The organism is Bradyrhizobium sp. LeoA1Lang (assembly GCF_055413685.1).
Window position 1 is genome coordinate 1 of sequence record NZ_JBVAPG010000034.1, and the last position, 57,671, is coordinate 57,671.

Sequence of the window (57,671 nt, forward strand, 5' to 3'; positions counted from 1 at the left end):
CCGACCCCGCGCCCCCTGGCCCCCCCCCGTGGTGCGGCGCCCCGGCCCCCGCCGCGCCCCGCCCCCTTCGCGCCCGCCGCGGCCGCGCGATGAGGCCGCCTCGCGTGCCGGGGTGACGGCGGGCCCCCCGCGCCCCGCGGGGGGGGTGCGGGCTACAACCCACCGCCGGTTGATTGTGGGGTGGGGCCCGCCCCCGCGAATCCGTCTGTCACCGTGTTCGCGGAGAGAGCCCCTCACCCCACCCCTCTCCCCGTAAGAACGGGGAGAGGGAGGAGAAGTGCCGTCGATCGCTCCGACCCGAAGTCGTCACGCTCTACCGCCACAGATATGACGGATCGGCAGAAAAGGGTAGTTGTGCCAGCGCAATAGATTTCCGCGATTTACGCCGGGCCCGAAGGGTTCCTACCTGCCGCCGATGTCATCGGCGCGCTCGGCCGGCGCTGCGGCGTCCTGTTCCTTGGCGACCTCGTAGTTCAGCTCGATCATCACGCCGTTGGGATCGTGCACAAATATCTGCCAGAGGTCGCCGCCCGGAACCTGCCGGGAATCGAATTTCATGCCCTTGGACTGAAGGCGCTGCTTCATCGCCGTGAAACCGCTGCTGACAAAGGCGACATGATGGACCACGCCGGAGTCGGGCTTTTGCGGCTCGTCGGTCGGGGAAATGTCCACGAGGTGAACCACCGGCTTGCCCTCGCTGTACATCCAGGCGCCGGGAAAGGCGAAATTCGGCCGAGCGCCCTTCTCCAGGCCCAAAACCTCCTCATAGAACTTGACGGTTTCGGCCAGTTTCCGGGTGCGGATGTTGAAATGATCGAGCACGCCTACGCTTGCGCCCGCCTCTCTTCCATTCATGTCTCACTCCCATTTTTGTGAGGTTCGTTGGTGAGTTATCATAACACAAAACCGCTGATGTCGGCCAAACGAGCCGTTGCCCTCTGCGGCGCAGCGTTTATGGTGCGGCCCTCCCGCCTGAAAAACACCGTCCGGCCCGTCCAATGTCGCCGGCAAATCCCAAGGTTATTAGGCAAGAAACAAGGTAGCAGACATGGCTAAAGTCGCTTTTCTCGGTCTCGGCGTAATGGGTTTCCCCATGGCAGGACATCTCGTGAAAAAGGGGGGCCACGAGGTGACGGTGTACAATCGGACGCCGGCGAAGGCGCAGGCCTGGGTCGAGAAGTTCGGCGGCCGCGCGGCGCCGACCCCAAAGGCGGCGGCCGAAGGCCAGGATTTGGTGATGTGCTGCGTCGGCAATGACAACGACCTGCGCGCGGTCACGATCGGCCCGGACGGCGCATTCGCCGGCATGAAGAAGGGCGCGACCTTCGTCGACCACACCACCGCTTCCGCCGAAGTCGCGCGCGAGCTCAATGCCGCCGCCGAGAAAGCGGGGTTCAAGTTCGTCGATGCGCCGGTCTCCGGCGGACAAGCCGGCGCCGAGAACGGCGTGCTGACGGTGATGTGCGGCGGCAAGGAAGACGCCTATGCAGGCGCCGAGCCTGTCATCGCGGCCTATGCGCGGATGTGCAAGCTGCTGGGACCGGCAGGCTCCGGCCAGCTTACCAAGATGGTCAACCAGATCTGCATCGCAGGCCTGGTTCAAGGCCTCTCCGAAGGCATCCATTTCGCCAAGAAGTCGGGCCTCGACGTCGCCGCCGTGATCGATGTGATCTCGAAGGGCGCGGCGCAATCCTGGCAGATGGAGAACCGCTACAAGACCATGAACGATGGCAAGTACGATTTCGGCTTCGCGGTGGAATGGATGCGCAAGGATCTCTCGATCTGCATCGCGGAAGCGCGACGCAACGGCGCCAACCTGCCGGTGAGCGCGCTGGTCGATCAGTTCTATGCCGAAGTCGAGAAAATGGGCGGTAAGCGCTGGGACACGTCGAGCCTGCTCGCGCGGCTGGAACGTTAACGGCGCGTGGCTGCATTCCTTCCCCCTGAAAGGGGGAAGGTCGGGATGGGGGCCGGCCACAAGCACCGGCGTTCGTGGAGAGAGATGATCCCCACCCGGTTCGCGCGTTCCGCGCAAACCGACCTCCCCTTTTCAAGGGGAGGTTTGAGGCGCTCTCGCCCAAAGGCCAATCGTTAATTTAACCTCTCGTTAACGAGATTCTTTAGCTTTCTAAGTCATCGCTTAATGATTTGGCGCGAGAGATAGACAATGCAAAAGCCCGTGCGGTTTGCGGGCAGGATTTTGTGTTGTTAATGAGTGATCCCGCGGAAAAGCCTGAAGTTGCCCAGTTGCCGGCCGAGCCCCAGGCTGCCGCGCCGGTCAACAGCCGCCGCGCCGCAGCGCAGCGGGTCCGGGAGGCGCGGGATCGGTTAACGTCAACCAGCGGGACCCGCCCCGCATTCGACACCGAACTGCTCCGCCAATACGCCCAGACGCGGATCTCGGCATCCTACGTCGTGATGCTGCTGGTGATCGCCACCGGCGTGCTATTCGGCGTGTGGCGAGAGCCGCTCGTGGCGGCCGCCTGGACCATCGGCATACTCGGAGCCCATGCCGCGACCGTGAAGAGTTGTGCCAAGTTCCTGAAGGAATCCCCCTCGCCTGCCGCGACGCGCAAATGGCAGACGCGGTTCGTGCTGCTCGACCTGCTCTACGGCCTGTTCTGGACGGTGATCCTGACTCACCCCGCGGGCACGGACGCCGCCTCCAATGCGCTGATGATGTTCCTGATGCTGCTCGTGATCGCGGTCTCCAGCATGCTCGCAGCGAGCCTTCCGATCGCGGCACTGGCGGCCACCGCGCCGGTGACGATCGCGATCGCCGTCAGTTTCGTGCTGAGCGGTTCCTTTGACAATTACGTGTTCGCGCTGCTCGCGCTCGGCGCCGAGGGCTATTTCGCCCTGCTTGCCCACCGGCTGCACTCGACGACGCTCGCCACGCTGCAGGCGCGCGCCGAGAAGGACGTGCTGATCGCCGAACTCGAACAGTCCAAGGCGATCTCCGACGAGGCGCGGCATCGCGCCGAAGCCGCGAACGTCGCCAAGTCGCGGTTCCTGGCGCAGATGAGCCACGAACTGCGCACGCCGCTCAACGCCATCCTCGGCTTCTCCGAGGTGATGAAGAGCGAGATCTTCGGCGCGCATGCGGTGCCGGTCTACAAGGAATATTCTGCCGATATCCACAATTCCGGCGTTCACCTGCTCAACCTCATTAACGAGATCCTCGACCTGTCGCGGATCGAGGCCGGCCGCTACGAGCTCAACGAGGAAGCGGTCTCGCTGCTGCATGTCGTCGCCGACTGCCACCATCTCTTGAAACTGCGCGCGACCAGCCGCGGCATCACCATCCACGAAGTGTTCGAGCAGGGCATGCCGCGGATCTGGGTCGACGAGCGCGCCACGCGGCAGATCGTGCTCAATCTGTTGTCCAACTCGATCAAGTTCACCCCGCAAGGCGGCGAGATCTGGCTGAAGGTCGGCTGGACCGCCTCCGGCGGCCAATATCTCAGCGTGAAGGACACCGGCTCCGGCATTGCGGAGGACGAGATTCCGATCGTGCTGGCATCGTTCGGCCAGGGCTCCAACTCGATCAAGTCGGCGGAACAGGGCGCGGGACTTGGCTTGCCGATCGCCAAGAGCCTGATCGATCTGCATGGCGGCACCTTCACGCTGAAGTCGAAGCTGCGCATCGGCACCGAGGTGATCGTGACCTTCCCGCCGGAGCGCGTGATGTCGGCGCTCGCGCCGATGGCCGAGGAAGCGCCGCCCTTGCAGCCGCAACCCTCGATTCCTTCGACCGACGACAAGCAAAGGGGACGCCACAAACCGATCATGAGTGCAGGCACCGGACTCTAGACGCGCTTGCACCCGCGATCGAAATCGTTTCACTATCGATGGATGAGCACAGAAACGCCGTGTATCGCAGTCTGTATGATCGACCCCAGGACCAGGCTCTGCTTCGGCTGCGGGCGGACGCTGCCGGAGATCGCGCGCTGGCACAAGATGGACAGCGCCGAGCGCCTCGCCGTGATGGCACTGTTGCCCACGCGCATGGCGGAAGCGGGCCTCGAGCGGATGGACGCGCGCCCGAAGCGCGCCTAGAGCGTGATGACTTTTCTTCGAATCGTCATCCCGCTCTAGCTCTTTGTTTGAGCATGATCTCCGCGTAAACGCTTCGCGTTTGTCGCGAGGGAAAACCGGTGTCCACTTTTCCGGATCATGCTCTAGTGCGTTGGACGCGGGAGGCAGTGTCATGAGCCGCGTCCTCCTCGTGCTCCTGTTGCTGTTCGCCACCGCGGGCGCGGTCGTCGCCTATGGCGATCACGAACAGATCGCGCGCGCCAGTAGCCAAGTCTCGCACATGCTGCGCGGGAACGTTGTGACCCCCGGCCCTGCCGTGCAGATCCCGCGCGGACAGGGCGGCGAGTTCGCGTTGCGCGCCAAGATCAACGGGGTCAGCGCGCCGATGGTGATCGACACCGGCGCGACCTCGGTGGTGTTGACCTGGGAGACCGCGAAGGCGATCGGGCTGCCAATCGAAATGCTCGAATACAATGTCGATCTCGAAACCGCCGGCGGCCACACCAAGGCGGCACGGCTGACCCTCGATCGCCTCGCCGTCGGTCACCTGGTCGAAAAGTCGATTCCGGCGCTGGTGGTGCCGCGCGGGCAGATGAAGACCAATTTGCTCGGCATGAGCTTCCTGGATCGGCTGGAAAGCTGGGGCGTGCGCGCCGACAAGCTGATGCTGACCGGTTATCCGGACGTGCTAGGCCGCCATCGGCGCGGCCGCACGGCTTCCAACTAGCGCTATCGCCTCGCGCAGCACGTTGACGCCCGCACCCGGCTTCGTGCCATGCTCGGCGAGATGGCGGCGGAACGCGCGCGCCCCCGGCACGCCGAAGAACGCGCCGACGAAATGCCGCGTGATCGCATGCAGTCGCGCGCCGCGCGCGAGTTCGCCCTCGATATAGGGGATCATCGCCTCGAGTGCGTCCTGCATCGTGGCGTGCGGCGGCGCCTCGCCGAACAGGTCGGGATCGACCGACAATAACCGCCACGGCTCCTGATAGGCGGCGCGGCCCAGCATCACGCCATCGACATGCGCCAGGTGCCGCTTCGCCTCCTCGAGGCTTGCGATGCCGCCATTGATGATGATGGGAACATGGGGCATGGCGGCCTTCAGCCGATAGACGCGATCATAATCGAGCGGCGGGATGTCGCGGTTCTCCTTCGGCGACAGGCCGTTGAGCCAGGCTTTCCGCGCGTGCACGATCAGTGCATCCGCGCCCGCTTCGATCACGCCGCGCGCGAGCGTATCGAGCGCCAGTTCCGGATCCTGGTCGTCGATCCCGATGCGGCACTTCACCGTCACGGGAACCCTCACCGCGCGCTTCATCGCCGCAACACCCTCGGCAACGAGCGCCGGCTCCGCCATCAGGCAGGCGCCGAACCGGCCATCCTTGACCCGATCGGACGGGCAGCCGACATTGAGGTTGATCTCGTCATAGCCGAAATCCTCGCCGATCCTGGCCGCGGCCGCGAGCTCACGCGGATCGGAGCCGCCAAGCTGCAACGCCACCGGATGCTCCCTCGCATCAAACCCAAGCAGCCGCGCGCGGTCGCCATGAATGACGGCGCCGGTGGTCAGCATCTCCGTATAAAGCCGCACCCGCCGCGAAAGCTGACGATGGAAGACGCGACACCTGGTATCGGTCCAATCCATCATGGGCGCGATGGAGAAACGATAGTCTTGAGATTTCAACGAATTAATCTCTTTCCGTCCAACTGGATGAGGGTTTCCCTCGCGGCTGACCATTCCAGGCGGTCTACGCATATCCTTGGCCTGAACGCGCGCACCGTTCAACTACAATAAAGTTCGTATCGCGCGACGCTCGACTGCGCGACCTGAAACCCGAGCTTGAGCAGTTCGCCGTGGATGCGAGGCGCGCCCCAAAGCGGATTTTCGACGCTTATCCGCCGGATCAAGACGCGCAGCTCCGTTCCGATCTGCGGTCGCCCTCCCCGTGGGCGCGACTTCCAACGCCAGTAGCAGCAGAATCCGGCTCTGTGCCAACGCACGAGCGTCTCGGGCCGGCCGATTGTGAGAACCTGCAGGATTGCTGGAAACCACCGATACAGCTGGGCACAGAACCAGCGATCAAGGTTCGTGAGCCGAACGCGACCGCGCGATCTGCGCCGCAAAACAATTAACTGTTGTCGGAGCACCGCGTTCTCGGCTTCAAGCCGCAACTTCGACTTGAATGGCGAGGCCAGGACGGCCGAGCGAAGCAGAACAGCCCGATCATCACGCCAGCTTAGGCGATTCCAACGCGGCATCACACGCGGATCAGGTTTTCGGTGCACACAGGACCTCGGAATCGGCTTCGGCGATCTGCCGGATTGTGGACCGCTATTTCCGGAATGAAGGCTTGCGGCCGCGAATTGACGCGGAGGCGAACTCGAACCTGACGCTGTTTGAACTCATCCGCCAGACCGACCTCGCGACTATCCTTCCGGAGAACGTCGGCGGCTCAGGTCTGTCCACCGTGAAAATGAAACCTGCGTTCGAGCCCAAGCGCGCCGCGCGGCTTCGCCGTCGCAACGCTTACTGTTCGGCAGCCGCCAGGGCTTTCATCGTCATGACACAACAGATCGTGGCGACGTTCGCCAGCGGGTAGCTCTTCGCTGGACTCGCCGTCATTGAGGGTGGCGGACTGCGCTCACCGTCAGCTCATCTGGTCATGGCAGCGGTTGGCCCGTCGCCGGCCTAGCCACGGGAGCGGCCAATGTCCGCTTCCAGATGTAAACCAGCTTGAGTTCGGCCGTAACGTCGGCATCTGACCCACCCGGGGGCGCGCAACTCAGCTTCGTGTGCTCTCACCAACCAGTTTGAGGTCGATCCTGCCGATCAGATCAGAACGGAGCAACTCTGCGGCGCTTATGTCGGCTACCGTCTGTTGCAACGTACTGACATTCGATCCGCGCGATACGATTCCGCCCAGCACCAGGGCGACTGATCCAATAAGAGCGACTTGATCAGGTCCGAAGAGGCCGAACATCATAACGATCAGCAATGCGATGCCGCCCGCGATTGCCGCCTTCGAAACCAAAATGATCTTTCTGCACCGCTCGGCGACTTCGGCAAGCTGCTCGAGCCGAGCTTCGATCATTGAAATCTCATCGAGAGGCTCGTCTTCAGTCATCGAACTCAAGATCTAAATCCGGAAATCGCGGATCTGCCAGCTTTTCGACTCTCTCGGGCACACAGAGGCTTGTCTCGAATCCGGAACATCGCGCGATAGTCAGACATCACGCGACCGACCAGCGGCAACCGCGGCTGAGCCTTGATCGTCGCTCTTTGCCGTCGGCCAGGCACGCATGGCCAGCCGGCCTATTTCAGACAATTTCTCACGCGCGGCCCCATCGCGCGCTTGCACCGCAAGCCCGCGCGCCACCGCACTGTAATAGGCGGCCAGCATTTCGCAATCGACATCTTGGGCTACGTCGCCCTCCATCACGCCTTTCCGGATGCGTGCGGCCATCGCGCCTTCCGAAAAAGCGCGATGCTCGGCCATCATGTCACGAATATTCTTCATTCCCGGTGAGCAATGTGTGCCAGCAAGCGAGATCATGCAGCCGAGCGGGTGATCGCCGCGGGTGAACTCTTCTGCGGTCGCCTCGAACAGGTGCGCGAAGGCTGTCCTGGTATCGATCGAGGGATCATTGAGGATGGCGAAGAACCATTGGCCCGACCATTCGAGAAAGGAATGCGTGGCTTCGCAATAGAGTTCTTCCTTGCTGCCGAACGAGTTGTAGAAGCTCGACGCGCTGATCCCCATCGCGGCGATCAGGTCGTTGAACGACGTGCCTTCATAGCCGCGTTCCCAGAACAGCTTCATCGCCTCTTGCAGCGCGGCGGCACGATCGAAGACGGCCGGCCGGCCACGGCCACGGCCACGCCTCTCGTCTTGAGCGCTCTTTGCTTGAATTTTCTTCTGCTGATTTATTTTTGGTGTCATCGCTCCAAAAATCCTTGAACGGCGCCTCCCTGAGTTTATATCCGCCAAACTATATTGGAGTTCGCTCTCCAAATATCAACCCCGAACACAACTTATCCGCTTCCGAAACAACTGCCGCGAAACCTCCCCCGAAATCTGGACTGGCCGGTGTGGTTCGGTAGGCCAGCAAGGCTTCGGCCCGATTCAAGGCGGCATGGCAAATACCGATGGTAGCCTCATGGATCAGATCAGTGATCATTCGAACATTGAACGAGAACCGCTGAAGCAGCCGGCGCCGCGACGGCGGACATGGAGAACGGCCGCAATCGCTGCGATAGCGGTGCTTGCCGCACTCTTTGTCTACCTCGGCTTCGCGCCTCGCAAAGGTGACCAGGCGGCGGCGTTGCCATCTCCCCTGCCGGTGACGGTGAGCCAGCCCTTGCAGCGCGAGGTCGATACCAGGGTCGGTTTCCTCGGACAGTTCTCGGCCATCGACCGGGTTGAATTGCGGGCCCAGGTAGGCGGTATCTTGACCGAGCTTCATTTCAAGGACGGCCAGATCGTCCACAAGGGCGACCTCCTCTTCGTGATCGACCCGCGGCCCTACGAGATCAGGCTGGCCCAGGCGCAAGCTGCGCTTGTGACCGCAACGGCGCGCGTGGCACTCGCCAGCAACCAGCTTACGCGGGCGCAATCGCTCAAGCGCAACGAGTTCGCAACGCAGGAGACGGTCGACCAGCGCACCAACGACCAGGATGCGTCCCGGGCCGCAGTCGAAGACGCCAAGGCGCGGGTGCGGGACGCGGAACTCGACCTTGAATACTGCCGCGTACGGGCACCGTTCACGGGACGCATCGGCGCGCGCCAGGTTTCGATTGGAAGCCTGGTCGCGGGCAGCCGTGCTGCAACCAGTCCGACCACGCTGCTCACGACGCTGGTCTCGCTCGATCCTCTTTATCTCGATTTCGACATGAGCGAATCCGATTTCCTGACATTCTCGCGCGAGCGCGCCCGCGTTGGCGGTCCGCTCGCCAACAAGGTCGCGATCAGCCTCAGCGACGAGAACAGGTTCGCCCGCGAAGGCACGCTGGACTTCATCGACAATGCACTCGACCGCTCCAGCGGCACCATTCATGCGCGCGCCACCGTGCCTAACCCGGATCTGTTCCTGGCGCCCGGCCAGTTCGCGCGGCTGCGGGTTGCGATCGCCCCGCCGACGCAGGTTTATCTCTTGCCGGACGCAGCCGTCATGCTCGACCAGTCGCAGCGGCTGGTCATGACCGTCGGCGCTGATGCGACCGTGAAACCAAAGATCGTGACCACCGGTGATCTGCGCGGCGGATTGCGCGTGATCCAGTCGGGCCTCGAGGCGAGCGACCGCGTCGTCATCGACGGCCTGGTGCGCGCCATTCCCGGCACCAAGGTCGCGCCGCAAGACGGCGCCATCCATTACGACGCTGCCGCTGACGGCCAAGGCTAACGAGCAGGACCGAGAAGACAGGAGCGTTCTCCGTGACCCACAGCTTCATCGACCGGCCGATTTTTGCGACTGTCCTCTCCGTCTTCCTGACGCTGATCGGCCTCGGCGCGCTCGCCATCCTGCCGATCTCGCAATATCCGGAGATCGTGCCGCCGACGGTCCAGATCACCACCACCTATCCCGGCGCATCCGCCGAGACGGTATCGCGCACGGTGGCGACACCGCTCGAGCAGGAGATCAACGGCGTCGAGAACATGATCTACATGAGCAGCCAGTCCACCGGCGACGGCAAGCTCACCGTCACCGTGACGTTTCGGATCGGGACCGACCTCAACGTCGCGCAGATGCTCACGCAGAACCGGGTGCAGGATGCGCTTCCCCGGCTGCCGGAGGACGTCCAGCGGCTCGGCGTGCAGGTGCGCAAGTCGACACCGAACATCCTGCTCGCGGTACATCTTTATTCGCCCGACTCGTCGCGCGACCTGCTCTACACCTCGAATTACGCGACGTTGCACGTGAAGGACGTGCTGGCGCGGCTACCGGGCGTCGGCGATGTGCAGATGCAGGGCGGGCGCGAATACGCCATGCGCATCTGGCTCGATCCCGACAAGGTTGCGGCGCATAACATGAACGCAAGCGAGGTGCTTGCCGCGCTGCGCGCCCAGAACGTCCAGGTTTCGGCGGGCGTGTTGAACCAGCCGCCGGTCGCCTCCAAGCAGGCCTATCAGATCAACGTGCAGACGCTTGGGCGCCTGTCGACACCAGAACAATTCGCCGCCATCGTCCTGAAGTCGGACACCGAGGGCCGCGTGACGCGGCTGCGCGATGTGGGCCGCGTCGAGATCGGCGCTTCCGACTACGGATCGTCCGCCTACATGGATCGCGAGCCGGGCCTGCCGCTCCTGATCTTCGCCCAGCCGGGCGCCAATTCCCTTGCCGTCGAGCACGAAGTGCTCGACGCGATGGAGAAGCTGGGCAAGGATTTTCCGCCCGGCCTCCAGTACAAGATCATTTATGACCCCACCATCTTCGTCGGCAAATCGGTCGACGAGGTGATCAAGACTATCTTCATCGCGATCTTCCTTGTGGTCGGCGTCGTGTTCCTGTTCCTGCAAAGTTGGCGCGCTGCGATCATCCCGGTGATCGCAATCCCGGTATCGCTGGTCGGCACCTTCGTCTTCCTTTACGTGCTCGGAATATCGTTGAACAACCTGTCGTTATTCGGCCTCGTGCTCGCGGTCGGCATTGTCGTCGATGACGCCATCGTCGTGGTGGAGAATGTCGAGCGCAATCTCGAACGCGGCATGACCCCGGCACAGGCTGCCCATGTCACCATGGACGAGGTCGGCGGTGCGCTGATCGCGATTGCGCTGACGCTATGCGCTGTGTTCGTGCCCTCGGCCTTCCTGTCGGGCATTACCGGGCAATTCTTTCGCCAGTTCGCGGTCACGATCGCCGTGTCGACCCTGATCTCGTGCTTCGTCTCGCTGACCCTGAGCCCGGCCCTGTGCGCGGTGCTGTTCAAGGCCCACGAGCACGGCCAGAAGCCGCGCGGCCCATTGATCTTTCGCCTGGTGCAGGCTGGATTTGCGCGTTTCAATCTGGGCTTCGAGTGGCTGTCGACAGGCTATGGACGGCTGACGCGGCGGCTGGTGCAGATCACCGGCGTCGTGCTCGTGGTCTATGCCGCGCTGATCGGCGTCGCCGGCTTCCAGTTCGCCCGCGCGCCCACCGGCTTCATCCCTGAGCAGGACCAGGGCTATCTCATCACTGTCGTGCAATTGCCGCCCGGCGCTTCGCTCGATCGCACGGAGGCGGTCGTCAAGAAGGCGATCGACATCATCATGTCCACACCCGGTGTCGAGCACGTCGCGCCGTTTGCAGGACTGGATGCGACCACCTTCACCATCGCCTCCAATGCCGGTACGATCTTTTCCGGCTTGCCATCGCTCTATAACCATGACGTGCCCGGCCTGACCGCACCGAGCGTGCTCGCCGACCTGCGCAAGCGCCTCTCGGTGATCCAGGAAGCCTATGTGCTGACGATTCCACCCCCGCCGGTGCAGGGCATCGGCAATGCCGGCGGTTTCAAGATGATGCTGCAGGATCGCGCGGGCCTCGGCTCGGAGGCACTGTCGAAAGCAGCGCAGGCGCTGGTCGCAGCCGCCAACAAGGATCCGAGTTTCGCCGGCGTCTTCACGCTGTTCGGGACACGCTCGCCGGCGGTCAACGCCGATATCGATCGAGAGAAGGCCGAGAAGGTCGGGCTGACGCCTACCGACGTCTTCAACACCCTGCAAGTCTATCTCGGCTCGCAATATGTCAACGACTTCAACTATCTCGGCCGCACCTACCAGGTCATCGCGCAGGCCGATGGCTCGTTCCGCCAGGATCCGCACGACATCGCGCGGCTGAAGGCGCGCAACACCTCCGGCGAGATGGTGCCAGTGGGCACGGTGGCGCGGCTGAACTCCGAGAACGCACCCTATCGCGTGCCTCGTTACGATCTCTTCCCTGCTGCTGAAGTGATGGGCGTCGCGGCGCCCGGCGTCGCGACCGGCACTGCGCTGCACCGCATGGAGGAGCTGGCGCACGAGGTCTTGCCGCCAGGCATCGGCTTCGAATGGACCGAGCTTGCGTTTCAGCAGCAACAGCCGGGGACCTCGTCCCTGCTGGTGTTCGGCGCAGCAGCCTTGTTCGTGTTCCTGGTGCTTGCCGCGCAATATGAAAGCTGGAATCTGCCGCTCGCGGTGGTGATGATCGTTCCGATGTGCCTGCTTGCCTCCGTGACGGGTCTTTTGATGCGCGGCATGGCGATCGACGTTCTCGCGCAGATCGGATTCGTCGTGCTGGTTGGACTCGCCGCCAAGAACGCGATCCTGATCGTGGAATTCGCACGCCAGACCGAGGAAGCCGGCGCCACGCCCGGTGAGGCCGCCGTCACCGCCGCGCGCACGCGGCCGCGACCGATCCTGATGACGTCGCTGGCGTTCATCTTCGGTGTCGCACCTCTCGTGGTCGCCACCGGGGCAGGCTCGGAAATGCGTCAATCGCTCGGCACTGCGGTGTTCGCAGGAATGCTGGGAGTGACCGCCTTCGGACTCCTGTTTACGCCAGCGTTTTATACGGTCGTCCGCAAGATCGGGCGCAAGAAGCCGCGCGCCACGATAGAAGCGACTCAGCAAGTCCTTGCTGATCGTAACGACCCGGCAAGCGCCGCGTGGGCACCTCGGAATTAGCTGCTGCGATGGATCTGGCAGCCTCGGGACGTCTCAAACTCAACGACGAACCCGACCCAATAAGCACAGCGACGTGACTTGCCGTCATGCCGTTTGTTCATGATCAATCACGCCGTCAGTTCGGATGAGACCCTCGTCTCGCCTTGAGAACGACGTTACAGTTTGGTTACAGCAATCTCTTCCCCGCATTACAGATGCAACCATATCGCCCCTGAACTCTCCGAAAAGAAAGCTTACCAATACGTGAGGGCGTCGGTTGAGGGCAGCGCAGGACTCTCGTCAACCTGCAACCCGCTGAGGCCCACATTTGACAGGGAGAACGCGTCATGTCTGATCTTACGGGAACGAACGGCGACGATATCCTGACCGGCACCGATAGGCCGGATCATATCTTCGGCCTTGCCGGCAACGATACGATTGACGGCAACGGCGGCAACGATACGCTGTCAGGCGATGATGGTGATGATACGCTCAACGGCGGTGATGGCGACGACCATATCCTTGGTGGTGCGGGCAATGACGTCATCACCGGCGGCAACGGCAACGATCTTCTCGAAGGTGGATCGGGAAACGACCACATCAGCACCGGCGCGGGCAATGATGTCGTATTCGCCGGTGACGGCATCGATACGATCGATCAGATGGCCGGTCATGACGTCGTCCACGCAGGCGCGGGCGACGATCTGATCTCGTGGAACGACAAGGTCGGTGATGTCGTCTTCGGCGATGAGGGCAACGACCGGATCATCGGTTCCGATACGGCGGCCGACGAGAGCCACGGCGGCGACGGCAACGACTTCATTCAGGCTTTTACGACCGACGCCGCGCACGCCACCGCAGGCGACAAGATCTTCGGAGACGCCGGCAATGACACCCTGATCGGCGGCGACGGCAACGACCACATCGAGGGCGGCACCGGTAACGACACCATCATGGGAAATGGCGGCAACGACTTCCTCGATGGCGGCGACGGCGACGATCACATCAGCACAGGAGCCGGCAACGATACGGTGTTCGGCGGGGACGGCGCCGACACCATCGACCAGATGGCCGGTCATGATGTTGTCCATGGCGGCGACGGCAACGACACGATTTCCTGGAATGACGCGGTCGGTGACATCGTCTATGGCGATGGCGGCAACGACAGGATCATCGCCTCCGACACGGCGTCCGATGAAAGTCACGGCGGCGACGGCGATGACTTCATCCAGGCCTTCACGACCGATGCCGCGCACGCTACGGCGGGCGACCGGATGTTCGGCGACGGCGGCAATGACACGCTGATCGGCGGCGATGCCGCGGATCACATCGAAGGCGGCACCGGAAACGATACCATCAACGGTGGAGGCGGCAACGACTACCTCGATGGCGGGTCGGGAAATGACCACATCAGCACCGGAGCCGGCAACGACCTGGTTTACGGCGGCGACGGTAATGACACCGTCGACCAGATGATGGGACACGATGTCGTTCACGCCGGTGCCGGCGATGATGTCATCTCCTGGAATGATGCAGTCGGAGACGTCGTCTTCGGCGACGAAGGCAACGACCGGATCACCGGTTCCGATACCGCGTCCGACGAAAGCCATGGCGGCGACGGCAACGACATCATCTCCGCGTTTACGACGGATGCAGCGCACGCCACGGCAGGCGACAAGATCTTCGGTGATGCCGGCGACGATACCCTGACCGGCGGCGACGGTAACGACCGTATCGAAGGCGGTACCGGAAATGACACCATCATTGGAAATGGCGGCACCGACCGCCTTGATGGCGGTGACGGCGACGATCACATCAGTGGCGGCGGCAGCCACGATCAGATCTTCGGCGGCCTTGGCAACGACGTGATCGACCATATGGGTGAGCACGGCTTTGCCGATGCGGGTGACGGCGACGATATCGTACAGTGGACTGAGACGTTCGGTGACGTGGTTCATGGGGGAGCCGGTAACGATAGGATCACCGGTGTGGCCGCATTCAATCCGCCGCTCGGCGGGCAGGCCGCTGCCGAGATCCACGGCGATGCCGGCAACGACTTCATCCAGGCATCCAGTTTAGGCAGCGGTGCGGTGTCCGACAAGCTGTTCGGCGACGAAGGCAACGACACCATTATCGGCGGCAGTGGCGCGGATCGCATCGATGGCGGTGTGGGCAACGACATCCTGACCGGCAATGGCGGTGCGGATACCTTCACCTTCCAGATGTCGCAAGGCGGGCACGACGCTATCACGGACTTCGACGTGAACAACGACGTGATCAATTTGTCGGGCTTCGGCCCCAATTTTGATCCGCTTGCGCACGTGCACGACACCGCCAACGGCGCCGTGCTGGACCTCGGCGCCGCTGGGGATGTGACGTTACAGGGCGTTCACGCCGCGGACCTTTCTCACCACGACTTCGTCCTGAGCTAAGTCCACTCGGGATTGCCTGTCCTTGGAGCGAGATAACAGCGCTTCTGCCGGATACAGTCGTCCTTCTCTTTGAGGTGGACGACTGTACTGGACGGATTTTGAAGTCGCCGTGCCTGTCACGTACGGCAGGAGAGCCCCGAGGCTCGAATATCACGACGAAGACGTCGGGGTTGGAAAATGGGGGGCGTCGCATATGAAGCCGATGTCGAAGCTTGCGGCGATTGATCCGCACGGGAAAAGCGAGACAATCCTCAGCCGCGCTATCGGCTATTGCAAGCTGCAATTCCTGGTGGTGGGCCTGTTCAGCGGCATGGTCAACCTGCTGCAGCTCACCATTCCGATCTACATGATGCAGATTTTCGACCGCGTACTGACGACGCACAACGTCGATACGCTGCTCTATCTGTCGCTGATTGCGGGCGCGTCCATCCTGTTGCTGGCCATTCTGGAAATCTCGCGCAATCAGACCCTGCAGCGTGTTGCGACCTGGGTCGAGCGGAAGGCCGCGCCGGAGGGCTTTGCGAGAGCGATCGAGAGCGTGCTCTCTGGTCATTCCTATCGCATGGAGGCGCTGCGCGATCTCGCCATTTGCCGCGGCTACCTCGGCTCCCCTGCTCTGCTCGCCCTCTACGATCTTCCCTGGGTGCTGGTTTTTCTCGCCGTGATCTTCGCCCTGCATCCGGTGCTGGGTTGCATCGCGACCGCAGGAGCGATCGTCCTTTTCATTCTCACCTTGCTGAACGAGCTGACCACCTCGCGCCTGATGAAGGAGGCAAATGTTGCGGCGGCCAATTCGCAACGTCGCGCTGACAGCATCGCGCGCAATGCGGAGGTGATTGACAGCATGGGCATGTTGCCGGCAGTGATGCGCCGCTGGCAGGAGGGGGTGGCCGAAATGCTGCCGCCGCAGCGGCGCGCGGCGCAGCGAGCCTCCTTGCTGCTGGCCACGGCCAAGTTCGTGCGCCTTGGGGTGCAGATCGCCGTCCTGGGCGCCGGCTGCTATCTGGTGCTGCAGCACGATCTGACATCGGGCGCAACTGTTGCCGGCTCCATCATCATGGGCCGGGCGCTTGCGCCGGTAGAAATGCTGATCGGCGGTTGGAAGCAGCTTGTCCAGGCCCGGCAGGCTTTCTTTCGCTTGCAGCACTTCCTCAGCTTGCCTCGTCTTCGTCCGCCCGGCCGGCCGTTACCGATCCCGGTCGGCCGCCTCTCGGTGGAGCGTGTCACGTACGGCTTGCCGGGTTCGACGTCGCCGATCGTCAAAGGTGTGCAGTTCGCGCTGTCTCCGGGTGACAGTCTTGCCGTCATCGGCCCGTCGGCAGCCGGCAAGACTACCCTGATCAAGATGCTGATCGGCACGCTTGCGCCAAGCGCCGGCACCGTTCGCCTCGATGGCGCCGACGTCCATCGCTGGATGCGCGAGGATTTCGGCCGCTACGTCGGCTACCTGCCGCAGTCTGTCGAGCTGTTCGAGGGTTCGGTGTTCCGCAACATCGCACGGATGGGAGACGCCTCGCCCGAGCAGGTTTACCGAGCCGCGCAGCTTGCGGGCTGCCACGACATGATCCTGCGGCTGCCATGCGGCTACGACACCGAGATCGGCGAGAACGGTCAGTATCTCTCCGGCGGACAGCGGCAATTGATCGGCTTGGCACGTGCCCTGTTCCGCGATCCGAGGTTCGTGGTGTTGGACGAACCCGACAGCAATCTCGACGGCGATTCCGAGGCCAATCTGGCCGATACGCTGGGGAAGCTCAAGGCATGCGGCACCACGGTGGTCCTGGTCTCGCATCGTCCGCGTCTGGTGCGGCATGTCGATCTGGTCTTGCTGATGCGGGATGGCGCGGTCGAAATGTTTGGGCCGCGGGTCGAGGTCCTGAACCGCGTCATCGCCCAGCCGGCGCCCGACAACCGCCCGACAATCACCGAACCTCGCATCGCCAGGGTCGCGGCACCCGCCCGAGGCGAACCGAACCGTGTTGCATCATGACCCAAGCTCTCCCCTCCCCCTCCGAACGAGCCATCGTTGCTGACAGCCCCGCCCGGTCGATTGCGTCGCCCGCGCTACCGTTGATGGAGGCGCCTCATCCGTCGACACGCGGCGTGATCCTGCTCGGATTGATGGCCATGGCGGTTTTCATCGGCGGCTTCAGCGCCTGGTCCGTCTCCGCTCCGCTGGCGGAAGCAGCGATCGCGCAGGGCGCGATCGAGGTCGAGGGCCAGCGTCGCATCATCGCCAATCAGGAGGGAGGATCGGTTGCGGAACTGACCGTGCGCGACGGCGATCATGTGCGGACCGGTCAGGTGCTGATGCGGCTGAACGACGTGCAGGCGAGCGCGACGGCCGAGACGGCGCGAGCCCAGCGCTGGGCATTGCTGGCACAATTGGCCAGACTTGACGCAGAGGCGGCCGGCAGAAGCGATATAAGCTTTCCTGACGATCTGCTGGCTGCAGCGAGCGGGCAAGGTTTCGACGCCCTGCGCGCCGCCGATGCGGTCAGCGGGCAGCGCGCGCTGTTCGAGGCGCGCACGGTCAGCCTGAAAAGCCAGATTGCCGTACTCCGAGACCGGGTCGATCAGCAGCTAGGCGTCATTGAATCGGCAGAACAGCAGCAGCGGGCTACCCGGCAACAGCTCGAATTGATACGGCACGAGACCGAGGTCAAGCAGGGGCTGCTGACAAAGGGCCTGGCGACGCTGTCCACTGTGCTGGCCTTGCAGCGCAGCCAAGCCGGGTTGGAGGGGACGCTGGGCGACCTGAGCGGACAGATCCAACGCGCGCGCGCCACCATCGCGGAATCCCGTTCATCCATGAAGCAGATTCAAGATCAGCGGCTACAGGATGTCTCGAACGACATGCGGGAGGCCAGCACCAAGCTGAACGAGGTGGAGGACAAATTGCGCGCCGCGCAGGACGTCGCCGTGCGCCGCGACGTGGTGGCGCCCGAGGACGGCACTGTCCTTGGCATGCGGGTGTTCAACGTCGGCGCCGTGGTCAGGCCCGGCGATACGGTGATGGAACTGGTGCCATCGCACGACCGGCTGGTGGCGAACGTGAAACTTTCGCCGAACGATATCGATGTGGTGTATCCCGGCCTTGAAGCACAGGTGCGTCTGCCGGCGTTCAAGCAGCGCCTGGTGCCGTTCGTTGCCGGCCGCGTCACCTTCGTCGCCTCCGACGCCACCGCCGATGAGCAGACAAAGAACAACTACTACAAAGTGCAGATCCTGCTCGATCGGGACCAGCTTGATCGTCTTCCCAACGTCCATCTCACGCCCGGAATGCCGGTTGAGGCGATGGTGCAGCTTGGGGAGCGAAGCTTCTTCCGCTATATCACGCAGCCGATTAGGGACAGCTTTCACCGTGCCTTTCACGAGCAATAGCAGGGTATTCCACGTAAGTTGCGGGGGCCCGTCATTGCCTCGCACCGTCTAAAAACGCATCCGCGACAAACCCGGTCCTTCAAGGCCGGGTCAAGGCGCGCCTTTGGTTCTCGATATATTGCCGAACAATGGCGATCGGCGTCCCTCCGCAGGAGGCGGCGAAATAGCCCGGACTCCAGAGATGGTCGCCTCAAAGCTTGGGAATCACCGCGCCGAGGCGATGTGCACGCAGGCTCGTCCTCATCATTGATTGGACGCCGGCGAGAGTGCACTTGGTTCAAGCCGATTCTTCCGCCAACCATAGCGGTCGCGATCGTACAAAATCGCAGCCTAGCGCGGACTTGGTGCCCAGGGAGGGAATCGAACCACCGATAGTATTTTTTCTCCTCACCGCGATCTGCAGAACTCGGCACGATCGGCGAAACACGAAGCTTTACTCGTAACGATCACGATCAGCTCTTAAGCCGCACGCGAGTATCCTGCCCTTTCGACCCAACTCTGTACGCCGCCCAGACTTCTATGGACATCACATCACTTCCAAAGAACGATCACCCACACTGGCTCTCAATAGATTTTTCTTGATCTTCCAGTGCACACGTCGTGCACACGCCGCCTTCTAGAGCGGGATGAAGTTAGCTTGAATCGATTTGGGATTCCCAAATCAGGCGGTTTCTGATTCACCATGCTGGCTGGGCTGGAGGCCGGCATGGATGGGCAAGCCTTACTCTTTGGATTTGAGGAAGCGGGTCGTTGCGGCGGTTGTGAGTGGAGGGCTGTCGTGCCATGAGGCGGCCGAGCAGTTCGGGATCGCCGTCAGCACGGCCATTGGATGGGTGCGCCGGCAGCGCGAGACCGGCAGCATCGCGCCCGGCCAGATGGGTGGGCACCGGCCGAAAGCGATTTCTGGCGAACACCGTGTCTGGGTGTTGGAGCGGATCAAGGCGGGCGATTTCACCTTGCGCGGGCTGGTTGCCGAGCTCGCCGAACGCGGGCTGAAGGTCGACTACCGCTCGGTGTGGGAGTTCGTCCATGCCGAGAAACTCAGCTTCAAAAAAAAGCGTGGTGGCTGGCGAACGCGATCGTCCCGACGTGGCAAGGCGGCGGGCCCAGTGGATCAAATATCAAGATCGCGTCGAGCCTGAGCGCCTGGTCTTCATCGACGAGACCTGGACCAGAACCGATATGGCGGCTTTGCGGGGATGGGCGCCGCGTGGCCAGAGGCTTCCCACCAAGGTTCCACACGGCCGCTGGAAGACCATGACCTTCCTGGCCGCCTTGCGCCATGACCGGATCGAGGCGCCATGGTTTATCGAGGGCCCGATCGACGGCGACAGCTTTCGCCTCTACGTGGAAAAGGTCCTCCTCCCGACACTTCGTCCCGGCGACGTCGTCGTGATGGACAATCTCGGCAGCCACCGAGGCAAAATCGTGCGTCAGCTCATCCGCTCCGCGGGAGCCAAGCTCTTCTTCCTGCCGAAATACTCACCCGACCTGAATCCCATCGAACAGGTCTTTGCCAAGCTCAAGCACTTTCTCCGAAAAGCGGCCGCCCGAACCGTCGACGCTGTCTGCCTCGCCATCGGCCAGGTTCTGCAGCTCTTCACGCCCAAAGAATGCGCAAGCTACTTGGCAAACTCAGGATATGCACGAACCTAACTTCATCACGCTCTAACCAATTGAAAAATCTAAGCTCTCGCTCCAGTCCATCATGGGCCAATTTGAGCCAGCTCCAGCCAAGAAGATCGAGGCTGGTCAATAGCGGTCAGCTTCGCGCCGACAGCGGCCGGCCGGCACGATCACCTCTTGTCTAAGGCTACATCTTATCGAAGCGCGATAAACGCGAGCGAATTCAGGCAAAGCCGCCGGGGCGAAAGCGATCACCTATCGCTCACGACCGCGATCACCATTTCAATGCCGCCGTGCGCACGGGATGATCCCAGAGTGCGGTCGTCTCAGTGTCGAGCAAGCTTACGGTGAGCGAGCACCCGGCCATGTCCAGCGAGGTGACGAAGCTGCCGACCAGCGAGCGAGCGATGCGCAGGCCGCGCTTCTCGAGCATCCGGCGCGCCGCGTTATACATCAGATACAGCTCGATCGTCGGCGTTCCGCCAAATCCGTTAACGAGCAGGAGGGCCTCGGCCCCGTCACGCGCGTCGAGATCCTGCGCGATGGCAGTCGTCATCTCGTCCGCGATCGCATCGGCCCGCTCCAGCTTGACGCGCCGACGTCCCGGCTCGCCGTGAATGCCGACCCCCATCTCCATTTCGTCCTCGCCGAGTGAGAAGGTCGGCGTGCCCGCGGCCGGGACCGTGCAGCTTGTCAGCGCCACGCCCATCGAACGTGTGCGCGCGTTGACGCGCTCGCCGAGCGCAACGCAGCCCTCGAGGTCGGCGCCCTTTTCGGCGGCCGCGCCGACGATCTTCTCGACGATCAGCGTACCGGCTACGCCGCGGCGCCCGATGCTGTGTGTCGAGTTCTCGACCGCGACGTCATCATCCGTCACGATGGTAGCCGTGCGGCCCTCGGCGATCTCGGCCGCCATCTCGAAGTTCATGCGGTCCCCCGCATAGTTCTTGACGATGAACACCGCACCGGCCTCACCGGAAACAGCCTGCGCGGCCTCAACGATCTGGTCCGGCGTCGGCGACGTGAAGACCTGTCCCGGGCAGGCGGCGTCGAGCATGCCATAGCCGACGAAGCCCGCATGCAGCGGCTCATGCCCGCTGCCACCGCCCGAAACGAGCGCGACCTTTTTTGGGTTCAGCTCACGGCGCCGCACGAATTTCCGCTCCGGTCCGAGCGCGACGAGATCGGCATGCGCGGCCGCAAGTCCGTCCAGGCTCTCCGCGAGCACGCCGTCGACCGAATTGATGAACTTCTTCATTATCTCCTCCCCGCTTCCCCCTTGGCCCCACACCTATTTTTCCCGCATGATGGCAATCAGGCGCCGCGCGAATTCCTGGAGCAGCGCATCGAGCTCAGCGTTGCGCTTGGCGCTGCCTAGATCGGGCAAATGCAGCGCCAAGGTCCGCTCGTGCGGTCCTTCGGTCAGCCGACCGATCCGGCGCGGATGCGCGCGCGCATAGGCGCGAAGAAAGGCGGCCTTCGCCTGCGGCGGGAAGTGGCAGACATCGAAGATCGTATTGAGATGCTGCACGGGTATCGGCACCGGATAGGCGGGATTGCTGATCTGGCTCACGAAGCTGCGGTTCTTCCCCATGGCGTGCGCCAGACGCAGCCGCATGCCCGACGGCCGGCTCTCCAGCACTTCCTTGAAGATGCGCTTGTAAACCGCAACAGCGCCGGCTGCCGCCTGCTCATCGATCGCCGTGTCAGCCAAGGCCACCTCCGCTGCTCAGCCGGTCGATCGTCTGCTTGATCTGCGCGAGCGCCGACGCATTCACCGAAAGCTCGCGCAAGCCGCAGTTCAGCAATGCGGGAAGGCAACGCGGATCGCTTGCCATGTCGCCGCATAGGCTGACGCTGATCGCGGCGCGCCGCCCATGCTCGGCGGTCCGCGCGATCAGTTCAAGCACCGCCGGATGCAGCGGGTCCATCAAGGGCGCGAGCGCTCCATTGGAACGATCGCAGGCAAGGACATATTGCGCGAGATCGTTCGAGCCGATTGAGAAGAAGGAGGCCTTGAAGCTCGTAATAGCCAGGGCCGCCGCCGGGACTTCGACCATGATTCCCAGCTCGGGAAGCATCGCGGCAATGCCGTCCGCCCGCAAGCGCTGCACGACATCGGTGAAAAGCTCCCGCCCCGCCTCGAGCTCGCCCGCCGAGGTGACCATCGGAAACATGACCTTGAGGTTTCCGCGCACAGCGGCCCGTGCCAGCGCGCGGAGCTGAATGGCAAAAATCTCGGGCCGGGCCAGGCAAAGCCGCAAGCCCCGAACCCCGAGGAACGGATTGGCTTCGCCATCCAGCGTGAAGCCGGGCACCGGCTTGTCGCCGCCCGCGTCAAACGTGCGAATGGTGACCGGGCGCCGGTCGGCCCAACGCAGCACCGCATCGTAAGCCTGAAACTGTGTCTCCTCATCGGGCAAACCGCCCCGCTCCGTCAGCAGAAACTCGGTGCGCATCAGGCCGATGCCATCGGCATATTGCGCGTCGGCATGCTCGAGATCCTCGACGCGCTGGATGTTGATAAACAGCTTGATCCGCTCGCCGTGCCACGATGCCGTCGGCCGCCGCAGGATCGCACGGGCAGACGCCCTGCTCTTGCGATGGCTTTCGCGCCGCTTCTCGAACAGGCGGACCTGCTCGGCGCTGGGATCGAGTTCGAGCGTCGCACCTTCACCATCGAGCAGCGCCGTGGCTCCGATATCCGGAACCGTGCCGAGCTGCACGACCATCGGGATACCCCGCGCGCGCGCCAACATCGCGACATGGCTCGTGGGACTGCCGCGCAAGAGTGCGAGCCCGCCGCCGCCGGACCAGTCGATCTCCAGGAATCGCGAGGGCGGCAGATCGTCGGCGCAAACGACGGCACCGCTCGGAATCTTCAGCGCCTGGCCCCCACCGCCCCGCAGAATGTTGATCACGCGGTCGCGCAGGTCCGCAAGGTCCGAGGAGCGCGCCTTCAGATATTCGTCCGCGGCCGAATTGTAGTCCGCGATCTGCGCGTCGAGCGCCGAACGCCATGCGACATCCGCCGGATCGCCATCGCCGATCGATGCGAAGATCGCTTCGATAAAATCCTCATCCTCCAGGAGCGCGACCTGGAATTCGAGAATCTGCGCAGCCTCGCCGCCGGCGATCCCGGCGAGATCCGCGATCTGCCCGCTTGCCGCGTCAATCGCAGCGCGAAGGGCAAGCGCTTCTTCAACGAGGTTACCCGCGACACGCTCGCCGTTGGTGTCCGCGTCGACACGGACAAGCGGGCCATGGGCAAATCCGATCGAGGCGGTTCTGCCGCGGTAGGCCAATCCGGTCGCGCCACCCTGCATGCTACGATGTCCCGTCTGGAAAATCGGTTGCGATCAGATCGACCAGCGCCGCGACGGCGGCCTCCGCATCACTGCCCGACGCCTTGATCTCGATCGTGCTGCCGTGCGCCGCGCGCATCGCCATAATCTTGGCCACGCTCTTGGCGTTGATCCAATCCGCCGCGCCTGCGACCCGAACGGATATCTGGGCCTGAAACTTCTTGGCGAGCTTGGTCAGCTTGACCGCCGGGCGCGCATGCATGCCCACCGCGTGCACCAGGCGCACATTGTCGGTGAAGATCTGTCCGTCCGCTTTGTCCAGCATGCTCAAATTCCATTCTTCTTCGCCGACGTCTCAGTCGGCAGAGAGTTCCTCGGCCACGGCCTTGACCTGGGCCAGTGAGCTACCGCCTGCCGCCTCGGCTGCCGCCATCACGGCCCCCTCGACAATCGGCGCGTTGCATATGACAACGAGATCGCGCCGCGCAGGCTCCAGCATCTCGACCGCCATTTCGCTGTTGGTTTCGGCACCGCCCAGGTCGACGAGAATCGCGACGCCCTTGGCGGACCAGGCATCGTTGATGGCGTCGATGATCAGGGACACGCTGGTGCCCAATCCGCCGTCGGGATTGCCGCCGCAGAACGCCACCCTGACCTCGCTGCCGACCATCTGCCGCACCATGTCGGCGGTGCCCTTGGCGATGTCCTTCGAATGCGAGACGATCACGATCCCCACGGTTTCCGTCATTGGCATCCCTCCAGGCTCGCGCAGACCGCCTGCACGAGAACGCAACTCGAGCGGGCGCCGGGATCGACGTGTCCGATGCTGCGCGATCCAAGGAACGACGCCCGCCCCTTGGTGGCCTGCATCGGCACGGTCCGCTCGACCGCTTCAGCGGCGGTGGCCCGGACCCGCGCGATCAGATCCGGCTGACCGGCCGCCGTCTTCAGCGTTTCCAGGACTGGAACAAGCACGTCCAGCATCGTCTTCTCGCCGGCCTGCGAGCGGCCACGCGCGCTCACCGCGTTCACGCCGCTGCCGAAGACGTCCGCGAGGTCGTCCGGCAAGTGTTTGTCGTGCGAGAGCGCTTCGCCCGCGGCGAGGAAGAAGCTCCCGTAGAGCGGCCCGGACGCGCCGCCGACCGTCATCACCAGGGTCTTGCCGATCATCTTCAGCGCCTCGTCGAGCGGTTGCGCGGAGATCGCATCGAGCTTGCCCAGAACCGCTTCGAATCCGCGCTTCATGTTGATTCCGTGGTCGCCATCGCCGATCGCCTGATCCAGGCTCGTCAGCTCCGGCGCACTGGCGATGACCTGCTCTGCGGCCACCTTGATCAACGACTTGAACGTCTCGGGTTGCAGCGACATCGACCTGACCCTCTAGTGAATTACCGCGGGGATGCGTTGCCCCGCGCGATCGAAATAGAGCGGATGTACCAGGTGCAATTCGACCTCCTGACCGGCCTCTAGCGGCTGCTGATGCGGATCCGCAAGCGTCACCAGCATTTCGCCCTTATAGTCCAGATGAACGTGATTCTGTTCGCCGAGGTGCTCGACACGGTGGACGCGGCCGACCATCCGCCCGCCATTGCGCGCACCGACCTTCAGATGCTCGGTACGGATGCCGACAGTCTCCGTTTCCGGCGGCACCGCCACGTCGGACAAGAGACGTGCGGGAAGGAAATTGATCTGCGGCGTGCCGAGACGCGAGGCGACATAGGAGCTGGAGGGGCTTTCATAGATCTCCCGCGGCGTGCCGAGCTGAAGGAGCTGGCCATCCTTGATCACGCCGATCCGGGAGGCCATCGTCATGGCCTCGACCTGGTCGTGGGTCACGTAAAGAATGGTCGCGCCAAGTTCGAGCTGGATGCGCTTGAGCTCGATACGCAGCTCCGAACGGAGCTTCGCATCCAACGACGAGAGCGGCTCGTCCATCAGGTAGATCGAGGGATCGCGAACCAGTGCACGGCCGATCGCCACCCGCTGCATCTCGCCGCCGGACAGGCGGGTGGCGCGGTTGTTCAGCTTGCTTGCGATATGCAACAGCTCCGCCGTCTGTTCAACGCGCTTGCGGATGACGGGCCCCGGCACGCGCCGCGCGGGCGAGCGCAGCGGGAACGCCAGGTTGTCATAGACCGTGAGATGCGGATACAGCGAGTATTGCTGGAAGACAAAGGCGATATCGCGCGATCCCGGCGGATCATGCGTCACGTCGCGGCCGTCGATCATGACTGAGCCGGCGTCAGGGGTCTCGAGCCCGGTGATCAGCCGCAGCGTCGTGGTCTTGCCGGCGCCGCTCGGACCGAGCAGAACCAGGAATTCCCCGTCATTGATCGCCAGCGAGAGCTCGCGCACCGCCTCCACCGTACCGAAGCGCTTGGTGATATTGCGCAGGATGACGTCAGCCATGGCAGGCGCTCCCCTCGTTGGCGGTCCGGATCGCAAGGCCGCTGCTGGCATCGAACAACGCCAGCCTTTCGGAGTGGAATTCGAGACCCACCGTCTCGCCGATCCGCACCGACGCGTTGGAGGGCAGCCGCGCCGCGACGCGTCCATGCGCCGTGTCGACGGTGACAATCTGCGTGGTGCCGAGATATTCCGCGCCGAACACCTCGCCACGGACGGGTGCTGCGTCGGCGAAGCGGATATGCTCCGGACGTATCCCGAGCGCCAGCGGAGCAGTGGCGCGATCCTCGCGGATTTCCCGGATCGCGATGCTGGTGTCATAGAAGGCGATGGCCCGATCACCAGACCTCAAGCCGCCCTCAAAGCGCAAAAAGTTCATGGGCGGCGAGCCGATGAAATCGGCCACGAACATGCTTGCGGGCCGGTCATAGACCTCCTGCGGCGAGCCGATCTGTTCGACGCGCCCCTTGTTCATGACGGCAATCCGGTCCGCCATCGACATCGCCTCGAGCTGGTCGTGCGTCACGTAGACGGTAGTCGCGCCGATGCGATCGTGCAGGTCGCGAAGCTCGCCGCACATCAGATGCCGAAACTCGGCATCGAGCGCCCCAAGCGGCTCGTCCATCAGAAAGGCCTTGGGCCGCCTCACCATGGCCCGCCCAAGCGCGACGCGCTGGCGATCGCCGCCCGACAACTTTGAAGTCTTGCTCGACAAGAGATGCTCGATCCGCAGGAGCCGCGTCGTCTCCTGCACCCGCTCGCGAACCTCGCGCCGGCCCATGCCCTGGCATTTCAGGGGAAAGCCAATATTGTCAGCGACATTCATGTGCGGATAGAGCGCAAAGAGTTGGAAGACGAAGGCGATGTCGCGGGCCGCCGCCCGCCGGAAGGTCACGTCCTCGCCGTCGAGCAGGATCTTTCCTTCGGTCGGCAGTTCAAGGCCCGCAATCATGCGCAGCGTGGTCGTCTTGCCGCAGCCGGAGGGTCCGAGCATCGCGAAAAAGGTGCCGTCGTCGATCGTGAAGTTCGAGCCTTGCACGGCCGTGAACTGATCAAACGACTTGCGCAGGTTTTCGACGCGAATTTGTGCCATGTTGACCGCCCTATTCCGGAAAATGGCTGACGATGACATAGCCAATCGTGCCGGCAAGGATCGTCACGAAGGAATAGCTGTACAGATCGATGGACCAGGGCTGCACCAGCATGATGATGCCGCCCCCGATCAGGGTCATCGCACCGGCCTCCCAAGGCCCACGACTGAACCAGCGAGACACTCCACTTTTGGCAACCGCAGACCCGCTCATTTGCGTACAGCTCCAAAGGTGATGCCGCGCAACAGGTGCTTGCGCAACAACACGGTGAACAGGACGATCGGAACGACGAACAGCGTGGTCGCGGCAGCAACGGCCGGCCAGTCCTGCCCGCCCTCGCCGATGATGAAGGGAATGAAGGGCGGCATGGTCTGCGCCTCGCCGCTGGTCAGGAGAACCGCGAAGGCATATTCGTTCCACGAGAAGATCAGGCAGAAGATCGCGGTTGCCGCGATTCCCGTGACGGCCTGCGGCAGCACCACCTTGCGCAGCGCCTGGAGCCGCGTGTAGCCGTCGACGAGGGCGGCCTCCTCATACTCCCGCGGAATCTCGTCGATGAACCCCTTCAGCAGCCAGACCGCGAGGGAGACGTTCACGGCGGTGTAGAGCAGGATCATGCCGAGCCTGGTGTCGGTCAGGTTGAGCTGCCGGTACATCAGATAGATGGGAATCGCGACCGCGACCGGCGGCATCATTCGCGTCGACAGTATGAAGAACAGGAGATCGTCAGCCAGGGGTATGCGGAATCGCGAGAATGCGTACGCCGCGAGCGTGCCGAGAAAGACGGCCAGAAATGTCGAGCCGAACCCGATGATCAGCGAGTTGACGAAGCGCGGCACGACCTTCGACGGTCCGGCGATGACCATGTCGCGCTGGCGCACGAGCTTATCGTACCAGGTCTCCGGCGGCGGTAGCTTGGCGATGAAATCCGGCGTCTGGCGGGTGCGCACGGTGAACAGGTTCACGTAGCCTTCCAGCGTCGGCTCGAAGATCACCTTGGGCGGGTAGGCGATGGCGTCGCTCTGCGACTTGAACGCGGTGGCGACGATCCAGAGCAGCGGCAGGATAGTGATCACGGCGTAGAGAATGACGAGGCTGCCGGCCACGGCCTTTGAACGCGGCGAGGCCTCGACGATGGAGTGAGCGGTGGACTTGGCGAGGGCAGCGGTCATCGTTGCTTCACCTTGTTGAGCGCTTTGACATAGATGTTGGCGGCACCGAATACGGTCACGAACAGGATGATGGCGAGCGCGGACGAATAGCCAGTGCGCCATTTCTCGAATGCCGCGCGCTTGAGCGTGATCGACACGAGCTCGGTGGTCGATCCCGGGCCTCCCGACGTCAGGAGGTTGACCATGTCGAACATCTTGAAGTTCTCGATCGCGCGGAACAGCACGGCGAGCATCAGGAACGGCACCGTCATCGGCAGCGTGATCGACCAGAACTGCCGCCAGGCCGAGGCGCGATCGACTTCGGCAGCCTCATAGATGTAGTCGGGAATCGAGCGAAGCCCGGCGAGGCAGATCAGCATGACGTAGGGCGCCCACATCCAGGTGTCGACCAGCACGATGGTCCAGGGCGCGAGCGAGACCTGCCCGGTCATGCTGAACGAGCTCGGCGGCACCCCCGTGAACAGGCTGATCACGTAGTTGAACGGCCCGATCTGCGGCTGCAACAGCAGTGTCCAGAAGTTGCCGACCACCGCTGGCGACAGCATCATCGGCAGCAGGATGATCGTGGTCCAAAAGCTGTGACCGCGAAACTGGCGGTTGATCAACAGCGCCAGGCCATAGCCGATGACCACCTGTAGTGCCACCGACCAGATCACGAATTGCGCCGTGGTCTGGAGCCGAAACCAGACGTCCTCGTCGGTAAGGATGTCGGTGAAATTGTCGAGCCCGACAAACCGCAGCGGCAGATAGGACATGCTGAGGTTGAGGCTGGTGAAGGACAGTCGGATCATCCACACCAGCGGAAATATGTTGATCGCCAGCAGAAGGGCGATCGTCGGCGCAACGAACAGCCACGCCATGGTTCGGTCCGAAAGGCCACGCGCGCGCCGCGTGGCGCGAGATTTGGCGGGCTCACTCATGCCTGCCATCGTAGCATGATCAGGTTGAAGGATCGTCGTCATCTGGTCCATCGGCTGGCTGGTTCGGTTTCCCCGAGGCACGTCCCCCGGGAAAACCAGTTCAGTTAATGCGATTGCCGTGTCTATTGCGACGCGACCTGCTTGCCCTGCTCCTTGAAGACTTTGGTCCAGTCCTTGACCAGGAGATCGAGCGCTTGCTGCGCAGTGCCTTTGTCGGCGACGACGTAGTCGTGCACCCGCTTCTGCATGTCGAGCAACAGTTGCGCGTAGGACGGCTCGGCCCAGAAGTCCTTCACGATTCCCATCGACTCCAGGAACTGCGGTGCGAACGCTGCGCTCTTCGGGAAGTCGGGCGCATCGACGACCGCCTTAAGGGCCGAGTAACCGCCGAGTTGCCACCATTTCTGCTGCACGGCGGGCTGCGCGAACCATTTGATGTAGGCGAGCGCGTCGTCCTTGCGGTCGGAGGTCGCGACGACCGAGATGCCCTGTCCGCCGAGCTGGGTGAAGTGTCCGTTCGGGCCGGCCGGATTGACGAAGAACCCGATCTTGTCGCCGCCGACATTCGGGTCCTTGTAGAGGCCCGGGAAGAAGGCGAACCAGTTCATCTGCATCGCCACCTGGCCGGACTTGAAGGCATCCAGCCCCTCCTGCATGTAAGCATTGGTCATGCCGGGAGCGGTGCAGCATTTGTAGAGCTCCTTGTAGAACTCGAGCCCCCTTACGGCATCGGCCGAATTGACGAAGCTCTGCATCTGGTACGACTTCTTCGGATTGTCGTAGCTGAAGCCGTAGTTATAGAGCACGTTGGTCACGCCCATGGTGATGCCTTCCGAGCCGCGCTCGGTGAAGATATAGGCGCCATAGACTTTCTTGCCGTCGATCTCGCGGCCCTGGAAGAACTCCGCGATCTGCTTCAACTCGTCGTAGGTTTTCGGTGGCACCAGGTCGCGGCCGTACTTGGCCTTGAACGCGGACTGAATTTCAGGCCGCGAGAACCAATCCTTGCGGTAGGTCCAGCCGACCGCGTCGGCCATGGCCGGCAGCGCCCAATAGTTCGGCGAGTTCTTCGGCCATTGGGAATAGCCCACGACCGTCGCCGGGACGAAGTCGTCCATCGATATTTTCTCCTTGTCGAAGAAATCGTTGAGCTTGACGTACCACTTGTTCTCGGCGGCTCCGCCGATCCACTGGCTGTCGCCGATGATCAGGTCGCAGAGCTTGCCGTGGGAATTGAGCTCGTTGAGGAAGCGATCGGCATAGCTCGTCCATGGGACGAACTCGTACTTCATCTCGATGCCGGATTGCCTGGTGAAGTCCTTGCCGAGTTCGACCAGCGCGTTGGCCGGATCCCATGCCGCCCAGCACAGTGTGAGCTGCTTGCTCTGTGCTGCGGCTTCGCCCCCGCCAAACGTCCCCAGCAGCGCCGCCCCGAGGACCGTGGTTGCCGCCAAGCTTCTTAACCAATTGAATGTCCGCATATCCGTTTCCTCTCTCGTTGAAGCATCTGACCCGCTCGGCGCGCCCTGCCGGAACGACGCCAAGACCCTGAGTTTGAGGAGCGATGGGTGGAGAACGAGACGGACCATGTCCGGAAAACGGGCCCGGAACGGCTTGGGCTCCTCCCACGCATCGGTTCGATGCGCGATGTTTAGTTTTTTTATAATGCTAAACGTATTACTAAATTTTTGAGGCCGTCAAGCCGGTTTCTCGCAGCCCTAACGAAAAGATTTGCGACGTCGGCGCGCGCAAGCGGCACGACCGCGATGCGGCAAAATGCTCGAAAATATGGTGCCGATCTTGATCGCCGATGTCGCCCGGCAGGAGCAATCCAGCCCATCCCAACAACAGGAGAGCCCGAAGGTTGGCCATGGCCACGTGTTTATCAAATTACTTTACTGAACGTTCAATGAAGCAAGCAATTCAGGGGCCCGAGCGGTCCCCTCGTCGTGAGAAATCTGACGATGGCCGCTTCCGTTCGGATTTGATCGCGTTCGTCGTGGTGGTGTGGGCACCCATCTGAGCCACAATAGCAATCGAAAGATCAACAAGAAACGACGAGTTTTGCTCGCGATTTGACCACTTTGATAGCGAGTGCAGGCGACGCTGCCTAAAGAAAGGCCCTGGCGGCCTCGCCATGCATCGATCGGAGCCGTGCGAGATCGATATCGACCGGTCGGCCATCGACGACACGCCAATGTCCGGCGACCATCACCCGGTCGGCGCTGTGGGCCCCGCACAGCACGAGCGCCGCGAGCGGATCTCCAGCGCCCGAAAACCTCAGATCGTCGAGAAGGAACCGTCCCAGGCCATCCGCGGAACCGCGGGTGCCCCAGCGCAGGGCGTCGAGATGCGTCACTGCTTCGGCGCCATAGCGAAGCTTCCCCATCAGCATCGCGTGCCGGACGGCTTCCATCATGTTGGAGCTGTCGTTCGAGGCGCTGCCGTCTACGCCGAGACCGACGGAGACCGCCGACGCCTCCAGCTCGACCGTCCGGCAGGTTCCGGACGCCAGCAGCATGTTCGAGGTCGGGCAATGACAGACGCTGACTCCGTGTCCGCCAAGCAGGCGCATCTCGTCCTCGTTGAAATGAACGCCGTGCGCGAGCCAGGTCCGGTTCGATAGCCAGCCGCAATCCTCGAGATATTCCACCGGCGTACAGCGGAATTGCTGCCGGCAGTAGTCGTTCTCGTCTTCGGTTTCCGCAAGATGCGTGTGCAGCCTGCGGTCATGCTTCGCGGCGAGCGCCGCGGTCTCGACCATCATCCGGCGTGTGACGTTGAACGGGGCGCAGGGCGCCAGGGCTACGGTGGTAAACGAGCCGGGCTGCGGATCGTGATAGAGCGAGAGGACGCGCTCGCAATCCGCCAGCACGGTGTCGTGATCCTGCATCAGCCTGCGGTCGGCGATGCCGCCCTCCTCGAAACGGAGATCGATCGCGCCGCGAGTCAACGCCATCCTGATTCCGAGCGCGCGGGCCTCCTCGACCTCGATGTCAACAGCGTCGGGCATGTCGGCGGGAAATACGAAGAGATGATCCGTGGTCGTCGGATCCCGCAGCCACAGGCGTTGAGATGAGCTCATGCCGCGCGACCGACGTGGATCGAGCGCTCGAGCAGGTCGGCGCCGCGATAGGCGAGCACCGAGATCATGATGCTGAGCACGGCCCCGCTCCATACCATGCCGTAGTCGAGCGAGCCGCGCGAGACATCCATGAGGTTGCCGAGCCCCGTGCCGGTCAAGAGCCACTCCGCGATCATGACGCCGAGCAGCGCCCGCGGCGCCACCAGCTTCGCGGCCGCCGCGATGTAGCGGAACGAATACGGGATCGAGATGAACCTCAGCTTCTGGATCGGACCGCAGCCATAGACCTCGACGGTTTCAAGCGCTGCGCGCGGCACGACGGCAAATCCCTGGACCAGAAGGACGAAGGCCGGAAAGAACACCACCACCACGGCCATGAAGATGCAGGCCGAAATGGTCCTGCCCAGGAGCAGAAGTACGATCGGTGTGAGGGCGACCAGCGGCGTGCTCTGCAACGCCATGGCCGCTGGCAGGATCACCTTGAGCAATCCCGGCATCACCACCGACAGTGCGGCAAGCAGAAACGCAATGCCGAGCCCGACGAACAGGCCGAGCAGCGCCATCGGGATGGTCTGTCCCACGGCATGCAGCAGCGCCGACCTCGCTTCATCGGATCCGTCGGCAAAGGTCAGGTAGGATACGACATCCCAGGGTCGCGGCGCGACGATCGGGCTGACGTCGGCCCATTTCAGCACGGCCCACCACAGCACGAACGGCAGCGCCACCGATGCAATCACCATAAGATAGCGTTTGAAGCCGGCCTCGCCGTCCTGGCCATGCAGTTCGTCCGGCATGCGGCCCGCCGCCACGGTGACCGGGATCGTCGCACCGACCATCGAAGACCCGAGCGAGAAAAGCCCGTAACCGGTCAGCGCCAGGGCCGCTGCGGCCATGCTGATCCCCCAGAGCCTGTCGGCATTGGACTGACCGAGCGAGCCGAGCGGGAAGGTGCCGAGGCCCCAGCGCTCTCCGGAGCCGAACTCGCCGAGGATCGCGCCCAATACCGATAGCGACGCAGCCACCCTCAATCCCGCTAATACGCCCGGCATGGCGCTGCGCAGGCGGATAGAGCGCAGCAAAGTGATCTCTCCACCACCATTGGCCTTGACCAGATCGGCATGGCGCGGATCGATGTCGCGGAGCCCTACCAGCATCGAGACCATCGTCGGGAAATAGATCATGGTCGCGGACAGCACGATCTGCGGCCAGCGGCCGTCGAGCAACAGCACGAGAAGCGGTCCGATCGCGATCGCCGGCACGGCGAACAGCGCGATGTTGACGCTGCGGAACAGGCGCTCGACCGTCGGGAACAGGCAGAAGACCAGTGCGGCGACCGACGCAAATCGACGTGCCGATCAGGAAGCCGAAGGTCGATGTCGCCGTCGCCGCGACATGACCCCAGTACAGATCGGAATTGGCGCCGACGTCCGCGACCACCACGGAAAGCGGCGGGAAAATCCTCACGCCGCTGACCGGTACATGCCCCAGGGCCTCCCAGGCACGGCAACGCCAAGCGTGCAAAGGATCGTGATCCCTGCTTCGGCCGGAAGGTAGAGCGGCGGGTATTTGAGGGGATCGGCGAAGTTTTCGGCCCATCCGCGACGCCTCGCCTGCAGGAATTTCAGCAGCTCCGGCCGCTTCGACGACAGCGTGTCGGTCGTCACCGTCACGAGGTCGATCAGAAGCGGCAAGCCATGATCGTCGAACAGGACCGGCCTGCCGCTGAGACTGCAGCGCGTTCAGTTCAGCCAGCTGACGTTGGTTGTTGCTAGATTTTCCTTGATCTCCCGGTGCACACGTCGTGCACACTCCGCCCTCTAACCGATTGAAAAACTTGAACTCTCGCTCCAATCCATCATGGGGGCGACAGAGAATTTCCATTCCATCTCAATTGCTTACCCACAACGCCGGTTCAATGCAACATGATGCTTTTGATAACCTTGCCCGTCTGATCCAACTAAAATATCGAAAACAACCCCATGCAAAGTAGCACCCCAGTTGGGATCGTCGCCTATCTCTCTTTTTTCCACCTGCATCGATCCACGGAAACCCTCTAAGTCATTGGCGCATGCGACGCCTAATCCCAGCAGCCATGTTCTCACGGCTTGCTTCGTGATCGTAGGTCGCAGCCAGTCCCATCAGGAGCTTTGAGGACACAAAGGGATGCGAAACTTGGAGCGCCTCGCCCCATTTGCGATACTTCTCTGCCAAATCGCGCTCCTGATCGCCGCCTTCGCCGCGCCAATGAACACCGCGTGAATTATACACGCCGGTATGAGCGCCATGGATTATCTCTTCGGATTGGACATCCTCCATGACATCGCGGACTGGCTCGCATGGCCACACACCGTCCTTGCCGATGGGGGCGGCGGACAAGAGTCGGCCGATGGAGGTATCGCCGACCTTGGCGCGCCCCAGCTCTGCACAGAGGCGGCGAACAGTCGCAACCCACTTCGCCAGGTATTCTGCTTTCAGTTCGCCAAGCTCATCGTGCCCGGGAATCCGGTGCAGTGCGTCCAAAAGTTTATAGCTGCGTTCGGCCATCGATTTCACATGGTCGGGCGAAACCTGCAATTCGGGGGGATCGGTAGCCCCGTCGTTGCGCTTGTAAGTCCACGCGATCGCTTGAGCGAATTGTTCGGGGTGCGCTTCGATATACCGTTCCAGATTCGGGATGCCATACGCATCTTTCCTTCGCTCCCAACGCCGCGCCAAGATGCCTTTCCACGCTCTGAAAGCTCCACGATCCCAGCGAGGCCGCGTTGCGCAAAAATTTCACGCAATGCCTCAACTCTTTGTTCCTTGATGCGCTCTTCGCGCTTGTTGAAATCGATCTTATCAATGTCCTCGATCTCTTCGGCGGATTCTTCGACCCAGCCATCGCGGAATAGCCAAAGGTGCTTGTTCAGAAGATCACTCGGCTTCAGCGCCTCATAGGCGGCCTTGCCTGCGGCGGCTAGTCCCGTCGCTTCCTTCTTCGCCTTCGTGCGTACCGTCGCCCTGCGCGATAGTGTCGTGACACGGATCTTCTCGCGCATTGCCGCTTTTTCTGCGTCCGTAGCCTTACCCTTCGCCCAAACCTCGATCAGCGTCCAAACGCGAGCCTGATCTTCATCGGTAAGGTCGTGAAGCCGCTCCACGAGATCGCACAGCATATCGAGGGAATAGTCTTTCCAACAGTGCCATCTCAAGCATCTCGCGCATGAACTTGATGATTCACGGAAAGCCGATGAAAATTCTCGCGTCTTGCCGTGGATCGCCGCAGCCCAGCGCTGATCTTCGTCCAGGTCGAGCGCAGGGTCATCTTCACCCAGGACCATGGGTGCCATCGAGAAATAGCGATTCAAGTCATCGGTGGTGATCTCGCCTGCGATGGCATAGAGCAAATCGATTTTCGAGATCAAGCCCCTGAAATTGCCGATTGACCAGATCGGCGCGTCATTCAACTGCGCCAATCTTTGGCATTCTTTCTCCAGTTCGTCGTAAGTATGCCCCCTCGACAGCAGCGAAAGCCCTAATTTGTCGGTTTCATTCTTGCTGTTCCAGGCGCCGACGAACAAGAACGGCACGAGGCTTGCCGCGGTCTCATGATTGTCTGCCCATGCCGGCGTGCGCACGGCCGGCACCGTGGAAAGCTGGCGTCGCAGCACGGTAAGGGAGCAGCCGGTGGCGCTCGACAAGCGCGCAATGTCGTCGCGGTCCTTGCCCATCTCTGCGAGGGCCCTGTCGAAAGCCTCATAGTTGACGGGCTCAAAGACGATGTCTGGTTCTTTGGTCGTGGCGTTGCGCGGGTAGACGACGATGGAATGCATCGACGTTGCATAAGGCCCGAGTTCGCGCTCGACCTCCCGCGTAAATACCACCGGAATGAAGCTCTGCGCGCCTGCAGCCAGGCGCGGCAGGACGCCGGGCTTATCGAAGACCAGCACGCGGTCGCGGTACGATATCAGTTCCTCGCCACCGCGTTCGCCGAGCAGTTGCGCGAGGAAAGCGAGCGCTTCCTCGGTCGAATCCGCCGCGATCATGATTGGGGCTTCGGATGGCTTGGACAAACGTGCGAGCATGACCCGCTTGGCCGCTTCGATGGCGGGCGCGAATAATGCACCCGTCAGCGGCGGCTTGGAGACGTCGGCCCAATCTGCCCAACATTTATCGAGCGAGCGCACATGCTGCGCTGGAATGTCCTTTTCGTTGGCTTGCCGAATGCCGGCCGCTCCTTGGTGTATGCAAGGGCAACGTCGAAAGCGCGTTGCGCTGCTGCCTGAGCTCCGACCGCGATGCTCAACCTCTCCTGAACCAGTTCGCCCATGAGGCAGCCGAAGCCGCCATGTTCTGGCCCGAGCAAGTTTTCGGTGGGAATCCGCACATCCTCGAAAAACAGCTCGGACGTGTCACCCGACCATTGCCCGATCTTGTCGAGATCCCGACCGCGCTTCAAACCAGGCATCGTGGCTTGCCTGCGCTACGGTCCTTGATGCTCCGCACGACGAAGTTCCGTCGAGCTTGGCGTGCTCATTGCCCCAAGAACGGTCCGTCCTCACCTGCGCTGGTTGTAGACGTCGACGCAAACGGCCGCGAGCAGCACCAATCCCTTGATCACCTGTTGGTAGTCGATCCCGATGCCAAGGATCGACATTCCATTGTTCATGACGCCCATGATCATAGCACCGACCACGGCGCCACCGACCCGGCCAACACCGCCATAGGCGGAAGCACCGCCAATGAAGCAGGCGGCGATGACATCGAGTTCGAAGCCGGCGCCGGCCTTCGGCGTCGCCGTGTTGAGGCGCGCGGCGAAGACGAGGCCAGCCAGCGCGGCCAGGACGCCCATGTTGACAAAGGTGAGGAAGGTGAGCCGTTCGGTCTTGATGCCCGACAGTTTTGCCGCCTTCGCATTGCCGCCCACGGCGTAGATCTGCCTGCCGATCACCGTTCGCCGTGTGAGAAAACCATAGAGCGCGATCAGCGCGGTCATGATCACGAGGACGTTCGGCAATCCGCGATGCGAAGCGATCAAGTAGGTGAAATAGAGCACCGCGCCCGCTAGCACGGCACTCTTCGCGACAAAGAACGCATAAGGCTCGACCTCAATGCCATGCGATTGCTCGCGCGCACGGCTCTTCGCGCTGGCATAGACCAGTGCCAGCGCCAGCACTGCGCCAATAAACAGCGAGGTCGGATACAGCGTCCCGACTCCGGGAAGCAGCTCCGGAATGAATCCCGACGACAGTTTCTGGAAGGTCGGCGGAAACGGTCCAACCGATTGCCCCTGTAGCAGCGCAAGCGCAAGCCCCTTGAACACCAGCATGCCTGCCAGCGTGACGATGAAGGATGGAATGCCGAAATACGCCACCCAATAGCCTTGCGCCGCCCCGATCGACGCGCCGACCAGCAGACAGGCGATGAATGCCGCGGGGTAATCGACGTGATAGCGAACCATCAGCACGGCGGCGACCGCCCCGATGAAGCCGGCCACCGACCCGACCGACAAATCGATATGGCCGGTGACGATCACGAGCAGCATGCCCAGTGCCATGATCACGATATAGCTGTTCTGCAGCACCAGATTGGTGAGATTGAGGGGCTGCAGCAGCGTGCCATCGGTCATGAACTGGAAGAACAGCATGATCGCGAACAGCGACAGCAGCATGCTGTAATTGCGCAGATTGTTTTTGATGAATCCAGCGTGCCCGCGCTGCTCTGGAAGTGAAACCGTCTTGTCGGTCATGGCTGCATTCCACCCGCTTGCATCTTGTTATGTTCGACGACGATTTGTACGGCCTTGTTGCGCATGATCGCACGCATGATCTTTTCTTGCGTCGCGTCCGCGGCGGCGAATTCGCCGACGAAGGCGCCGTCGTTCATCACGCAGATCCGATCGCAAATTCCGAGCAGCTCCGGCATTTCCGAGGAGATCACCACGATGCCCTTGCCGGCCTCCGCCAATTCGTTGATGATACAATAAATCTCATACTTCGCGCCGACGTCGATCCCGCGGGTCGGCTCGTCCAGGATCAGAACCTTTGGGTCCGTCATCAGCCACTTCGACAGCACCACCTTCTGCTGGTTGCCGCCGGAGAGATGGCCGGTTTCCTGGTAGACATCGGAGCACCGGATGCGCATCCGATTGCGATAGTCACTCGCCGCTTTCAGCTCCCTGATGTCGTCAATGACCCATCGCGATGCTACCTGGAAAAGGCTCGCGAGCGTGATGTTCTTGCGCACGTCGTCGGCGAGGATCAGCCCGAGCTGCTTGCGGTCTTCGGTCACATAAGCGAGGCCCGCGTCAATCGCCGCGGAGACGGTCGCAAGGCTGACCTCGCGGCCGTCCAGTTGCACACGCCCGCTGATATTGTAGCCCCACGCCCGACCGAACAGGCTCATGGCGAATTCGGTGCGTCCGGCGCCCATCAGGCCGGCGATGCCCACGATTTCGCCATGCCGCACGTGAAAGCCGACGTTCTTGATCACTTGGCGCTCCGGATGGAGCGGGTGATGCACGGACCAGTTGTCCACCACGAGCACGGGGTGCCCAATCCTGACCTCGCGCGGCGGAAAGCGATGGGCGAGATCGCGATCGACCATGCTGCGAATGATGCGGTCTTCCTCCACCTGCTCGGTCCGGCAGTCGAGCGAGTCGACGGTACGGCCATCGCGCAGGACGGTGATGCGGTCGGCGATGCGGGCGACCTCGTTTAACTTGTGCGAAATCAGGATCGAAGCGATGCCCTGTTCGCGGAAGGCCACAAGCCGGTCCAGTAACGCTGCGCTATCGGCTTCGTTGAGACTGGCAGTGGGCTCGTCCAGGATCAATAGACGTACACGCTTGGAGAGCGCTTTGGCGATCTCGACCAGTTGCTGCTTGCCGACCCCGAGATCGGTGATGAGCGCATCCGGCGACTCGCGCAAGCCAACCTGGGTCAACAGATCCCGCGTGCGCCGATATACCGCGTCGCGGTCGATAACGCCGAACCGCGCCGGCGGATGCGACAGAAAGATGTTCTCTGCGATCGACATCAGCGGAATCAGCGCGAGCTCCTGGTGGATGATGATGATCCCGAGCGCCTCGGAATCGTTGATGTCGCGAAAGCGCCGCTCTTCGCCGTCGAAGACGATGGTGCCTTCATAGTCGCCGTAAGGATGGACGCCGCTGAGCACCTTCATCAGCGTCGACTTGCCGGCGCCATTCTCACCCACGAGCGCGTGAATCTCGCCGGCCTCGACGGTGAAGTTGACGTCGCGCAGCGCCTGTACGCCCGCAAAGCTCTTGCTGACGCCGCGCATTTCTAGCATTGCCGTCATCAGATCAAATCCTGCAGCAGAGTTCCTCAGGCGAGATGTTGTCCGGCAGGCGTGACCCTGCACGCCTGCCGGACGCCATCCGCTCACTCGAATTGCGAGCGCTTGTAGTAGCCGCTGTCGATCAACACGCCGTCCCAGTTGCTCTTGTATACCACCACCGGCTTGAGCAGATAGGACGGCACCGCCTTGACGCCGTTGTTGTAGGTCTTGGTGTCGTTGACGGGGACCTCCTTGCCGCTGAGCGCCGCATCGACCATGTCAGCCGTCACCTTCGCGAGATCACGGGTGTCCTTGAAGATGGTGGAATATTGGTCGCCGCGGAGCATCGCCTTGATCGACGGCACCTCTGCATCCTGCCCGCTGACGATCGGCATTGGCTGCTCGGGCGTGCCGTAGCCGACGCCCTTCAGCGAGGAGATGATGCCGATCGAAAGACCGTCATAGGGCGACAGCACCGCATCGACACGCTTCTTGCCGTAGAAGGCGCTGAGCAGATTGTCCATGCGGGACTGCGCGGTCGCGCCGTCCCAGCGCAAGGTCGAGACCTTGTCCATGCCCATCTGTTTGCTGCCGACGACCAGCTTGCCGCTGTCGATATAGGGCTGCAGCACCGACATCGAGCCGTTGTAGAAGAAGTACGCGTTGTTGTCGTCGGGCGAGCCGCCGAACAGCTCGATGTTGAACGGACCCTTGCCCTCCTTGAGTCCAAGCCCCTGCTCGATCGACTGCGCCTGGAGCACGCCGACCTGAAAATTGTCGAAGGTCGCGTAGTAGTCGACGTTCGGCGTGTCGCGGATCAAGCGGTCATAGGCGATCACCGTGATGCCCTTGGCCTTGGCCTGCTTCAGCACGTCCGAGAGCGTGGAGCCATCGATCGCCGCGATCACCAGAACCTTGGCTCCCTTGGTCACCATGTTCTCGATCTGGGAGAGCTGGTTGGGAATGTCGTCTTCCGCGTATTGCAGGTCGGTGCCGTAGCCGCGCTCCTTCAACACCTTGACCATGTTGTTGCCGTCATCGATCCAACGCGCCGACGACTTGGTCGGCATGGCGATGCCGACCGTCGCCTTCTGTGCAAGTGCGCCGCTGCTACATATCGCGGCGGCGAGGCCCGCCAGCGCGAGCATACGGAACGTCGTCTTCAACTTGAGCATGTTTCACTCCCTTCGGTTTTAGGAACGTTTCTCGTTGCAGTGTGGTTTTGGTCGTCGAAGATCTCCTAAGAGCGGGCGAGCCTGATATCCGGCTCCGCGCGGCCGTGCGCGGCGACCTTAAGGACGAACGTGCGCCCGTGATCCGGATCGGCGGCACGCGCCGCCTCATCCATGTCCTGCCAGGCCGAGGTAACCAGGAGACGCGACAAATCCTGCCCGACGAAGGCCGGGCAGCTCGCCTGCCGCGCCGGAACGTGCAGGCAGCGCAGGTGCTCACCTTGCGGACTGTAGACGTCGACGCAACTGCCGCCCCAGCGCGCGTTCCAGATCAAGCCATCGGCATCGACCACGGCACCGTCAAGGCCGCCAATGCCGCGATGCTCTAGCAGAGCTTCGGGCGCGCCGCGCGGCAGACCGGTCGCGGGATCGAGCGCCACGCGATAGAGCTCATTCTTGGCTGTATCGGCGAAATAACCGATCCCGCCGTCAGGCGAGAAGCAGATCGCGTTAGGAATGGTGATATTGGCGAATAGCTTTGAGATTTCGCCGCAATGGAGCGCATAGATGCTGCCGGCACCAGCCTCGGCTTTTCTCCCCATCGTGCCGATCCAGAACGTTCCGGACGGATGCACCCGCGCGTCGTTGGATCGGCTGCGCGGATTGTCGGCCTCGAGCGGACGATAGAGCGTCATAGCGCCGTCGCGGATGGAGCGGATATAAAGACCGTCTTCCGCCGCGATCAGCTGATGTTCGGCATCGATGCGTGCAAGCGCGCTGGCCATTTTGCCGAGACGATGGATGCGCACTTGTCCGCTCACGAGGCGAGCCTCGAACAGCTTGCCCTCGAGGATATCGAACCACCAGGCAGTATCGGTCGCTGCGTCGTAGGTCGGCCCCTCGCCGAGATGGCAGCGCTCCGCGCATAGGATGGAAGTCGGCGCCTGCTCCATCATGTCGGGCTGCCTGCTGAAATAAAGCGGTAGACGCTGTGGTGCCGATAGACGGAGCCGGGCGCCAGCTGCGCGCTCGGAAAGTCTGCCCGGTTGGGCGAGTCGGGCCAGATCTGCGGTTCGAGGCAGATCGCGTCGGACTGCCGGTAGAGCCGGCCGCGTTTCCCGGCAATCGACCCGTCGAGATAGTTTCCCGAGTAGACCTGCAATCCGGGCTGATCGGTCAGGAGCTCGAGGATTCGCCCCGACCGCGGCCCTTCGAGCCGCGCAACAAGGCGCAATTCGCCGGCGCCGTCGAGGCAGAAGTTGTGATCGTAGCCCCGGCCGTAGCGCAGCTGGGTATCGTCGCGGCGGATCCGGTCTCCTATCGGTGTGGGGCTACGGAAATCGAACGGCGTATCGGCAACCGCGCGCGGCGGCCCCGGCCACGGAATCGCGCCCGAATCGATCGCGAGGAAATGATCGGCAGCGATCGTGAGCCGATGATCCAATATGGCCAGGCCGGACGCGGCGCCTTCGAGATTGAAGAAGCTATGATTGGTCAGGTTGACGATCGTCGAACGGTCGACGCATGCCTCGAAGCGTACCGACAGCTCCGTCGGGCCGGTCAGCCGATAGGTGACACGAACACTGAGCCGGCCGGGATAACCCTCTTCACCATGGTCGCTGACGTAGGCAAGCGTAACCATGGGCTCGGCGCCGTCCTCGATCTCGATAATCTGCCAGAGCCTTCGGTCAAAGCCCTCTGGCCCGCCGTGAAGAGCGTGCGCGCCGTCATTGGCCGCAAGCCGCGCGACCTCGCCATCGATCTCGAAACGGGCGTTGGCGATGCGATTGGCGTAGCGCCCGACCGTGACGCCGAAGAAGCCCCGCACGTTCAAGTAACCGGTGAGATCGTCATGGCCGAGCACGACGTCGTCGCACGCACCTTGCGCATCGGGCACCATCAGCGCCTGAAGTGCCGCGCCATAGGTGATGATATGCGCTTCGAAGCCCCGTGCACCCAGAAGCACCGCGCGCTCAACCGGACGACCGTCCGCCAGCGTGCCGAAGACATCCCGTGCAATGCGTGGGGCTGTGTTGGCCATGGCTCAGCCTTCGAACACTTCGACGATCCGGCGTCGGCCCGGCCCATCGGTCGCGGCGATGGCGGTAACATGCTGATCCCGCGCAATCTTGCCGAAGCCAACAATAGCGACACGCGGTGCTGTCATGGTCCTTCCCGCGCTTCAACTGACAGTGCTTCTTGAGCCGATGAGTTCGCCTTTGCCGTGCCTTCGTGCCGGCGCATGCCGTTGTGGATGACCTTGATCATGGCCGCCGCGGCCGTTTCAGCATCGCCCACCGCGATGGCGTCGACGATGCGTTGATGCCAAAGCAGCACGGTTTCGCGATCGCCCGCTTCGAGCGGCGCACTGAGCAGAAACGACGCGCGCAACGCCGCCTCGATCACATGACCGATCGAGCGCATGAACAAATTGCCGGATGCGTTGGCGACGGCGATGTGCAAGGCAAGGTCGGCATCGGCAAAGCCGACGGAGTCCGAGGCCTCCCGCCGCATCCGATCGAGGCTGCGCTGAAGCTCCAAGATATCGGCTTCCGAGCGTCGCGCTGCCGCGAGCGCCACCGCCCGCGGTTCGACCGCCAGGCGAATCTCCGCGAGGTCGCCGAGGAAACGCTTGTCTATGCCCGCATCGAGATGCCAGGCGAGCACATCGGCATCGAACATGTTCCACGCGCCGCGCTCCCGCACGACAGTGCCGACCCGTGCCTTGGTGCTGAGCAGCCCCTTGGCCACCAGCGTCTTCACGCTCTCACGCAGCACTGGGCGTGAGACACCGAACATCGCGGTGAGTTCGGCGTCACCGGGCAGCCGGGTCCCTTCCGCATAGCGGCCGGCGATGATGTCAGTGCCAATGCTGCGGGCCACCTCGGCATGATTGGAATGGGCGCGCCGCGTCGGAATCACGACAAGCTGCGAAGTCATGGGTTTGCCCCAGCACTGGCGACCGCCGAGCGATACGCCACCGCGGTCATTGCCCGCTGCAGCGCGATCGAGGCGAACGGCGGGATGCGCGCCACGAGGTTGGCGACGTAACGATAGCCGCACGAAAGGCTTTGAGAGGCATGAGGCGCGTTCTCCCGAACTGCTTGTTTCCGGGTGCTCTCCGCCGGCGTAGCGGTGGCATGGCACCTTCGGGCTGCTCGTTTGAGGCAGCTAAGCCAATATTTCACGCCAGGAAGGCCCTGACTAGTAATATTATTTTACTATTTAGGCCCGATTCCAGCCGGGAAATACGGATCGCCTCGCCCACGACAACGGCCCCTTTGGCGTCGGGCTCCGACGAGCCTATCCGAAACACGCCGGAGTCTTCTGCAATGCACGTTCGGTGACGGCCGATTCAGGCAAAGCAGATTCGTTCTGCTCGGTGTCCGGCCAGGACCACCAATGGTTTGCGCTGACGAGCAAACGGCCAGCTACAAGGAAACGATGCCGCTATCGGATTTACGCGACAGCACCATCCTCCTTGCTGGCCCTGCTGAAGCTCGACACGATAGAAGGCTGCCTGTTTGGCAAAAACCCAGGCGGCCTGATCGAGATATGGCGGTTGCAGGACGAGGGCTCCGAAAAGCGCCCCGCGCCGACACGGCATCAAATGCGCAACAACGGCGATTTCAGCGCACTGCCTGAACTCGCCATTGAGCAGAAAACCTTGCAGCCCTCGACAACCCGTTCAGCACGAGGTTGTTACCTATGTCGTAGGTACGTTCCGTTACCGATGTCTGCGGGCCAGACATCGGCTGCGCGAATGCGCGGTGGTAGAGTGACGCTTTCCACCTCCGACAAGTGAGACTGCTCGTCAGCCACTCGCCTATCTCCCGACCCAAAATTTCTGGTCGTGCGCCAACCGGAGGCGGCCCCGCCCCGCTTCGGAAGGCTTGCTCACATTGGCTGTTGCTAGATTTTCTTGATCTCCCGATGCACACGTCGTGCACATGCTGCCCACTAACCAATTGAAAAATTTGAATTCTCGCTCCAGCCCATCATGGGGGCGCAGCGTCTGCTTCGGCGGCGCGGGAGCGCTACCGCCTTCCCCGCACCGAACCAACTTGCGTTACCTTCCTCAATCATCCGCATGGTGCAAGGCGTAAGGCGCTAGACGCTATGTTGGCCGGCCAAGCGAGTGTTCGACTGGCTTCCGTTTGCCGATATCAGCCAGCTTCCGCGATTCAACAACAAATTGAAGTTGCGTCCGTTGAGGCCGAGCCGCAGCCTCAACGACACGTTCGTGCGCAGGTCCGCCGACTATTGGCGGGCGAGCCGGTGCTGCTCCTCCGGCGTCAGTTTCCGCAATTGATCGTCCGTCAACTGCCCCACGCCCACATACTGGACCGAACTCGTCGGATCGTAGCTCTGTCGACCTTGGTCACGTCGACCCCGCTCCTCACCGCCATCCGGCGAGGTCCCCTCGCCGCCGCCGAACCCGAGGAATTCGACGATGATGATCGACGGACGGTCGTTGGTGCTGGGCGCGATTGGTTGAGCCTGTTGCGTCGCCGCCGTCAGGTTGTTGCTGGTGGACAATGCCGCGACCGGCGGCGCCTGCACCGTGGGAACGCCGGTGACATTGCCCTGCGCCTGGATGTTCGCGGCGTTGACGATCTGCAGCGCCGCGAGGTTGACGTTGCCGGAGGAGCGAATCCCCGCCTCGCCCGCATCGATCGTGCCAAGCGGCGCAATCAGATCGACATTGCCCGCTGCGACACCTGGGATGGGGTTGAGGGTCGCGATGCCGGCACCTGAGGACGGCACGTTTGGCGACAGAGTCACGGCGCCATAATTGTCGTAAACGCGCTTCGCTGGCGTGTAGACGATCGTGCTCTTTGCGCCGCGGCCGGCGTTGATGTCGCCTTCCGCCGACCAGGCGAGGATGTCGCCGCCGAACGTCGTCATGATGCGCGACAGGCCGAGCAGCACGGAACCCTTCGAATAGAAGCCGATATCGCCTGTCCCTTGCGTCACCACGCCCGCCGTGGAGGGCGGCACCTGGCCTTCGACGCCGACGACGATCTGGCCGCCCGGGGCCATGAGCTCGATATCGCCGCCGAACAGCGTCTTCACGCCCGAGCCGCCGAAGAGGGTGATGTCGCCGGCGCGCGCGATTTCGTTTCCTTGCGCATCCTTGTCCGGGAACAGCGTCGCGATCATCTGCCGGCCGCGCAGGTAAGAGCCGTAGCGGCTGCTGGCGGGTTTGTTGTATTCCCGGCCGCCCTCGCGCAGCTCCGCATAATAGACCTGCCGCAGGAAGATGCGCTGCTGCTCCGGCGCAAGGCCGTCGAAATAGGCCAGCGCCTCTTCATCCGTTCCGGTGAAGTCGTAGCGTTCCGCCAGCCAGCCGGACAATTCCTGCGCATAGATCTTGGCGGCCTTGCCCGGCTGGTCAGCAAGCGGACGGGCGGGATCGGCGAGGTTGACCGGGTCGAGATAGCGGGCGCGGATCGCATTCCAGTCCGCGCCCTCCATTCCGGCCATCATGGTGATGGACGCGCCGTCGCGCTTGTCGTTGCTGATGATCGCGCCCACGGAGGTGACGGAGGCCTTGTCCTCCATCTGGATGCCATGGCCCGCAGTGATTTCCAGCGCGCCGGGGCCGGCGACCGTTACATTGCTGTAGACGATGTCGCCGCCGGCCTCGATTAGGGATATATCGGTCAAATTGCTATGCACCGACACGATATCGGCGCTCAATATGTCGCCACCGGCGCGCATCCACACCGGCGCGCCGGCTTCATACCAGGTAAGGACGCTGCGATTGAACCCGAACACTGGCGATCTCCCCTTCATGTCGCGAACGGCCCCGGTCTCAAGGCTGACAATATCGCCCGACACGGCATAGAAGCGCGACGGGGTTGCATTGCCGGCATGGAGCGCGGCGTCGAGCGGCGTATTGGGACCGAAAGCGAACAGCGTTGCGATACCCTTAGTGCCATCAGCCGATAGATTGTGCGCCAGCAACGTTGGATCGGCACCATTGCTGTAAGTGCGATAGCCCGCGAAGGCCGGGCGGAAGGGCGTCGACAGCGCGGTGTCCGCGCCCGAAATGCTGATGCTGTAACTGTGGGTGGGGGCATAGATCGAGCCGCCGGCCAGCAGTTCGAGCTGGCCTTTCGGCGATGGCGCGAGCAGCAGGCCCGAGGCTTGGGGCCCATTGGTCACGTCGAAAGCGCCCTGGCCCAGTTTGATATCGCCGCTGGCGGCGACAGCGCTCAGGATGGAGGGATAGATGAAATATTGGTAGCTAGGGGTAACACCCGCCGGCAGATCCTCCACGCTGACATTGCTGCCCCCAGCGCTGCCCCGCATTTGCGCATTCGGCGTGAGAGTGGGCGTCAAATCGCCGCCGGCGGAGAACAGATTGATGGCGGTATTCCGGGTCCAGAGCGAGAACCAGCCCTCGCCCTGGCCGCTAAAGGCTGCGCCATTATAGGTGAAGGGGGACGTATTCACCAGGCCCACGCGGCCCGGATCGCCCGCGCCGCCCAGCACGAGATCGCCGCGCGTGTCGATAGTGGCGACGGCGTCGCCCAGCATCAGCACCGGCCCGCCCAAGGGGGTGCCACCGGCGGCGACGAACGGGTCATCCGGACGAATACCGCCACCATTCGCGCTATAGCCGTCCTTGACGCCGCCGAGCGCGCCGCTTTCAAACGCGACCGCGCCGCGCAGATTGGTGAAGATGCCGTTGAGATCGAGAAGATGCGAGATCGGCCTCGGATATGTCGCCGTGACGGACTCCAGATCGGAATTGAACGAACCGCCCGCCTTGATCGAGAGATCGCCGCCGCCCGTCAACACAAGATCGCCGCCGACCACGCGCCCAGTCGAGCCGACCGCCGCGACCAGCCCCTGCGAGCGCGCCGAGCGATTGGCGTTGGTGTTGCGGGCGGCATCGCCGCGCGCATCGACCACGCCGGCATTGCCGCCGGCGATGATATCGACATTGCCGCCGCCCAGCGCGCCGAAGCCGGTGAAGCCGACCAGACGTGGCGTGGCGCCCCCTGCGTCGGAGCTGTTCACATAAGTGCCGAAATTGATCCACCAGCTCGTGGCGATGTCATTCACCCCAGCCGTGCCGCTGTTACCCTGCCGCCACAGCCAATTGCCGACCGCGCTGCTGGAATAGAGGGCTGCTTGAAATTTCTCCTTTGTAGCGCTGGCCGAGTCCTTGTCCCAGCTATCGCCACTCACATTGCGGCCGGCGGAAACCAGCAGATTGCCGCCCTGATCGGGATACCACGCCCGATAAGCCGCCAGCGCGGCGCTGTAATCCATGCTTTCATTGACCGTGCCGAGAATGGAATCGGTACCGGCGCGTGTGCCGCGCGGCAGGTTGAAACCCGCGTTGGCGGTCTCGCCGCCCGGCAGCGCGGTCGGCGTACCCGCCGTATAGACGCCGAACATCGACATCATGCGCACATCGCGGCTCGCGAGCAGATTCAGATCGCCGGTGCCGGTGCGCAGCACACTGTAGAGTGGGTATTCCGGGCTGTAGGTGTAGGTCTTCGTGCCACCGCCGCCGCCGCCAACGCAGAAATCGCCAAGTCCGCAGAGTTCTTCCAGACTGACACCAAGAGCCGCTTCTATCGAGGGAAAGCCGGTATAGGCCAAGAATTCTTCCAGCGTCATTCCCTCTACGGCTGGATCGCCCCAAATGTCGGATACGAAAGCCTTCGTGAATCTCAAGACAGATGAATCTTGCACAGAGCCACGCATCCCATAATGCGTATCCGCCAGCACGATATCGCCCTTGCCGGCCACATCGAGCGCCCGCACATCGGCGGAGCCGAGATCCGCTCCCGCCACCGCCGTCATGTCCCACGAGGTCGAGCCTTCCGGCAGCATCGGCGCCAGCGCCCAGTTGCGGCGATTCTGGCGTCCGTCGGCATCGACCGGCCACAGATTGACCGGCTTGTCGTCCACCAGCTCCACCTTGGTCTGGGACGGGATCAGCGCGCCGCGCGCCAGCGTGATGCGTTTGCTGGTATTGAGCGCCACCGGCAGCGGCACGCCCTTGGGCCAAATGAAGGCCGCCATTTTGGCATCCGCATTAAGGCGCGTGCCCGCGCCGAGCCGCGCGCCCGGTGTCAAGGTCAGCGTCTCGCCCAGCACGGTGCCGGCCTTGATGATCGTGCCTGATGATGTCACCACGTCCGCCGCCAGCACCTGACCCGCCACCAGCGTCAGATTGCCGTCAAGCACCATCGCGACCGGCAGAACCGTGCCTGATGGCAATGTCGCCGCGCCGGCCGGGATATCATAATTGAGCACCGCGCCCTGCTGGAACTGCGTTCCCGTATCCAGCACCACGCCATCGATGGGGACCACGATGTCGCCGCCGAACGGCGTCTTGCCGCCGTTCAGATCGTCGCGCCCCTCGGTCAGCACCCAGCCCGCGCCCTTTTCGTCGGGATTATCAGGCGGCGGCGCGAAGCCGTCATTGATGCTGCCATGGATGTTCAAATCGCCCGCCGCGCGGATGACCAGCACACCCGGCTCGCCGAAGCCGCGCAGCGCCGGGTTGAGACGATTGGCGTTGGGGCCGTAGCGATAGTTTGACAGATCGATATCGCCCGAAACCGTCAGCGCGCCGCCGGGATTGGTCGCGGAATTGCTGACGATCTCGACGCCGGGGCGCAAATGATAATCGCCGAGACGTTTCAGACGCGCGGTGAGCGACGCATTGCCGAGCGCGGCGTTGATGAAGGCCTGGCTGTGGCCGTCGATGGTGTCGAGATAGGCTTGCGTGATGAGCTGCGGCCGCGCGCCCGACACGTCGGGCAGGTCCGCCAGCGGCGCATCGTCATAGCTGCGGAAGGCATTGACGGCTGTCGTCTTCGCGCCTGATATCGCGGGTGTCCCCAGAATATCGATCGCCACATCATCCGCGCCCACCCGCGCGGCATTGAGGTCGAGCGTGCCGCGCGCCTTGCCGTCATTCCTGCCCGCGCCCGTGCCTTGCGCGATTTCGGTTCCGGCGCGCAAATCGATTGCCGCATTGGTCCCAAGCGTGAGCCTGCCTTCGCGGCTCGTCAGGTCTACGATGGCCCGGTTCGGGCTGTCGATGATCTTGCCGTAGCTGTCGAAGCGCATCCCCGTGCCATGCGCGTCGAGCGTGCCGTTGAGCGTCAGATCGCCCTTGGCGGCAAGCCGGATCGCGCCGACCTGATAACCGCTGGCGTCGATGCGGCCATTGACGGTGAGGTTGCCGCCATCGACGACGATCTGCACCTCGCGCGCCTTGACCTCGTCGCCAACGGTGAGATCGCCCTGTTTGATCTGGAAGCGCCGCGCGCCGAAGACTTCGCCCGCATTGAGCCGGCTGTTGAGCCCGGCGAAATCCGCCAGGGTCTGCGCCCGCAGCGTTATCTGTGCCGCGTCATAGGGAACGATCGTGCCGCCGGCATCGTATGCGCCGCTGGCGGAACCGAGAATGGTTCCCATGAGATCGACATGCCCCGCCGCAGTCCCCAGCGCCGTAACGCTCATCGCGCCGCCGCGATTGTTCTTCGCCGAGAGATCGATGAGCGAACCCGACGCAGCAAGGATGTTTCCGCCCGTGCTCGCCAATATGAGGTCGCCGCCCCAGCTATATTTGGTGACGTCGAACATCTTGACTGCGCGTCCCGCAAGATCGATGCGGGCCTTGTCGGAAAGCGTGATATCCTGCGCGGCGTTGAGGGCCAGCTTGCCGGAGGCGAAGGCCAGCGTCGTGCCGATATCGATCCTTTGCGCCGCAAGTTGCAGTTCCGCGCCCAGCGTGTCGCTGCCGGCCGTCTTCCCCGCGCCTGACAGCGTGATCGCGCCGCCCGCCGTGAGGCTGTTGACCGAGCCCGCCTCACCGGTGACGAGCGGGCTATTCAGCGTCAGGTCGCCGCCGCTATATTGCCAGCCCTTATCGGCCACATAGTCGCCCTGATGGTGATAGACCGCGAGCGCCCCCTTGCCGCTGGAGGTGATCCGCTCGCTCGCCGTCAGATTGACCGACGCGAAGCCGAGGGCGAGACGATCGGCGGAAACCAGATTATTGGGCTGGGTGTTGGGCGCATAGCCGAGCAGGATGCGGTCGGCCACGATGTCGAGGCTGCCGTCGCCGAGCAGGTCGCGCATCGCCGCACCGGGCGCGGCCGGTGTCGAATAGCCTGGAACCGGGCTGGGACCGGCGGCTGTCGCGCCCGCCCAGATGAACTCTCCGGCGGTGATGGTGACCTTGTCGTCAGCGGAGCCATAGCCGTAGACGGCGGGGGTGCCGAACACCAGCCGCTGGACCGACGATTTGCCGGTGCCGGTGGCGAGCGTGTTCAGTTCAACCGAGCCGAACAGATTGAAGGATTCCCGCGCGTTCAGCACCAGCGTTTCGAGCGCGGGTGTGCCGACGGCGGTGTTGCCCTTGAGCAGGCCCGCCAGCACATCCTGATTGAGCGTCATGCCCGGCGGGAGCTGGCCCGCGGCGCGAGCTGCAGCCAGCCTTTCGCTGGAGCCGAGATTGACGGCGGAGACCCCCAGCACCAGATTGCGCGCGCCATAGCGCAGATTGTCGGCAAGCGTGAAGGCCTTGTCGGTGGAAACGCCGATGGTGCCTTCGGTATAAAGCGTGGTTTCGCCTGAGCAGACCGTGATGCAGCCGCCGATATCGACCGGCACGCTGCCGGGCTGGGTCGGAGCCAGCAAATTGATCCAACCATTGGACACCGCGAGCATGCTCATGTTGCCGCCGCCGAAAATGAAGCCGTCGCTGGAATCATAGCTCGGCGCGCCACGGCCGATCGTGGTGATCGACGCGCCCTGCTCGACCAATATGCGCCCCTCCCCCGGCCTTGCATCGCTTCCCGCGGCGATCAGAAACACCTCCGGCGCCGACAGCACCGCGCCCGAGCGGACGATCACGGAATTGGCGGGGCCGATAAAGCCCACCTGGGTGCCGCCATAGCTCACCACGGGTACGCCGCCGATCGACAGGCGCGATGCGCCGAAGCCGCTGAGATCGCTGGCATAGAGCGCGACGCCGCTCTTGTCCGTCCCCACCGGCTTCTGGCCATCGGCAAGGATTTCAATCGGACGATTTGAAGTGATCCCCACCGCCAGTGTGCCGCCGAAGCCAACGCTTCCGGCCTGCGGCGCGAACAGCGCCTTGCCGTCGAATTTGAGGGCGGGCGTATCGCCCAGCCCCGCGCCCGCCCCCGGCATCAGCATCAGGGTCTTGGCGTCCACGGTCATCATGCCGCGAGCAATGCCGCGCCGCGCCGCATCGGCCAGCACGAAATCATTGTAGCTCTTCTCATTGTAGGACGAATGGGTGCGAACGCTATCGGCCGGGGTGATGATGATCTGGCTCGCCAGCGCGTCGCGTACGCCGGTATTGGCGGTTCCCATGATACCATCAGCGACATAGGAGCCGTTGCCGATGCCGGTGACGCCTGCGAGGCCCATCTGATTGCCCGCGCCGATCTCGACGCGGAACGCGCCCGGCAGCAGCGCATAGGTGGATGGCAGCAGCGTATAGGTGCCCGCCAGCAGGCCCGGCACACCCGAGGGGATCGTCACCTGCCGCCCGATGGCCGGGTTGCCCGCACCCGCATCGGCGGAAACAGGCGCATATCCGCCGGCATAGCCGGGAACGATGGCATAGACGGCATTGCCCGACCGGCTGAAGCCATAGGCGGGATTGGCATTGGCAAGCGCGGTGCGCAGCACATCGACCGAGCCGCCGCGCCCGCTGACGAAGCCCGCGCCGGTGAGGTCACCGCCGCCCGAGAGGTCGAGCGTCGCGCCCTCCCGCACATCGACCGCGACGCCGTAGAGCGAAATCCCGCGCTTGGGCTCATCGCCTGAGCCGCGGGGGCTTATCCCGTCCGGCTGGACCTCCACGCCGTTGTAGCGATAGACGATGCCATCCAGCGTGCCGCCATAGGGCATGGTGAGTCCCGCCGCGCTGACCGAGGTCAGGCTGCCCGGCAGGAAAGTGACGTGCGCTTTGATTCCCTCGGCGACCGAGAAGGGGGCGGTGCCGATCTGGAGGCTGCCATGGGGCGCGCGGACCACGCCGCCCTGCTCGATATAAGCAGCGCCAAGCATGAGCGTGCCGAAGACGGAATACGGCACATCGGGCGTCGCGCCGCCGATGGAGCGGATCGTCAGCCGGCCGTTCGGGTCGGTGATTTTTACGTCGGTAACGCTCCCGGCGGAGATGGGGATGGCGCCGGCTATGATCCTCGCCGTCGCGCCGGTGGCCGGATAGATTTGCGCCGCCGTAAGCGTCAGATTGCCGGGCACGACCAATTGCGTCGGCCAATTGCCCGCGTTCACATCCGCATTATAGCCATTGAGCAGCCTTATATCGCCCCGGCTCGTGAGCGCCGTTTCGCCGAAGCTGGAAAGGAAAACATTGCCGCCGATATCGATCAGGTCGGCATCGACGGCCAGCCGAGCTCCCGGCCTCGCCGCAGTAGGCGCCGGGGTCGGCTTGATGATGTTGGCGCCAGAGAACAGGGTAGGATAATAGGTCTGCGCCAGGCGCACATAGGGAGCTGATATCGCCACTGCCGCCCTGTCCGGCGCCGACCCGGCCAAGGCGAGGCCACCAAAGAGCCGGAAGCTGCCGCGCAGCGCCAGGCTCAAATCGCCCTCGGCGAAAACCGTGCCCGCCAGCGACAGATGATCGAACCCGCCCGCCTCGATGCGGTCCTTGCCCAGCCGCGCGAAGCCATAGGTGAGGCCCGCATCGGCCGCGCCCGCCGCAAGACCCGGCGACAGCACGCTTTCGCCCTGTGTTTGCGCCAGCGTGATCACGCGCGGGTTAAGAAGTGCCGGATCGACCGGCGTGCCGTTCCTCCATTCGGCGCCGGTAAACGCAATGCCGAGCGTGCCGCCCGAAGCGCCTGCCCCGCCCGCCGCCGCGCGCATCACGCCGTCGAGATAAAGACCGTTGGCCGACCGCAGCACGATCGAGCCGCCATCGCCCGCGACCGTCACCGGCTGTCCGGCAGCGCCAAGACCGCTTTCCGGGATATCCAGCACCGCGCTTGCGCCCGACGCATCGAGCACCGCGCCGGGACGGATGATCAGGAAGCGGTCCGATGGACGGTTGGTATTGGTCTTCACATCTTCCCAGTCGATCGTGCCGCCGATCTCGATGCTGCCGCCATCCTGCGCCACGCCATAGCGGCGGTCCCTGCCGTCGCGCGCTACATAGGCGCGGCCCGCCACATCCAGCACCGCCTTGTCGCCGATCCACACCGAGGTGGGTTTGGCGGTGCCGTCATAGCCGGGAAGGCTCGGATCGGTAATGGCAATGCGGCCGCCATAGGCGTTCAACCGCCCATTGATGGTGATTTGGCCCCCGCCGCTGAGCTCGATCTTCTGGCCCGGATCGACGGTGACGACCGCGCCTTCGCTTATTTCGACCGGCGCTTTCACCGCCACATAAGGCCCGCCGGAACCAAGCTTCAGGCTGGCGCCGGCGCGCTGGGTGAGCACCCCCTTGACCGCATTTTCCTGCCACAGCGGCGGCGTCCATATCTCAAGCGCGCTCGACGTATCAGCGGCGGAGGGTACGCCGAAGCCCCCATCCTTGACCCGGTAGACAGGCGCGAACACATCCAGCGCCGCGCCTTCCGCCACCTTGACGCCGCCATAGCCGGTAATGTCATATTTTGAGAAACCGGACTGGAACAGATCGGTGGCAAGCGACAGACCTTGCGACGATCCGCCGCCGATCACGACCGCCAATGCCGTCTCGATTTGCAGCGTGCCGCCGCCTTTCACGCCATAACCGGCGATATCGCCATCAAGCTTCAGCGTGCGATTGGAACCGACGGGGCCATTCTTGGGCGCTCCGGAGGCGAGAATGATATCGCCGCCCGCGCCGCCGACGGTCTTGTTCGTCTCCTTCAAGGCCGCGCCCGAGGACACGTCGATCCGGCTACCCTTCTCCATCGTCACATTGGCGCTGGTGGCCAGGAAGACATCGCCGCCGTCGATATGCGCCAGCTTATTGGTATCGGCCGGTTCAACGACGGCATTGACCCACAGACCGCGCACATCCAGCATCGCGCCCTCGCGCAGCGTGATGGAAGCCGCGCCATCAGCATCGAACAGCTCGCCGGGAACGGCGGCGCTATCAGGGTGGATCGCGAACCAGTTGGTCGCGCGGATCGAGCCGCTGCGCGCCGTGATATCGGCGGCGATGTCGGTGGTGGGCGCAACCAATGTCAGCACGCCGCCATCGGCCAGCGTCAGATCGCTCTCGATGCCGATTTTGCCGCGCGTCTCCAGCGTCAGCCCGCCGAGCCGGGCCTCGTTCAGGCGGCCGGCATCGAACCAGGCGGTGCCGGTGCGCTCGCCGGACAGCGCGGCGTCGCTCGTCAGATTGACGGTGACGTCGGCGACATCGCCGATCCTGACGTCCACCGCATAGGGCCCGTTGTTCCCCGCCGTCAGGTCATAGCGCCCCAGCACGAGCGAGCCGGCCTGCGCGATCGTATTTTGCGCAGCCTTGTAACCATCAGTGATGCCTTCGGGCCGCGCCTGCTGCTGCCGCTCGCCGGTGACGACGTCGGCGAGGATGTCGCCCTCGAACACCGCCGTCGGCGTGGACAGAATCAGCCGTCCGGCATCGCGCCCGACCGTGTAGCCCTCCTCCCAACGCACGCTCTCGCGGCCGCGGCCGAACGGGCTGGTCCAGACCTCGGTGACGTTCCAGCGCTCGTGCTTGCGGATGAAGCCGCTGCCAAGACCATAGAAGGTCATGTCGGCGCGGGCATCGTTGATGTTGTAGAGCCGCCCGTCGGCCCCGAGGAAGTTCGTGGTGCGGATATAGCCGGCCTCATAGCGGATCGAGCCGCCCGAGATGTCGAACACCGATCGGGCCTGCGCGATCACCGCCGGCGCCGACAGCGTGATGGTGCCGCCAACTGCGCTCCATTCGCCGATCCTGTGCCGGATGTTGGCGAGATGGCCGCCGAGTTCGAGCAGACCGCCCGGCGTGTAGTAGCGATCGCCCTCATAGCCGCCCGTGCCCGACGGGACATAGGTCAGATCGCGGATATCGACCCAGACGTCGGCGTTCTTGAGCGCATTGCTGTCGCGGTTCTGCGGCGAATCGCGCAGCTCGTTGCCCTGGATGTTGACCATGATGTTGTTGGCGGACATCGCCAGCGACACGTCGCGCACGCCGGAGACGTCGATCGTGGCGCCGCTCTCGGTGAAGATGCGGCCGCCGGCGGACACCGCGACCTGTCCGCCCTGCGCGATGGTCAGCGAACCTTGCGTTGCGCCCTTGAAGATCACATTGCCGCCGGTGACGATCTCGATGCGCGACTGATCGAGACGGTCGGCAAGCAGGGACAGGTTGTTGAACGCGTCGCTCGCCGACTGGCTGCGCTGCTGGTTCGCGGCGGCGGACGCTGCGATCAGCGTGTCGCGCTGGCTGTTGAGTGCGGTCTCCTCGCTCTCGAGCTCGGGGATGACGGTGGTGACACTGCCCGCGCCGAGCGTGACGCTGCCCAGCGTGTCGGTCGCGGCGTTGAGGAGATGGATGGTGCCGCGGGTATTGACCGAGGTCGAGGCGACGAGGATGCCGTTCTGCTCGATGGTGCGGCCGGCGAGCGTGATGTCGCCCTGTGCGCTGAAGACCATGCCGTCATTGCGAACGAGTCCGGCGAGGCTGCCGGCCCGCAACACCGGCGCGATCTCGTTGCCGCGGGTGGTCGATGCGATGTTCTGGTCGGTGCCATAGCCCCGCCGCAGCACGAAGTCGTCACCCGCGGCGAGCTGGGTCTGGCCGCTCGGCGTGGTGATCGCGCCGGCATTGATGACCTGCCCGCCCATCAAGAGCACGAAGCCGCCGCCGGATGTGACGGACGCCGGTGCGCGCGTCTCGATCTGTGCACCCGCTTCGACCTTGACCACCCCGCCGCCCGTGCCATTGCCGAGCAGCGCCGCCGCGTCGGTGAAGCTCGGCGTCCAGGTTGATCCCGTCTGCGTTGAATAGATGCCCTTCAGAAATTGCTCGTCCGACATCTTCGCCGTCGATGCGATCAGCGCACCGACATTGATCTGGCTTCCGCCGCCGAAGATGATGCCGTTCTGGTTGATCACGTAGACCGAACCATCGGCCTTGATATTGCCGAGGATCTGGCTCGGCCGCGCATCCGTGCCGAGCACCCGGTTGAGTGCGACCCAGTCGCGGTTGCCGTGCTGCTCAAACCGCAGATCGGTCCGAGCGCCGACGTTGAAGGTGTCCCAGGTGAGAATGGCCTTCTGCTGGGTCTGCCCGATATTGACCTTGACGCGGTCGCCGTCCGTGAACTGTGTCGGCAGGTTCGCCCCCTGCCACAGGTCGGTTCCCGGAACAGCGCCGGCCGCCCGCTGCAGTCCACCGACGACCAAGCCATTGGGGACCGAAGACGCATTCACTGCGGCGCGCGCGGCATCACGGGCCGCCTGCTGGCTGGCCTGCTGCGCCTGGATCGCGAGCGTCGCCCGCTTGAGTGCATCCGAGGACTGACTCGCGGCGCGGGCGGCTTCCTGTTGCGCCGATTGCGCTGCCGCGATCGCCGCTGCCGACGGTGTCGGCGCCTGTCCACCCAAGGGACGAGCTATCGCGACCGGGTCGGAGAAGAACAGCGCCGCCACACTGACGCCGGTGAGCAATGCAGCGCGGCGCGCATTGCGGTAGGCGGAGATTGATGAAGCGGTGGCAGCGGGGCGAGACATGGGCGGGCACTCTCCAAGAGACAGATCCAGGCCGCGCCGTTCTGGCGCCGCCTGGTCGTCAGGCATTTCGACCGCCTAAAGACGTTTCAGCCCCCTATGAGAGGAAATGGATTCAGCGAATAATTTCTGGTGGATCGATCCCGAGGCTCGCGATCTCGCGCTTCCCGCGAAAACAGGTCGCATCGTCGACAGGAATACTCAAAGGTATCATGATATCAGGTCAGCACGACAAAGCCGCCGCCGATCGGCGTGGCCTTGGCGCCGAAGACCTCCTGAAACTGAGCTAAAACGGCATCGAGACGGTCGAGCTTGAAGCGTGCCGATACTCTGCGCTCGCCGAGAGCCGCATTCATCAGGATGATCCGGCCGGCGCGATAGCGGTTGACCTCCTCGATGACACGCGCCAACGGCTC

Annotated in this window: 41 protein-coding genes and 4 pseudogenes (1 of these 45 running past the window's edge); 13 read left to right on the forward strand and 32 right to left on the reverse strand. The window is 63.3% G+C overall.

Annotation, left to right across the window (positions count from 1 at the left end):
* Nucleotides 1-402 precede the first annotated feature (402 nt).
* Nucleotides 403-855 carry a VOC family protein gene (locus ACZYOF_RS14225; protein ID WP_130583297.1) on the reverse strand — a complete coding sequence of 151 codons (453 nt, stop codon included), beginning with the start codon at nt 853-855 and terminating at the stop codon, nt 403-405.
* A gap of 193 nt (nt 856-1,048) precedes the next feature.
* Here ACZYOF_RS14225 and ACZYOF_RS14230 point away from each other — a divergent pair, with 193 nt between their 5' ends.
* From ACZYOF_RS14230 to ACZYOF_RS14245, 4 genes are all read left to right on the forward strand, one after another.
* Nucleotides 1,049-1,918: an NAD(P)-dependent oxidoreductase gene (locus tag ACZYOF_RS14230; protein ID WP_463716143.1), complete on the forward strand. Its 870-nt coding sequence runs from the start codon at nt 1,049-1,051 to the stop codon at nt 1,916-1,918.
* Between the two features lie 293 nt (nt 1,919-2,211).
* Nucleotides 2,212-3,813: a sensor histidine kinase gene (locus tag ACZYOF_RS14235; protein ID WP_463716144.1), complete on the forward strand. Its 1,602-nt coding sequence runs from the start codon at nt 2,212-2,214 to the stop codon at nt 3,811-3,813.
* A 42-nt stretch (nt 3,814-3,855) separates the two neighbouring features.
* Nucleotides 3,856-4,059 carry a DUF1289 domain-containing protein gene (locus ACZYOF_RS14240; RefSeq protein ID WP_130583300.1) on the forward strand — a complete coding sequence of 68 codons (204 nt, stop codon included), beginning with the start codon at nt 3,856-3,858 and terminating at the stop codon, nt 4,057-4,059.
* 151 nt (nt 4,060-4,210) lie between these two features.
* Nucleotides 4,211-4,765 carry a TIGR02281 family clan AA aspartic protease gene (locus ACZYOF_RS14245; protein ID WP_463716145.1) on the forward strand — a complete coding sequence of 185 codons (555 nt, stop codon included), beginning with the start codon at nt 4,211-4,213 and terminating at the stop codon, nt 4,763-4,765.
* Here the strand turns inward: ACZYOF_RS14245 and dusA are convergent.
* A complete protein-coding gene (gene dusA, locus ACZYOF_RS14250) occupies nt 4,727-5,686 on the reverse strand; it encodes a tRNA dihydrouridine(20/20a) synthase DusA (protein ID WP_463716166.1) in 960 nt (319 codons plus the stop codon). The two genes, ACZYOF_RS14245 and dusA, sit on opposite strands and share 39 nt — an antisense overlap.
* 535 nt (nt 5,687-6,221) lie before the next feature.
* Here dusA and ACZYOF_RS14255 point away from each other — a divergent pair.
* The gene (locus ACZYOF_RS14255; RefSeq protein WP_463716146.1) at nt 6,222-6,638 is read left to right on the forward strand and encodes a LysR substrate-binding domain-containing protein; all 417 of its coding nucleotides are present in this window, start codon (nt 6,222-6,224) and stop codon (nt 6,636-6,638) included.
* A 183-nt stretch (nt 6,639-6,821) separates the two neighbouring features.
* On the opposite strand, the gene ACZYOF_RS14260 is transcribed toward ACZYOF_RS14255, so the two are convergent.
* Entirely contained in the window at nt 6,822-7,163 is a 342-nt protein-coding gene (locus ACZYOF_RS14260; RefSeq protein WP_463716167.1) for a hypothetical protein, read from the reverse strand.
* Between the two features lie 99 nt (nt 7,164-7,262).
* Entirely contained in the window at nt 7,263-8,051 is a 789-nt protein-coding gene (locus ACZYOF_RS14265; protein WP_463716147.1) for a TetR/AcrR family transcriptional regulator, read from the reverse strand.
* Nucleotides 8,052-8,397: 346 nt separating this feature from the next.
* Here ACZYOF_RS14265 and ACZYOF_RS14270 point away from each other — a divergent pair, with 346 nt between their 5' ends.
* The 6 genes and pseudogenes from ACZYOF_RS14270 (at nt 8,398) to ACZYOF_RS14295 (ending at nt 18,472) form a co-directional block, all read left to right on the forward strand.
* A complete protein-coding gene (locus ACZYOF_RS14270; RefSeq protein ID WP_282527627.1) occupies nt 8,398-9,438 on the forward strand; it encodes an efflux RND transporter periplasmic adaptor subunit in 1,041 nt (346 codons plus the stop codon).
* Nucleotides 9,439-9,470: 32 nt separating this feature from the next.
* Nucleotides 9,471-12,677: an efflux RND transporter permease subunit gene (locus ACZYOF_RS14275; protein WP_463716148.1), complete on the forward strand. Its 3,207-nt coding sequence runs from the start codon at nt 9,471-9,473 to the stop codon at nt 12,675-12,677.
* Nucleotides 12,678-13,003: 326 nt separating this feature from the next.
* Nucleotides 13,004-14,476, forward strand: a pseudogene (locus ACZYOF_RS14280) (calcium-binding protein); the annotation flags it as partial.
* Nucleotides 14,477-14,644: 168 nt separating this feature from the next.
* The gene (locus ACZYOF_RS14285; RefSeq protein WP_282527583.1) at nt 14,645-15,088 is read left to right on the forward strand and encodes a M10 family metallopeptidase C-terminal domain-containing protein; all 444 of its coding nucleotides are present in this window, start codon (nt 14,645-14,647) and stop codon (nt 15,086-15,088) included.
* Between the two features lie 193 nt (nt 15,089-15,281).
* A complete protein-coding gene (locus ACZYOF_RS14290) occupies nt 15,282-17,078 on the forward strand; it encodes a type I secretion system permease/ATPase (protein ID WP_463716149.1) in 1,797 nt (598 codons plus the stop codon).
* Complete coding sequence (locus tag ACZYOF_RS14295) at nt 17,075-18,472, forward strand: HlyD family type I secretion periplasmic adaptor subunit (protein ID WP_130578349.1); 1,398 nt, start codon at nt 17,075-17,077, stop codon at nt 18,470-18,472. The genes ACZYOF_RS14290 and ACZYOF_RS14295 overlap by 4 nt, the downstream gene beginning before the upstream one ends.
* 79 nt (nt 18,473-18,551) lie before the next feature.
* On the opposite strand, the pseudogene ACZYOF_RS14300 reads toward ACZYOF_RS14295, so the two are convergent.
* A pseudogene (locus ACZYOF_RS14300) lies at nt 18,552-18,653 on the reverse strand (transposase); the annotation flags it as partial.
* Nucleotides 18,654-19,182: 529 nt separating this feature from the next.
* On the opposite strand from ACZYOF_RS14300, the gene ACZYOF_RS14305 reads away from it, so the two are divergent.
* A protein-coding gene (locus ACZYOF_RS14305; protein WP_463716150.1) for an IS630 family transposase occupies nt 19,183-20,128 on the forward strand; the annotation gives its coding sequence in 2 pieces (ribosomal slippage) (nt 19,183-19,521 and nt 19,523-20,128; 945 coding nt in all).
* A 244-nt stretch (nt 20,129-20,372) separates the two neighbouring features.
* On the opposite strand, the gene dhaK is transcribed toward ACZYOF_RS14305, so the two are convergent.
* The 25 genes and pseudogenes from dhaK to ACZYOF_RS14430 all read right to left on the reverse strand — a co-directional run bounded on the left by dhaK (nt 20,373) and on the right by ACZYOF_RS14430 (nt 43,470).
* A complete protein-coding gene (dhaK, locus tag ACZYOF_RS14310) occupies nt 20,373-21,356 on the reverse strand; it encodes a dihydroxyacetone kinase subunit DhaK (protein WP_282527579.1) in 984 nt (327 codons plus the stop codon).
* 33 nt (nt 21,357-21,389) lie between these two features.
* Nucleotides 21,390-21,818: a hypothetical protein gene (locus ACZYOF_RS14315; protein WP_130578347.1), complete on the reverse strand. Its 429-nt coding sequence runs from the start codon at nt 21,816-21,818 to the stop codon at nt 21,390-21,392.
* Nucleotides 21,805-23,424, reverse strand: a complete 1,620-nt coding sequence (gene ptsP / locus ACZYOF_RS14320) for a phosphoenolpyruvate--protein phosphotransferase (protein WP_463716151.1) — start codon at nt 23,422-23,424, stop codon at nt 21,805-21,807. Before ptsP ends, ACZYOF_RS14315 begins: the two co-directional genes overlap by 14 nt.
* 1 nt (nt 23,425) lies before the next feature.
* Nucleotides 23,426-23,728: an HPr family phosphocarrier protein gene (locus ACZYOF_RS14325; RefSeq protein ID WP_165421071.1), complete on the reverse strand. Its 303-nt coding sequence runs from the start codon at nt 23,726-23,728 to the stop codon at nt 23,426-23,428.
* Between the two features lie 30 nt (nt 23,729-23,758).
* Nucleotides 23,759-24,151: a dihydroxyacetone kinase phosphoryl donor subunit DhaM gene (dhaM, locus tag ACZYOF_RS14330; RefSeq protein ID WP_463716152.1), complete on the reverse strand. Its 393-nt coding sequence runs from the start codon at nt 24,149-24,151 to the stop codon at nt 23,759-23,761.
* Entirely contained in the window at nt 24,148-24,771 is a 624-nt protein-coding gene (gene dhaL, locus ACZYOF_RS14335) for a dihydroxyacetone kinase subunit DhaL (RefSeq protein ID WP_463716153.1), read from the reverse strand. The genes dhaM and dhaL overlap by 4 nt, the downstream gene beginning before the upstream one ends.
* 12 nt (nt 24,772-24,783) lie before the next feature.
* On the reverse strand, nt 24,784-25,812 hold the full coding sequence (locus ACZYOF_RS14340; RefSeq protein WP_130578342.1) for an ABC transporter ATP-binding protein: 1,029 nt from the start codon (nt 25,810-25,812) through the stop codon (nt 24,784-24,786).
* A complete protein-coding gene (locus tag ACZYOF_RS14345; protein WP_463716154.1) occupies nt 25,805-26,902 on the reverse strand; it encodes an ABC transporter ATP-binding protein in 1,098 nt (365 codons plus the stop codon). Before ACZYOF_RS14345 ends, ACZYOF_RS14340 begins: the two co-directional genes overlap by 8 nt.
* Nucleotides 26,903-26,912: 10 nt before the next feature.
* A complete protein-coding gene (locus ACZYOF_RS14350; RefSeq protein ID WP_282527574.1) occupies nt 26,913-27,041 on the reverse strand; it encodes a hypothetical protein in 129 nt (42 codons plus the stop codon).
* A 68-nt stretch (nt 27,042-27,109) separates the two neighbouring features.
* The gene (locus tag ACZYOF_RS14355) at nt 27,110-28,072 is read right to left on the reverse strand and encodes a carbohydrate ABC transporter permease (RefSeq protein ID WP_130578339.1); all 963 of its coding nucleotides are present in this window, start codon (nt 28,070-28,072) and stop codon (nt 27,110-27,112) included.
* Complete coding sequence (locus tag ACZYOF_RS14360) at nt 28,069-28,992, reverse strand: carbohydrate ABC transporter permease (protein WP_282527572.1); 924 nt, start codon at nt 28,990-28,992, stop codon at nt 28,069-28,071. The genes ACZYOF_RS14355 and ACZYOF_RS14360 overlap by 4 nt, the downstream gene beginning before the upstream one ends.
* 122 nt (nt 28,993-29,114) lie before the next feature.
* A complete protein-coding gene (locus ACZYOF_RS14365) occupies nt 29,115-30,473 on the reverse strand; it encodes an ABC transporter substrate-binding protein (RefSeq protein ID WP_463716155.1) in 1,359 nt (452 codons plus the stop codon).
* A 629-nt stretch (nt 30,474-31,102) separates the two neighbouring features.
* A pseudogene (locus ACZYOF_RS14370) lies at nt 31,103-32,041 on the reverse strand (amidohydrolase family protein); the annotation flags it as partial.
* 32 nt (nt 32,042-32,073) lie between these two features.
* Nucleotides 32,074-33,402 carry an ABC transporter permease gene (locus ACZYOF_RS14375; protein WP_463716168.1) on the reverse strand — a complete coding sequence of 443 codons (1,329 nt, stop codon included), beginning with the start codon at nt 33,400-33,402 and terminating at the stop codon, nt 32,074-32,076.
* A 135-nt stretch (nt 33,403-33,537) separates the two neighbouring features.
* Nucleotides 33,538-33,768, reverse strand: a complete 231-nt coding sequence (locus ACZYOF_RS14380; protein WP_463716156.1) for a hypothetical protein — start codon at nt 33,766-33,768, stop codon at nt 33,538-33,540.
* A gap of 367 nt (nt 33,769-34,135) precedes the next feature.
* Entirely contained in the window at nt 34,136-34,621 is a 486-nt protein-coding gene (locus tag ACZYOF_RS14385; RefSeq protein WP_463716157.1) for a hypothetical protein, read from the reverse strand.
* A 5-nt stretch (nt 34,622-34,626) separates the two neighbouring features.
* A complete protein-coding gene (locus ACZYOF_RS14390) occupies nt 34,627-36,243 on the reverse strand; it encodes a hypothetical protein (RefSeq protein ID WP_463716158.1) in 1,617 nt (538 codons plus the stop codon).
* Nucleotides 36,244-36,269: 26 nt separating this feature from the next.
* Nucleotides 36,270-36,518, reverse strand: a pseudogene (locus ACZYOF_RS14395) (acyl-CoA dehydrogenase family protein); the annotation flags it as partial.
* Nucleotides 36,519-36,614: 96 nt separating this feature from the next.
* Entirely contained in the window at nt 36,615-37,805 is a 1,191-nt protein-coding gene (gene mmsB, locus ACZYOF_RS14400; RefSeq protein ID WP_130578578.1) for a multiple monosaccharide ABC transporter permease, read from the reverse strand.
* Entirely contained in the window at nt 37,802-39,379 is a 1,578-nt protein-coding gene (mmsA, locus tag ACZYOF_RS14405; protein ID WP_282527566.1) for a multiple monosaccharide ABC transporter ATP-binding protein, read from the reverse strand. The genes mmsB and mmsA overlap by 4 nt, the downstream gene beginning before the upstream one ends.
* 83 nt (nt 39,380-39,462) lie before the next feature.
* Nucleotides 39,463-40,533 carry a multiple monosaccharide ABC transporter substrate-binding protein gene (gene chvE, locus ACZYOF_RS14410; RefSeq protein WP_463716159.1) on the reverse strand — a complete coding sequence of 357 codons (1,071 nt, stop codon included), beginning with the start codon at nt 40,531-40,533 and terminating at the stop codon, nt 39,463-39,465.
* A gap of 65 nt (nt 40,534-40,598) precedes the next feature.
* Nucleotides 40,599-41,483, reverse strand: a complete 885-nt coding sequence (locus ACZYOF_RS14415) for an SMP-30/gluconolactonase/LRE family protein (protein WP_463716169.1) — start codon at nt 41,481-41,483, stop codon at nt 40,599-40,601.
* Entirely contained in the window at nt 41,483-42,571 is a 1,089-nt protein-coding gene (locus ACZYOF_RS14420; RefSeq protein ID WP_463716160.1) for an aldose epimerase family protein, read from the reverse strand. Before ACZYOF_RS14420 ends, ACZYOF_RS14415 begins: the two co-directional genes overlap by 1 nt.
* Nucleotides 42,572-42,574: 3 nt before the next feature.
* Nucleotides 42,575-42,697, reverse strand: a complete 123-nt coding sequence (locus ACZYOF_RS14425) for a hypothetical protein (protein ID WP_463716170.1) — start codon at nt 42,695-42,697, stop codon at nt 42,575-42,577.
* Nucleotides 42,694-43,470: a FadR/GntR family transcriptional regulator gene (locus ACZYOF_RS14430; protein WP_130578575.1), complete on the reverse strand. Its 777-nt coding sequence runs from the start codon at nt 43,468-43,470 to the stop codon at nt 42,694-42,696. Before ACZYOF_RS14430 ends, ACZYOF_RS14425 begins: the two co-directional genes overlap by 4 nt.
* Before the next feature lie 541 nt (nt 43,471-44,011).
* Here ACZYOF_RS14430 and ACZYOF_RS14435 point away from each other — a divergent pair.
* A complete protein-coding gene (locus ACZYOF_RS14435) occupies nt 44,012-44,335 on the forward strand; it encodes a hypothetical protein (protein WP_463716161.1) in 324 nt (107 codons plus the stop codon).
* A 455-nt stretch (nt 44,336-44,790) separates the two neighbouring features.
* Here the strand turns inward: ACZYOF_RS14435 and ACZYOF_RS14440 are convergent, their stop codons facing one another.
* Entirely contained in the window at nt 44,791-57,258 is a 12,468-nt protein-coding gene (locus ACZYOF_RS14440; protein WP_463716162.1) for a filamentous haemagglutinin family protein, read from the reverse strand.
* 215 nt (nt 57,259-57,473) lie between these two features.
* Nucleotides 57,474-57,671 carry the 3' end of a FecR family protein gene (locus ACZYOF_RS14445; RefSeq protein WP_463716163.1) on the reverse strand. It continues 786 nt past the right edge of the window, so 198 of the gene's 984 nt are visible here — the last part of the coding sequence; the start codon falls outside the window, past its right edge; the stop codon is at nt 57,474-57,476.

What these genes read in the sequence shown, in the direction of transcription:
- ACZYOF_RS14430 (WP_130578575.1), bottom strand. Translation starts at nt 43,470, where the DNA reads ATGACTTCGCAGCTTGTCGTGATTCCGACGCGGCGCGCCCATTCCAAT.
- ACZYOF_RS14415 (WP_463716169.1), bottom strand. Translation starts at nt 41,483, where the DNA reads ATGGAGCAGGCGCCGACTTCCATCCTATGCGCGGAGCGCTGCCATCTC.
- ACZYOF_RS14355 (WP_130578339.1), bottom strand. Translation starts at nt 28,072, where the DNA reads ATGACCGCTGCCCTCGCCAAGTCCACCGCTCACTCCATCGTCGAGGCC.
- ACZYOF_RS14440 (WP_463716162.1), bottom strand. Translation starts at nt 57,258, where the DNA reads ATGTCTCGCCCCGCTGCCACCGCTTCATCAATCTCCGCCTACCGCAAT.
- dhaL (WP_463716153.1), bottom strand. Translation starts at nt 24,771, where the DNA reads ATGTCGCTGCAACCCGAGACGTTCAAGTCGTTGATCAAGGTGGCCGCA.
- dusA (WP_463716166.1), bottom strand. Translation starts at nt 5,686, where the DNA reads ATGATGGATTGGACCGATACCAGGTGTCGCGTCTTCCATCGTCAGCTT.
- ACZYOF_RS14345 (WP_463716154.1), bottom strand. Translation starts at nt 26,902, where the DNA reads ATGGCACAAATTCGCGTCGAAAACCTGCGCAAGTCGTTTGATCAGTTC.
- ACZYOF_RS14425 (WP_463716170.1), bottom strand. Translation starts at nt 42,697, where the DNA reads ATGACAGCACCGCGTGTCGCTATTGTTGGCTTCGGCAAGATTGCGCGG.
- ACZYOF_RS14290 (WP_463716149.1), top strand. Translation starts at nt 15,282, where the DNA reads ATGAAGCCGATGTCGAAGCTTGCGGCGATTGATCCGCACGGGAAAAGC.
- ACZYOF_RS14255 (WP_463716146.1), top strand. Translation starts at nt 6,222, where the DNA reads ATGGCGAGGCCAGGACGGCCGAGCGAAGCAGAACAGCCCGATCATCAC.
- ACZYOF_RS14385 (WP_463716157.1), bottom strand. Translation starts at nt 34,621, where the DNA reads ATGGCCGAACGCAGCTATAAACTTTTGGACGCACTGCACCGGATTCCC.
- dhaM (WP_463716152.1), bottom strand. Translation starts at nt 24,151, where the DNA reads ATGACGGAAACCGTGGGGATCGTGATCGTCTCGCATTCGAAGGACATC.
- ACZYOF_RS14360 (WP_282527572.1), bottom strand. Translation starts at nt 28,992, where the DNA reads ATGAGTGAGCCCGCCAAATCTCGCGCCACGCGGCGCGCGCGTGGCCTT.
- ACZYOF_RS14235 (WP_463716144.1), top strand. Translation starts at nt 2,212, where the DNA reads ATGAGTGATCCCGCGGAAAAGCCTGAAGTTGCCCAGTTGCCGGCCGAG.
- ACZYOF_RS14295 (WP_130578349.1), top strand. Translation starts at nt 17,075, where the DNA reads ATGACCCAAGCTCTCCCCTCCCCCTCCGAACGAGCCATCGTTGCTGAC.
- ACZYOF_RS14350 (WP_282527574.1), bottom strand. Translation starts at nt 27,041, where the DNA reads ATGACCCTGATCGGGGGCGGCATCATCATGCTGGTGCAGCCCTGGTCC.
- mmsA (WP_282527566.1), bottom strand. Translation starts at nt 39,379, where the DNA reads ATGACGGCAATGCTAGAAATGCGCGGCGTCAGCAAGAGCTTTGCGGGC.
- dhaK (WP_282527579.1), bottom strand. Translation starts at nt 21,356, where the DNA reads ATGAAGAAGTTCATCAATTCGGTCGACGGCGTGCTCGCGGAGAGCCTG.
- ACZYOF_RS14225 (WP_130583297.1), bottom strand. Translation starts at nt 855, where the DNA reads ATGAATGGAAGAGAGGCGGGCGCAAGCGTAGGCGTGCTCGATCATTTC.
- ACZYOF_RS14365 (WP_463716155.1), bottom strand. Translation starts at nt 30,473, where the DNA reads ATGCGGACATTCAATTGGTTAAGAAGCTTGGCGGCAACCACGGTCCTC.
- ACZYOF_RS14245 (WP_463716145.1), top strand. Translation starts at nt 4,211, where the DNA reads ATGAGCCGCGTCCTCCTCGTGCTCCTGTTGCTGTTCGCCACCGCGGGC.
- ACZYOF_RS14325 (WP_165421071.1), bottom strand. Translation starts at nt 23,728, where the DNA reads ATGCTGGACAAAGCGGACGGACAGATCTTCACCGACAATGTGCGCCTG.
- mmsB (WP_130578578.1), bottom strand. Translation starts at nt 37,805, where the DNA reads ATGACCGACAAGACGGTTTCACTTCCAGAGCAGCGCGGGCACGCTGGA.
- ACZYOF_RS14260 (WP_463716167.1), bottom strand. Translation starts at nt 7,163, where the DNA reads ATGACTGAAGACGAGCCTCTCGATGAGATTTCAATGATCGAAGCTCGG.
- chvE (WP_463716159.1), bottom strand. Translation starts at nt 40,533, where the DNA reads ATGCTCAAGTTGAAGACGACGTTCCGTATGCTCGCGCTGGCGGGCCTC.
- ptsP (WP_463716151.1), bottom strand. Translation starts at nt 23,424, where the DNA reads ATGCAGGGTGGCGCGACCGGATTGGCCTACCGCGGCAGAACCGCCTCG.
- ACZYOF_RS14420 (WP_463716160.1), bottom strand. Translation starts at nt 42,571, where the DNA reads ATGGCCAACACAGCCCCACGCATTGCACGGGATGTCTTCGGCACGCTG.
- ACZYOF_RS14240 (WP_130583300.1), top strand. Translation starts at nt 3,856, where the DNA reads ATGAGCACAGAAACGCCGTGTATCGCAGTCTGTATGATCGACCCCAGG.
- ACZYOF_RS14340 (WP_130578342.1), bottom strand. Translation starts at nt 25,812, where the DNA reads ATGGCTGACGTCATCCTGCGCAATATCACCAAGCGCTTCGGTACGGTG.
- ACZYOF_RS14230 (WP_463716143.1), top strand. Translation starts at nt 1,049, where the DNA reads ATGGCTAAAGTCGCTTTTCTCGGTCTCGGCGTAATGGGTTTCCCCATG.